This window comes from Paracoccus sp. PAR01 (assembly GCF_014851995.1).
Lineage (GTDB): Bacteria > Pseudomonadota > Alphaproteobacteria > Rhodobacterales > Rhodobacteraceae > Paracoccus > Paracoccus litorisediminis.
On the sequence record NZ_JACVAW010000012.1, the window covers coordinates 54,155 to 111,469 of the forward strand.

The following is a 57,315-nucleotide window of genomic DNA, read 5'->3' on the forward strand; positions in this document are numbered from 1 at the left end:
CCGCCAACGCCCGCGCCACGCCCACGCGCTGCGCCTGCCCGCCCGACAGCTGATGCGGCATCCGATTGCGAAAGGTCGCGGGGTCCAGCTGGAACAGCTGCAACAGCTCATCCACCCGCGCCCCGATCTGCGCGGGCGGCCAGCCCAGCAGGCGCGGCACGGTGGCGATATTGCGGGCCACGCTGTGATGGGGAAACAGCCCCACCCCCTGAATGACATAGCCGATACGCCGTCGCAGCAGATGCACCGGCTGGCCCGCCACATCCTGCCCCCCGATCAGTACCTGCCCGGTCGTGGGCTCGACCAGCCGGTTGATCATCCGCAGAAGCGTGGTCTTGCCCGAACCCGAGGTGCCGACCAGCGCGGTGATTTCGCCCTCGGGGACGTTCAGGCTGACATCGTCGACCACCGGAACGCCGGCATAGACCCGCGTCAGGTGGTGCAGCTCGATCATGCTTGCGCGCCCCGGCTCATGCCCAGCAGCAGGTCCATGACGATCCCGGCCAGCAGCGCCAGCGCGATGGTCGGCAGCGCCCCCAGCAGCACCAGATCCATCGCCGTCTGGTTCAGCCCCTGAAAGACGAAAGTGCCAAATCCGCCGCCTCCGATCAGCCCGGCGATCACCGCCAGACCGATATTCTGCACCAGCACGATCCGCACCGCCGCCAGCAGGCTGGGCAAGGCCAGCGGGATCAGCACCTGCGCCAGCAATTGCCCGCGCGTCATGCCCAGACCCAAGGCCGCCTCGCGCACCGGAAGGGGCACACCCTGCAACCCCGAGAGCGTATTCGACACCACCGGCAGCAGCGCATACAGAAACAGCGCCACCAGCGCCGGAAAGCTGCCGATACCGGATACCCCCAGCCGATCCGCCCCCGGCAGGGTCGCGATCCAGCCCAGCAGCGGGATCATGATCCCGAACAGCGCCAGCGACGGGATGGTCTGGACGATGTTCAGCACGGTCAGGACCGGTCCCCGCACGCGGGCTGTCAGATAGATCGCCACCCCCAGCGGCAGCCCCACCGCCAGCGCCAGCCCCAGCGAGCCGAAGGCAAGCGCCAGATGGGTCTGCGTCTCGGCCAGAAATGGCCCGCGCCGGGTCGCATATTCCCGCATGACCGAGACCTGATCCAGCAGCCCCGATCCCAGCAGAGTCGCTGCCAGTGCCAGAACCCCGGCAAGGATCAGCCAGCTTGCCGCCACCGAGGGCCGCAGACGCGTCAGCCCGTCGGCCAGCATCAAGGCAAAAGCCGCAAGCAGCAGCCAGAACCCCGAGGCCGGGGCCACCCGCGCCAGCCCGTTCCCCTTGGGCAACAGATGCCCCGCCGCCAGTCCCAGAGAGGAGATGACCCCGACCAGCCCCAGCAACGCGGCAGCGGTCCTCAGCCAAGGCGACCAACGCCCAAGGCACCCAGCGGTCAGGATTGCCGCCAGCCCCGCCGCTATCAGCGGTCCGACAGCGAATCCGGCGGTCAGGGCGATGCCTTCGCCCGGCACGATCCGGTTCGGTCGCAGATGGACAAGGGGCAGGAACAGCCCGGAAATACCCACCAGCGCGAACAGGACCCCCGGCCGCGACATCATGCGGTCACTTCAGGAAGCCTGCCCCGGTCAGGAAATCCTTGGCGACGGCCTGCGCGGGCTCTCCACCCACCTGAATTCGACCGTTCAGGGTCTGCAAAGTCTGCAAGGTCAGCGCCTGAAAGATCGGGGCCAGAACCTCGCGGATCTGGGGATGCGCTTCAAGCACCTTGGCGCGGATGATCGGCGCGGGCTCATAGACGGGCTGGACGGCCTTGTCATCCTCCATGACCAGCAGGCCTGCCTCGGCAATGGCGCCATCGGTGCCATAGACCATGGCCGCGTTCACCCCGGAAATCTGCTGCGCCGCCGCCGCGATGGTCGCAGCCGTATCGCCGCCCGCCAGTTGCACCAGCTGATCGGGCTTCAGGGTAAAGCCATAGGTCTGCTGGAACGCCGGAAGCGCTGCGGGCGAGGTCACGAATTCAGCCGAGGCCGCCAGCTTGATCGCCCCGCCCCCCGCAATCCATTCGCCCAATTGCGACATGGTGGCGATCCCGTTCGCGCTGGCAATGTCCTGACGCAGCGCAATCGCCCAGGTGTTGTTGGCGGGCGCAGGGTCCAGCCAAACGATATCATTTTGCGCCTTGTCCAGTTCGGCCACGCGGGCGAAACCCTGCTGGGCGTCCTTCCAGACCGGGCTGTCGGCCTCGTTGAAGAAGAACGCGCCGTTCGCGGTATATTCGGGATAGATATCGATCTGCCCGGCGGTGATCGCATCGCGCATGATCGGCGTGCCGCCCAGTTGCAGCCGGTCCTTGACCGGCATTCCCGCATCCTGCAGCGCCAGCAGGATCATGTTGCCCAAAAGGCCGCCCTCGGTATCGATTTTCGATGAGACCACGATGTCCTGCGCTTGTAGCGGCGAGGCCAGCAGGATCAGCGACAGGGCGGCGGCACGTGACAGCATGGCGAATTCTCCCGATACAAGGGGATGGCGGCTCGATGCTAGACGCGCGGGATGTGGAATTGGTTCCCGTCAGCGATAGCCTGACAGCGATTGCCCCGCCTGCCGCAGCAGCGATCCGAACCGGGCCGAGAAATCCTCGGCCGAATGTTCGTCCAGCGACCCCGCCAGATGGATGGCCCCGACCGGGCGGCCCTGACCATCCAGCACCGCAACCCCAAGGGCGATCTCGTGATGCAGCAATTGCCGGACGGCGACGGCATGACCGCGTTGCCGCGTCGCCTGAACCTCGGCCATGACCTGATCCAGCGTGGTGATGGTCTGGGGGGTGAAGGGCGTGACATCCGAGCGGGCAAAGATATCCGCGATCTCGGCGTCGGACAGCCGCGACAGCACCGCCAGCCCCCCCGCCGTGCAATAGGTCGGCACGGTGTTGCCGGTCAGCGTCGCGGTGAAAATCTCATGCTTCGAGGGCATGCGCAGCGCATAGATCAGCCGCGTGTCGTCCCACAGCGACATGTCCACCCGCTCATGCGAGCGGCGGCGCAGCTCCAGCAGGACCGGCGTCGCCTTTTGCAGAATCGGGTTCAGGCGCAGGCTGGAACAGGCCATGGTCAGGATGCGCTTGCCCGGCAGATAGCCCCGATCCTCGTCATCGCGCATGATCATGCCCAAGGCCTGCAGCGTATGCACCATGCGCTGCGTGGCGCTGCGGTCCATTCCAGACAACTCGGAAATTTCGCTGAGCGTCAATGGCTTGGGGGTCATTTCGAAAACCGACAGGATTGCCACTGCCCGTGCCGCAGCGCGCACGAATAGCGGGTCTTCGCCAAATTGTTCAGCTTCTGCGGGATCGAATGTCGAAACTCCGGTCAGTTCGCGAAACATGAGACTGGTCACCCCAAGTAGAAGAATTTTCGTTGACAGCCGCATCCGGCATGACGTTTCATTTCGATAACGATGTATTGTCTGTCGATACATTTCAATCGAAACGTTACGATCAGGAGCTTTCGATCCCATGCGTGTCGCGTTTGCCGGCTTCCTGCACGAGAGTAACAGCTTTGCCAGCGCGGCGGCCGATATGGCGGCGTTCCGGCAGGGCGGCGGCTATATCCCCCTGACCCGTGGCGCGGCACTGCGAGAGGCGGCGCGGGGCGTCAATCTGGGCATTGCGGGCATGCTCGATTATGCCAACCGCGCCGGATGGAACATCGTTCCGATCCTGTGGACCGGGGCGATCCCCTCGGCCCCGGTGACGCGCGAGGCGTTCGAGACGATTGCCGATGACATAGTGCAGGGGCTGGCCGATTGCGGCCCGATCGACGCGATCTGTCTGGACCTGCATGGCGCGATGGTCGCCGAGCATGTCGAGGATGGTGAAGGCGAGTTGCTGGCCCGCATCCGAGCCGCCCGTCCCGACCTGCCCATCGCCTGCGCGCTGGACCTGCATGGCAATATCACGCCCCAGATGTTCCAGCATTCCGACATCATGGTCGGCTTCCGCACCTATCCGCATGTCGACATGGCGGAAACCGGCTGGCGCGCGGCGGCGGCTTTGGATGAAATGCTGGCAAGTGGCCGGAAATGGGCCAAGGCGATGCGCCGCATCGATTTCCTGATCCCGATCGCCTGGCAATGCAGCGAGACCGAGCCCGCCCGCGGCCTTTACCGAATGACGCGCGAACTGCCCGAAGGGGTGGCGACCGCCTCGATCTTCATGGGTTTTCCGGCGGCGGACTTCCCCGGATGCGGCCCCGCGGTGCTGGCCTATGGCCCCGATGCCCTTGCCGTTCAGGCCCATGCCGACCGCATGGCCAAGGCCCTGACCGAGGCCGAGGCCGATTTCGCAGGCCGCTCCTATGACCCCGAGGACGCCGTGCGCGAAGCGATGCGGCTGGCGGTTTCGGCCACCCGCCCGGTGATCATCGCCGATACGCAGGACAATCCGGGTGCGGGCGGATCGTCCGACACCACCGGCATGCTGCGCGCGCTGATCGCCTGCGGGGCGCAGGGCGCGGCGCTTGGCAATTTCCACGACCCCGAGGCCGCGCGAGCCGCTCATGCTGCGGGCGTCGGTGCTGAAATCACCCTGCCGCTGGGTGGACGTTCCGGGCTGGCGGATGACGCGCCCTTCCCGGTCCGCGTCCGCGTCGCCGCGCTGTCCGACGGTCATGTCCATGCGACCGGCCCCTATTACGGCGGCACCCGCATCGACATGGGACCTTCGGCGGCGCTGGAAATCGACGGCATCCGCGTCGTCGTCACCAGCCATATCGCCCAGATGGCCGACCGCAATTTCTATCGCATGGTCGGGATCACCCCCGAGGACCAGAAGATTCTGGTGAACAAAAGCTCGGTGCATTTCCGCGCCGATTTCGAGCCCATCGCGGAAACCATCCTGGTCGCCACCGCCCCCGGCGCGATGCCGCTATGCCCCTCGGCCCTGCCATGGACGCGGCTGCGCGCAGGCATGCGGCTGCGTCCGATGGGACCGGTTTTCAAAATCCAAGAAGAAACCCAGCAACAGTGAGAGAGAAGACGAAGATGACCCATTCGAAGACGCTTTCGATGAAAGCGGGCCTTTTTGCCTCGGTATTCGCTCTGGCCGCTGGCGGGGCGCTGGCCGAGACCACCGTCACCGCCGTCATGCATTCCGACCTGCGTGTGCTGGACCCGGTCATCACCACCGCCCATATCACCCGCGACCACGCCTATATGATCTATGACGTGCTGGTGGCCGAGGATGAGACCGGCAAGATCCAGCCGCAGATGGCCGATGTCACCGCTTCCGATGACGGGCTGACCTATACCTTCACCCTGCGCGACGGGCTGAAATTCCACGACGGCGCGCCGGTCACCGGGGCCGATGTCGTCGCCTCGCTGCAGCGCTGGGGCAAGCGCGACACCGGCGGCCAGATGATCATGGACGTCACCGCCTCGCTGGAGGCCAAGGACGACAAGACCGTGGTCTGGACGCTGAGCGCGCCCTTTGGCCCCTTCCTTGAAACCGTGGGCAAGCAATCGGCGTTGCCGCCCTTCATCATGCCCGCGCGTATCGCCCAGACCCCGGCGGATCAGGCGATTCAGGAACATATCGGCTCGGGCCCGTTCAAGTTCGTGACCGAGGAATTCCAGCCCGGCGTCGGCGCGACCTATGTCAAGAACGAGGACTATGTGCCCCGTTCGGAACCCGCCTCGGGCTATGCCGGCGGCAAGGTGGTCAATGTCGACAAGGTGCGCTGGCTGACCATGCCCGACAGCCAGACGGCGGTGAACGCGCTGCAATCGGGCGATATCGACCTGATCGAATCCATGCCCGTCGACCTGATCCCGCTGCTGGAAGGCGATGACACGGTTGCCGTGGAAAAACGCGCGGCCTTTGGCTTCCAGACCATGGGTCGGATGAACTTCAAGCACCCGCCTTTCGACAATCCGAAGATCCGTCAGGCCGCGCTGCTGGCCATGTCGCAGGAACCGGTTCTGGCCGCGCTGACCGCCAGCCCGGAATATTATCAGGTCTGCGGCGCGATCTTTGGCTGCGGCACGCGGCTGGAAAGCACCACCGGAACCGAGACCCTGACCGCCGCCGGCAATCCCGAAGCCGCCAAGAAGCTGCTGGAGGAAGCCGGCTATGACGGCACCCCCGTCGTCCTGATGCAGCCGACCGAGGCGCCGACGCTGAAGGCCCAGCCGGTGGTCGCAGCCCAGCAACTGCGCGCGGCGGGCTTCAATGTCGACATGCAGCCGATGGACTGGCAGACGCTGGTCACGCGCCGCGCCTCGATGGAGGCACCCGCCAATGGCGGCTGGAACATGTTCTTCACCAACTGGCAGATGTCCGAGGTGGCGAACCCGGTAATCAGTGTGATGCTGAACGGGCGCGGCGACACCGCGTGGTTCGGCTGGCCCGATGACCCCAAGATCGAGGAACTGCGCAAGGAGTTCATCGCAGCCACCACCCCCGAGGCCCAGAAGGCCGCCGCCGACAAGATCCAGGCCCATGCGATGGAAACGGTCAGCTATGTGCCGCTTGGCGAATACAACTTCCCGCAGGCCCGCCGCACGGTCCTGACCGACATGGCCCCGACCCCGGTCCCGGTCTTCTGGGGCCTGAAGAAGTCCGAGGAGTAACGCCGCCAATCGGCCCGCCTGTCGGGCCGATCCTCTCCCGCGCCTGCTGATCAGGCGCGGGCCTGACCCCTAGAACGGCGGACAAGCCATGCTGAGCTATATCTTCAAGCGCGTCCTCTCGGTCGTTCCGGTGCTGTTTCTGGTCTCGGTCTTCGTCTTCCTGATGCTGCGCCTGACCCCCGGAGACCCGGCGGCGATCCTTGCCGGCGACAACGCCACGCCCGAAACGCTGCAACGCATCCGCGACGCCATGGGCCTGAACGAGCCCCTGCTGACCCAATATATCAAATGGATCGCGGGCATCCTGCGCGGCGATTTCGGCACCTCGCTGATTTCCGGCGTCGAGGTGCTGGATCTGGTCGCCAAACGCGTCGGCCCGTCGATCTCGCTGGCGGTGCTGACCATCATCATTGCCGTTCTGGTCGCCATTCCGATGGGGGTGATCGCCGCGTGGAAGCATCGCAGCTGGGTCGATTATCTGGTGATGTCCTTTTCAGTCCTTGGCTTTTCGGTGCCGGTGTTTCTGGTCGGCTACGTCCTGCTGCTGGTCTTCTCGGTCAAGCTGGGCTGGCTGCCGCCGCAGGGCTTCAAGCCGCTTTCCGCAGGCATTGCCCCCTTCCTTGAACGCGCCATCCTGCCCGCGCTGACGCTGGCCTCGATCTATATCGCGCTGATCGCCCGGATGACCCGCGCCGCCATGCTGGACGTGCTGAACGAGGATTACATCCGCACCGCCCGCGCCAAGGGCGTCGGCGAGCGCCGCATCCTGTTCGTCCATGCGCTGAAGAATGCCGCCGTTCCCATCGCCACGATCGTCGGCGCCGGCTTTGCGCTGCTGATTTCGGGCGTGGTGGTGACCGAGACCATCTTCAACATCCCCGGCATCGGGCGGCTGACCGTCGATGCGGTTCTGGCGCGCGACTATCCCGTCATTCAGGCGCTGATCCTGCTGACCGCCTCGGTCTATGTGGCGATCAACCTGCTGATCGACCTGTCCTATTCGCTTTTCGACCCGAGGATCCGCTATTGACGAACATCGACCGTTCCGCCGCGGATAAGCCTTTGGCGCTGCGCCTGCTATCCATGGTTTCCCCCGCCCAGACCGGGCTTGCCCCCTTCATCGCCGCGATCATGCTGCTGGCGGTGATCGGGCTTACGATCTTTTCACCCCAGATCGCCACCCATGATCCTTTGGCGATGGACCCGCTGATGCGGCTGAAGCCCCCGTCCGAGGCGCATCTGCTGGGCACCGACGGCTATGGCCGCGACCTGTTTTCCCGCATGATCCTTGGCGGCCGCATCTCGTTGCTGATCGGGATCTGCGCGGCGGTGGTGGCGCTGGGGCTGGGCGTGCTGATCGGGCTGGTTGCCGGTTACTTCCGCTTGGCCGACGCGATCATCATGCGCGCCATGGATGCGCTGATGGCCATGCCCTCGATCCTGATAGCCATCGGCCTTGTGGCGCTGAACGGCCCCTCGATCGGTTCGGTGATCATGGCGATCACCATCCCGGAAGTGCCCCGCGTCGTGCGGCTGGTGCGATCAGTCGTGCTGACCGCGCGCGAGGAACCCTATGTCGAGGCCGCGATGGCGCTTGGCTCGTCGACCCCCAAGATCCTGTTCCAGCACCTGCTGCCGAACACCATGGCGCCGATGATCGTGCAGGGGACCTATATCATCGCCTCGGCGATCCTGACCGAGGCGCTGCTGTCCTTCCTTGGCGCGGGCATCAGCACCGAGATCCCGACCTGGGGCAATATTATGGCCGAGGGGCGGCAATATTTCCGCATCAATCCCGGCATCATCCTGTGGCCGGGGCTGCTTCTGACCATCTGCGTGCTGTCGATCAACCTGATCGGCGATGCCGCCCGCGATGCCCTTGATCCCCGCATGAAGAAACGGCAGGCCTGACATGGAACTTCGCGCAAGGGACTTGTCCCACGAACCCGTGATCGTCCAGATCGAGGATCTGGTGGTCGAAACCGCCGGAAAAACCCGGTTTCCGGTGCTGAAAGGCGTCAGCCTGAACATCCGCCGCGGGGAAACCGTCTGTCTGGTCGGGGAAAGCGGCTCGGGCAAATCCGTCACCTCGCTGGCGACGATGGGGCTGCTGCCCAAGGACGCGCTGGTGGTGCGGTCGGGCACGATCCGGTTGAAGGGCGAAAACCTGCTGGCACTGTCACCTTCCGCGATGAAGGACCGCCGCGCCCGCGATCTGGCGATGATCTTTCAGGAACCGATGACCGCGCTGAACCCGGTGATGAAGGTCGGCGCCCAGATCACCGAGGTGCTGGACCTGCACAGCCGCATGGGTACCGCCGAAAAGCGCGCCCGGGTCATCGACATCATGGAGCAGGTCCATCTGCCCGATGTCCAGCGCATCTATGACAGCTATCCGCACCAACTGTCGGGCGGCCAGCGCCAGCGCATCATGATCGCCATGGCGCTGATCCTGGAACCGGCGCTGCTGATCGCGGATGAGCCCACCACCGCGCTGGACGTGACCACGCAAAAACAGATCCTGTCCCTGATCGCCGAACTTCAGGAGAAGCACGGCACGGCGGTGCTGTTCATCACCCATGACATGGGCGTGGTCGCCGAAATTGCCGACCGCGTCTGCGTCATGCGCCATGGCGAGATCCTTGAATCCGGCCCGATCCGCGAGGTTCTGGAACAGCCCAAGCATGTCTATACGCGGGCGCTGCTGGGCTCGGTCCCCAGCCTTGTGCCGCGTGAAGCCCGCGACGATGCAAGCGGGGCCAGCGTGATTGCCGCCCGCAATCTGGGCAAGACCTATCACACCGGGTCGTTCCTTGGGAAAAAGTCGCAGGTCCGCGCCTCGTTCGGGGTGAATTTCGACCTGTCGCCGGGGCAGACGCTGGGCATCGTCGGCGAAAGCGGCTCGGGCAAGACCACGGTCGCACGCTCGATCATGCGGCTGATCGAGCCGACCGAGGGCCAGATTTTGCTGGATGGCGACGACATCGCCCATCTGTCCCCCAGCGCGATGAAACCCAAACGCAAGAAGCTGCAGGTGGTGTTTCAGGACCCGTTCCGCTCGCTCAACCCGCGCTGGACCATTGCGCGCTCGATGACCGAAGGCCCGCTGAACTACGGCATGTCCCGCGCCGATGCCCTGGCCGAGGCCAAGCGCCTGCTGAAGATCGTGTCCCTGCCCGAAGACGCGCTGGGTCGCTATCCGCATCAGTTTTCCGGTGGTCAGCGCCAGCGCATCGCCATTGCCCGCGCGGTGATGCTGAAGCCCGACGTGCTGGTCGCGGATGAGGCGGTCTCGGCGCTGGATGTCTCGGTTCAGGCGCAGGTGCTAGACCTGCTGGCCGAGCTTCAGCGCCAGACCGGCATCGCCATCATCTTCATCACCCATGACCTGCGCGTCGCCGCCCAGATCTGCGACGAGGTGCTGGTGATGAAACGCGGCGAGGTGGTCGAACAAGGCCCGGCCTCGCGCGTGCTGCACCAGCCGCAGCATGATTATACCCGTGCGCTGATCGATGCAGCGCCCGGACGTTTCTGGGATTTCGCGGCTGGCAAGCCGCTCGTGGCGTAAGGAGAGAATATGCCTGTCATCAAGTTCATCGAGGACAATGCCGATCAGATGCGTGCGGTCTTCGAGGATCTCCACGCAAACCCGCAGCTGGGCTTCGAGGAAACCCATGCCTCGGGTGTGGTTGAACGTCACCTGCGCGACTGGGGCTTCGACGAAGTTCATACCGGCATCGCCGCCACCGGCGTGGTCGGCATCCTGCGCGGCAAGGGCAAGGGCAACCGCCGCATCGGGCTGCGCGCCGATATGGACGCCCTGCCCATCCAGGAGGTGACCGGCCTTGGCTATGCGTCGAAGAATGCCGACCGCATGCATGCCTGCGGCCATGACGGCCACACCACCATGCTGCTGGGCGCGGCGCAATATCTGGCGCAGACCCGCGATTTCGACGGCACCGCCGTCTTCATCTTCCAGCCCGCCGAGGAAGGTCTGGGCGGCGCGCGCCGCATGATCGCGGAAGGCCTGTTCGAGCGTTTCCCCGTCGATGAGATCTACGGCATGCACAACCAGCCCTTCGGCACTTTGGGTCAGGCCCGCATCCGCAAGGGCGCGATGATGGCCGGGGCCTCGTTCTTCGACATCAAGGTCAATGGTCGCGGCAGCCATGCCGCGCAGCCCAACCAATCGCGCGACGCGCTGGTGATCGGCACGCAACTGGTCGGGCTGCTGCAAACGGTGGTCTCGCGCAATGTCGATCCGGTGAAGGCCTGCGTGCTGTCCTGCACCCAGTTCCACACCGGCTCGGCCTATAATGTCGTGCCCCAGACCGCGACCATTGCCGGGACCGTGCGCTATTTCGACCCCGAGGTGATGGATCTGGTCGCTACCCGCATGCGCGAGCTTTGCGCGGGCCTTGCCACCGCCCATGGCATCACCATCGACATCGACATCCGCAATGTCTTTGACGTTCTGGTCAACGAACCCGAGCTGTCCGACGCCTATCTGGAAGCCGCCGCCGACGTGCTGGGCGAAACCAATGTCTCCGATGACGGCCCGCAGGTCATGGGCAGCGAGGATTTCGCCGACATGTCCGCCCGCATTCCCGGTGCCTATATCAACGTCATGCATGGCGGTCAGGCGGCGCTGCACAATCCCGCCTTCGTCCTTGACCCGGCGGTGCTGCCCATCGGCGCCTCGGTCTATGCCCGCATCATCGAGCGCCGCATGCCCCTGACCCGAAAGGCCGCCTGAATGTCCTTCCTTGCCCTCGACTTCGACAATGAGGACATGATCCGCCGCCTGCGCCCGTGGATCGAGACCGAAAGCCCCACCTTCGATGCCGCCGCTCTTGCGCGCATGGTCGATGTCGTGGCCTTCGACTGCGCAGCGGCCGGGGCGACCATTGAGGTCATCCCCGGTCGCATGGGCTGCGGCCCATCCTTGCGGGTGAAATTCCCCCATCCCGATTTCGGCAAGCCCGGCATCCTCGTCTCGGGCCATCTGGATACCGTGCATCCGATCGGCACGCTTGCGCAGAACCCATGGCGGCGCGAGGAAGGCAAGATCTATGGCCCCGGCATTCAGGACATGAAGGCCGGCAATTTCGTGGCGCTGGAAGCCATGCGCCGGATCATGCGCGCCGGTCTGGTGACCCCCCTGCCCGTCACCCTGCTGCTGACCCCGGATGAGGAAATCGGCACCCCCGCCACCCGCGGGCTGATCGAGCAGGAAGCGCTGCTGAACCGCTATGTCGTGGTTCCCGAACCGGCGCTGAAGGACCAGTCCTGCGTCATCGGCCGCTACGCCATCGCCCGCTACAACCTTGAAACGCGCGGCGTGCCCTCACATGCCGGTTGGGCGCTGAAGGATGGGCGTTCGGCCATCGCCACCATGGCCCGCAAGATCCCCCTGATCGAGGGCATGACTAGCGATGACTGCACCTTCTCGGTCGGGGTCATCCGGGGTGGGACATGGGTCAACTGCGTCTCCTCCTCGTGCTTCGCCGAGGCCCTTTCCATGGCCAAGACCGATGAGGATCTGGAACGCGGCGTCGCCGCCATGCTGGGTCTGTCGGGCTCGGAAAACGATGTCGAATTCATCGTCACCCGAGGCGTCACCCGCCCGGTCTGGAAACCCGGCCAACCGCAGGACATCGCCCTTTACGACCGCGCCAAGGGCATCGCCGCGCAACTGGGCTTCACCTTGGGCCATCAGCCCTCGGGCGGCGGCTCGGACGGCAATTTCACCGGCGCGCTGGGGATACCGACCATCGACTCGACCGGCGTCCTTGGCGCGGGCCTGCATACCCTGACCGAGCACATCATCGAAGCCAGCCTGCTGGAACGCGCAAGGTTCCATGCCGGGCTGTTCCTTGACCTGAACTGACCCCCCTCGCGCCGCGCCCCCGCCTTGGGCGCGGCGCCCCCAAAGGCCCCCCAAAGGCCCCCAAGGACATCCCATGACCGACCAGATCCACCGTCTTGACGGGCTGACCGACGCTGTGTCGATCCGCATCGACCCATGGGGCATTGCCCATATCCGCGCCGAGAACCGCGACGACCTGTTCTTTGCCCAAGGCTGGAACGCCGCCCGCGACCGGCTGTGGCAGATTGATCTGGCCCGCAAGCGCGGGTTGGGCCTGCTGGCGGGCGATTTCGGACCGGGCTATCTGGCGCAGGACCGCGCCGCGCGCCTGCTGCTGTATCGCGGCGACATGGCGGCGGAATGGGCGGCCTATGCCCCCGATGCCGAGGCGATCTGCACCGCCTTCGCCAAGGGCATCAACTGCTATGTCGAAGGCGTCCACGCCGGAAACCTGCCTTTGCCCCCGGAATTCACCCTGCTCGGCAACCGCCCCGCATTGTGGCAGCCATCGGATGTTGTCCGCATCCGCAGCCATTCCCTGACCCGCAACGCCACCTCGGAACTGCTGCGCGCTCGCGTCATGGCGCTGATGGGTCCGCAAACCGGCGCGCGTCTGGACCTGCTGCGCCGCAATCTGGAACCCTTCACCATCCCCGAGATCCCCGAGGGTCTGGACCTGCACAGCCTTGATGCCCGCGTGCTGCGCGACTTCCTGCTGGGCGTCAGCCCGGTCAGCTTCTCGCCCGAGCGTTTGGCCGCGCCACTTTCTGACGCCGATCTGTGGACCCGCCCCACCTCCTTGGGCGAGATTGACCGCATCGCCGCCACCGAGGGCTCGAACAACTGGGTGGTCTCGGGCGCGCGCACGGCATCGGGCCGCCCGATCCTGTGCCTTGATCCGCACCGAACCCATGTCCTGCCCTCGGTGCGCTACATCACCCACCTGACCATGCCCGGCTTCGACGTGATCGGCGCGGGTGAGCCGATGGTCCCCGGCATCTCGATGGGCCATAACGGCCATGCCGCCTTCGGCCTGACCATCCACGGCCACGATCAGGAAGACCTTTACACCTACGACCTGCACCCGGACGACCCCGATCTGTATCGCCACCACGACGGCTGGCAGCGCCTGACCACCCTGACCGAGACCGTGCCGGTCAAGGGCCATCCCGACCAGCGGATCACCCTGCAATTCACCCGCCACGGCCCCCTGCTGCACCGCAGCGCCAGCCATGCCTTTGCGCTGCGCACCGTCTGGAGCCTGCCCGGAACCGCGCCCTATATGGCCAGCCTCTCGGTCATGCGCGCCACCACGCCGCCGGATTATCTTGCAGCCCTGCGCGGTTGGGGCTGCCCCTCGGTCAACCATATCTACGGCGACGCGGCGGGCAATACCCTGTGGAAACCCGCCGGTTCCGCCCCGATCCGCAAGGACTGGCAGGGCCTGCTGCCGGTGCCCGGCGATGGGCGTTTCGAATGGCAGGGGCTGCACGATCCCGACAGTGCCCCGGTCGAGCTGAACCCCGCGCGCGGCTACATCGCCACCGCCAATGCCATCAACCTGCCGCCAGACTGGGACGGCCCCCTGCCCGGCCATGAATGGCTGGACAGCAGCCGCCACGATTTCCTGAACGCGGCGCTGGCGGGCAATGACCAAGTGACGTTGCAGGATTGCGCGGCCATGCAGCTTAGCCTGCATTCCGGCATCGCGCTTGGACTGGTGCGACTGATACAAGGGCCGGACATTCCCGCGCCTGTCCGCGCGCTTCTGGACGGTTTCGACGGCACGCTTCCCGCCGACAGCCCCGCCGCGGCCTTCATCGAAATCTGGCTCTCGCGCCATCTTGGTCCGGCCATCGCCCGTCACGAAGGCGCGTCCGAGGCCGTCCTGCAACTGTTGCAACCCTATGATCCGGCGTCGCTTCTGCGCTGGATGCAGGCTCGGGTGGACCTGCCCCCGGACATCATCGCCAGCCTTGAGGCGGCATGGACGGACTGTGCCCAGCTGATGGGCGCGGACCCGCAAGCTTGGGCATGGGGTCGCATCCACCGCCTGACCCTGCGCCATCCGCTGCACCGGCTGGCACCTGCGGAATGGTCGCTGCCGCCGATCCCGCGCGGCGGATCGTCGGCCAGCCCGAATTATGCGGGCTACGACCTGCAAACCCTTGATGTGCTGATGGGACCGTCGGTCAGGATGCTGATTGATGTCGGCGGCTGGGACAACAGCCTGTTCGTCAATACACCAGGCCAGTCCGGCCTGCCGGGTGACCCGCATTACCACGACCTGCAGCCGCTTTGGGCGGGGGGCGAATATGCACCGCTGCTTTACTCCGACGCCCGGATCGAGGCCGCCACCCGGCAGCGTATCACATTGACGGCGGGATAAGCTCGGCCATCGCGCCCTCATGATGGTCATGGGCACAATGCTCGTGATTGCCCAGAACCTCGATCACCCGGCAATCGGCAATGGTCCCGCATGAGCATTGCTGCAGCATCCGCTGCAACTCGTCGCGCAGCGCGATCAGGCGCGAGATGCGGGCATTTACCGCCCGAAGTTGGCGGTTGGCGATCTGGTCGGCTGCCGCGCAGGACCGGTTCGGATCGTCCGACAGGCCCAGCAATTCCCGGATCGCCTCCAGCGGGAAGCCAAGGTCGCGGGCATGGCGGATGAAGTTCAGCCGGTCCTGCGCCGCCTTGCCGTAAAGCCGCTGGTTGCCGGTGCTGCGCTCGGGTTCGGGCAGCAGCGCGATCTGTTCGTAATAGCGGATGGTCGGGACCTTGACCCCGGTCGCCTCGCTCAGCTTGCCGATGGTCAGCATCGCGGAAACCTCTTGCAGCTATAGTCGCTAGAGGAATTAGGGTCCCGAATCAATGAAGGCAAGATCTGCCACAAGGACTTCGAGGAATGGCGATGAGTAAGCAAGCAAGCATTCGGCGCGAATGGACGGTGACGGGGATGGACTGCGCCTCCTGCACCACCAAGGTCACGCAGGCGGTCGGGACGTTGCCCGGCGTGTCCGAGGTCAGGGTCGCGCTGATGACCGAACGGCTGTCGCTGGATCTGGCGCCGGGAACGACCCAGCCCGACGCGATCGAGGCATTGGTGCGCAAGCTGGGCTACGGCATCGCACCGCGCCAGGACGCGCAGCCTGCCGCTTCCGCCGGTCACGACACCTGCTGTTCGGGGCACGCGCATGACTCCGCCGAGCCCGTCCATAGCCACGACGACCCTGCCGATCAGGGCAAACCGTGGCATCGCACCGCCAAGGGCCGTCTGGTCATCCTGACCGGCGCGCTGCTGGCGCTGGCATGGGGGTTCGAGCTGCTGACCTCGGCCAGTCTTGGCTACTGGGCCTTTGTCGCCGCTTGCCTGATCGGTGTGGCCCCGGTGGCCCGGCGGGCCTTTGCCGCGCTGCGCCTTGGCCAGCCCTTCACCATCGAGGGGCTGATGACCATCGCCGCATTCGGCGCGCTGTTCATCGGCGCAGCCGAAGAAGCCGCGCTGGTCGTGTTCCTGTTCGCCGTCGGCGAGGCGCTGGAGGGCGTTGCCGCCAACAAGGCCCGCGACGGCATCCGGGCGCTGGCCGATCTGGTCCCGAAAACCGCGCAGCTTGAGGTGGACGGCCAGACCCGAGAGGTTCCCGCCGACCGCCTGCGCATCGGTCAGACCGTGCTGGTCCGGCCCGGCGACCGCATCCCTGCCGATGGCGAGATCGTCGAGGGGATCTCGGGAATCGACGAAAGCCCGGTCACTGGCGAAAGCCTGCCCCGCTCCAAGGGGCCAAGCGAGGCGGTCTTTGCCGGGTCGATCAATACCGAGGCCGCCTTGCGCATCCGCGTGACCAAGGAGGCATCCGACAACACCATCAGCCGCATCATCCGGCTGGTCGAGGATGCTGAAGAAGCCCGCGCGCCCACCGAACGCTTCATCGACCGGTTCAGCCGCTGGTACATGCCCGCGATTGTCGGCATGGCGGCGCTGGTGATCCTGATCCCACCCCTGCTGATGGGGGCGGATTGGCAGACATGGATCTATCGCGGCCTTGCGCTGCTGCTGATCGGCTGCCCCTGCGCGCTGGTGATTTCGGTCCCCGCATCAATCGCCTCGGCGCTGTCCTCGGGGGCGAAACGCGGCTTGCTGATGAAGGGCGGCGCGGTGATCGAGGCCGCGGCCAAGGTCACGCAAGTCGCCTTTGACAAGACCGGCACGCTGACCCATGGCCGCCCGGTCGTCACCGACCTGATCCCCGCACCGGGCGTTTCGGAAACCGAGCTGCTGGCCGTGGCAGCCGGGGTCGAGACCGGGTCCAGCCACCCACTGGCGCTGGCCGTACTGGGCCGGGCCAAGGACGCGGGCATTGCCCCGCTGCCGGCGCGTCAGGCCAAGGCGATCCCCGGCAAGGGGGTCGAAGCCATGGTGGGCGGCGCCATGGCTTGGGTTATGTCCCCGTCCCATGCCTTGGCAATGCAGGGCATCGCCTCGGACGTCACCGACCGCGCAACCGCGCTTGAGGAACAGGGAAAGACCGTGGTCGCCGTCTTCCGCGCAGGGCAACCGCTGGGCCTGATCGCCATGCGCGATGAGCCACGGCCAGATGCCTCGGACGCGATGCGGCAACTGAACGCCATGGGCGTCGGCGCGACCATGCTGACCGGCGATAACCCCCGCACCGCCGCCGCCATCGCGGGCGGCCTTGGCATGGAGTTCCGCGCCGGGATGCTGCCCGAGGACAAGCTGACCACCATCCGCCAGATGAGCGGCACGGGCGGCGTGATGATGATCGGCGACGGCATCAACGACGCCCCCGCGCTGAAGCAGGCCAGCATCGGCGTGGCCATGGGCTCGGGGACGGATGTGGCGCTGGAAACGGCAGATGCCGCGATCCTGCGCGACCGGGTTGGCGATGTCCCGGCGCTGATCCGGCTGGCGCGCGCCACCATGGGCAATATCCGCCAGAACATCGCGCTGGCGCTGGGGTTGAAGGCGATGTTCCTTGTGACCTCGGTTCTGGGGATCACGGGCCTGTGGATCGCGATCCTGGCCGATACCGGGGCAACGGTGCTGGTGACGCTGAACGCGCTGCGGATGCTGGGCTACGATCCGTCGAAACAGGGCTGAACGGCATTCCCTGTCGCCTGCCGATATGGAACAGTCCGGGTTCCGCCACCCGCAAACAGGTCCGCCGATGCCCGATGCCCTGCTGACGAACCGCGACGCCCGCCGGTTGTTTCTGGATCGGCACCTGCTGCTTCGACCCGGTTCAGGGCCGGGCAAGGGGCAGGATCTGGCGGATGTGCTATCAGAGCTTGGCTTCGTTCAGGTCGACAGCGTCAATACGCTGGCCCGCGCCCATGACCTGATCCTGTGGTCGCGGCGCGGGCGCTATCGCCCGCAGGCGCTGGACCGGCTGATCGCCCGCGACCGCAGCGCATTCGAACATTGGACCCATGACGCCGCCGTGATCCCAATGGGCTTCTATCCGATGTGGAGGCTGAAATTCCAGCGGGACGAAGCCCATATGCAGAGCCGCTGGCTGAATTGGCGCGGCGAAGGCTGGAACACCGAATTCGACAATGTGCTGCGCCATATTCAGGATAACGGCCCGGCCAGCACCAGCGATCTGGGCGGGGATGAGCCGCGTCGCTCGGGTGGCTGGTGGGATTGGCATCCCTCCAAGACCGCGCTGGAATTCCTATGGCGCTCGGGGCGGCTGGCGATCCGCCACCGCGAGGGCTTCCGTAAGGTCTATGACCTGACCGAGCGCGTGATCCCGACCGAACACCTGACCGCCCATCTGCCCGATGCCGAGATTGTCGATTGGGCCATGACCTCGGCCCTGCAGCGGCTGGGCTTTGCGACCAGCGGCGAGCTGGCGGCGTTTTTCGGCATCGCCACCCGTGATGAGGCAAAACTGTGGTGCCTTCAGGCGCTGGCCGCTGGCCGGATCAGCGAAATTGCGGTCGAAATGGCCGATGGTACGCCGCGCCGCAGCTATGCGACCCCCGATCTGATGGACAGCGCGGCCACCCTGCCCGAGCCTTCGTCCCGCATCCGTCTGCTGTCGCCCTTTGATCCGGCGCTGCGCGACCGCGCGCGGGCCGAGCGCTTGTTCGGCTTTCACTACCGGATCGAGATCTTCGTCCCGGCACCCAAGCGGCGCTACGGCTATTACGTCTTTCCGGTCCTGCAGGGCGATCGTCTGATCGGGCGCGTCGATGCCAAGCGCGAGGATGACGCGCTGGTCATCCGCGCCTTCTGGCCCGAGCCGGGCATCCGCATGGGCCGCGCCCGCCTTGCCGGTCTGGCGGCCGAATTCGAACGCCTTGCGCCCTTCGTGAATGTCTCGGAACTGCGCTACCTGCCGGATTGGCTGCGCATGTCGCAGCAGGCTTGACAGAAGGCGCGGCAGGGGAAAGATTCCGCCCCATGGGGACCCGCGACCTCCCCACGAGGCGACAGCCGAAGTTCGCGTTCCAACCCTGTTCCTGATGAACCAAAGGAGGGAACGCAGATGCCTGCGCCTGATGCGATTACCTGCGACAAGCTGGCCAAGCTGATCGGCACACCCAAGGCTCCGATCATTCTGGATGTGCGGCGAGAGGCGTTGCGATCACAGGACCCCCGCCTGATCACCACCGCCCGCCCCCTGCCCGAGGATGCCCTGACCCCCGCGGCGCTTGCCCGGCTGGCGGTCGAACTGCCCGGGCAACCCGTCGTCGTCGCCTGTGCCGAAGGGCATGGCCGCAGTCAGGGCGTGGCCGCATGGCTGCGCCATGAGGGGCTGCGGGCCGAATATCTTGAGGGCGGACAGGCCGCGTGGCTGGCTGGCGGACATCCGGTCTTTGACGCGTCCAAGCTGACCCGTAAGGACGCCCAGGACCGCAGCCTGTGGGTCACCCGCTCACGTCCCAAGATCGACCGCATCGCCTGCCCATGGCTGATCCGCCGTTTCATCGATCCACGCGCCGTGTTTCTGTATGTCGCGCCCAGCGAGGTCGCCAGCGTGGCCGAGGCGATGGGGGCCGCGCCCTATGACATCGAGGGCGTCTTCTGGAGCCATCGCGGCGATCAATGCAGCTTTGACACGATGATCCGCGAATTCGGGCTGAACCTGCCTGCGCTGGACCGGCTGGCCACCATCGTACGCGGCGCGGATACGGCGCGGCCCGATCTGGCCCCCGAATGCGCCGGGCTGCTGGCCGCCTCATTGGGGCTGTCGCGGACCTATTCCGACGATCTGGAACAGCTTGAGGCCGGAATGAGCCTGTATGACGCCTTCTACCGCTGGTCCCGCGATGCCACCGCCGAGGTCCATGACTGGCAAAGCCACGGAAAGGCCGGGGCATGACCCAGCGAACCGATTTCCCGACACTGGCCGAGGCGACCAAGGTCTGGGCGCGCATCGCCGCCTTGTCCTTTGGCGGCCCTGCCGGACAGATCGCGGTCATGCACCGGATTCTGGTCGAAGAGCGCAAATGGCTGGGCGACAGCCGCTTTCTGCATGCGCTGAATTTCTGCATGCTGCTGCCCGGCCCCGAGGCGCAGCAACTGGCCACCTATATCGGCTGGCTGATGCATGGCGTCCGCGGCGCGCTGGTGGCGGGTGGGCTGTTCATCCTGCCCGGCATTCTGGCGATCATGGGGCTGAGCTGGATCTATGCCGCCTTTGGCGATGTGGGTTTTGTCTCGGCGCTGTTCTTTGGGCTGAAGGCGGCGGTGCTGGCCATCGTGCTGCAGGCGGTGGTCCGGCTCGGCCGGCGCGCGTTGAAGAACAACGCGATGCGCGCCATCGCGGCCGGGTCGTTCGTGGCGATCTTTGCCTTTGCCATGCCCTTCCCGCTGATCGTGGCGCTGGCGGCGGCGATCGGGTGGCTGGGTGCCAAGGCCGGGCTGGCCGCGTTCCAAGACACGGGCGGCCATGGCAAGCTGGGCGCGGCCCATGTCGACGACGCCCAGACCCTGCTGGGCCGCGAGCTTGGCCCGCTGTCCGGGGCGGCGCGCGCGGCGGCCCTGCGCGCCGGGGCCTTTGCGCTGATCCTGTGGCTATTGCCGGTCGGGGCGCTGGTCCTGCTTGCGCCCGGTCATGTCTTTACCGACATCGCCACCTATTTCTCGAAACTCGCCGTGTTGACCTTTGGCGGGGCCTATGCGGTGCTGGCATGGGTCGCGCAGGAAGCCGTCGGCACCTATGGCTGGCTGCAACCGGGCGAGATGCTGGACGGGCTGGGCATGGCCGAGACCACCCCCGGCCCATTGATCATGGTCCTGCAATTCGTGGGCTTCATGGGCGCATATCGCGAGGCAGGCTGGGCCATGCCGATGCTGGCGGGAACGGTCGGCGGATTGCTGGCAACATGGGTGACATTCGCCCCCTGCTTTGCATGGATTTTCCTTGGCGCCCCCTTCATGGAGGGGTTGCGCGCCAACAAGGCGCTGTCGGCGGCGCTGTCGGCGGTGACGGCGGCGGTGGTGGGGGTGATCCTGAACCTTGCCATCTGGTTTGCCATCCATGTCATCTGGCGCGAAGTCGCGCGGCACCAGCTGGGACCGCTGTCGCTGGAACTGCCGGTGCTGGGGTCGATCGACTGGCTGGCCGCAGGCCTGTCGGCGCTGGCGCTGCTGGCGGTGTTCCGGCTGAATATCGGCATGGTCAAGGTGCTGCTCAGCGCGGCGCTGTCCGGCATGGCGCTGCATCTGGCGGGCTGGGCCTGATCGCCAGCGCTGACGGACGCGACAGCGTTCTTCTGCCAAGCCCCATCGGGTCAGTAGGTTCCTTTCCCTACTGACCGGTTCTTTGGAATGGAGTTCCGGTCTAATCACGGTAAATTTGGTCGTGAATTCGGCATCGCCGATCAATCAGGACCGAGAACATCATGACACCCCGTCTTCTAGTGCTGGCATCTGCCCTTTTCTCGGCGACGGCGCTTCCCGCCCTGGCCGAACAACTGCGCATTGGCTGGCAGCAGATCGTTGAGCCCGCCCGCGTCGCGCAGGCGGGCGGCAAATACGAATCCGCCACCGGCGCGGAAATCGAATGGAAACTGTTCGGCGGCGGCGCGGATGTGATCGCGGCCATCGCCTCGGGGGCCATCGACATCGGCTATGTCGGATCGTCGCCGCTGACCGCCGCCGCGTCGCAGCAATTGCCGATCCAGACGGTCTATGTCGTCGGCAATATCGCCGAGGCCGAGGCGCTGGCCGTCAAGGGCGTGACCTCGCCCGAGCAGATCAAGGGCAAGACCATCGCGACGCCCTTCGTCTCGACCGCGCATTATTCGCTGTTGACCGCGCTGAAACATTGGGGCGTCGCGCCCGGCGACGTGAAGCTGCTGAACCTGCGCCCGCAGGAAATCGGTGCGGCATGGGAACGCGGCGATATCGACGGCGCCTATGTCTGGGACCCGGTGCTGAACCAGATCAAGACCTCGGGCGGCACGGTGCTGGCCGACAGCAAGCAGGTGGCCGATTGGGGCGGGCCGACCTTTGACGCATGGATCGTGCGCAAGGACTATGCCGAGAAGCACCCCGATATCGTCACCGCCTTCGTCAAGACCACGGGCGAGGCCACCGATGCCTATCTGGCCAATCCCGCGGCATGGGGGCCCGACAGCGCCGAGGCGCAGGAAATCGCCAAGCTGACCGGCGCGCCCGCCGCCGATGTGCCGGCGCTGCTCAAGGGCTATGCCTTTGCCGGGCTGAAGGATCAGGGCAGCGAGCAGTTCCTTGGCGGCGCGACGGCGCAGGCGATCAAGGCCACCGCCGCTTTCCTTGAGGAACAGGGCTCGGCCAAGGCGCTGGACGATTATGCGCCCTATGTGAACGCAAGCTTCGCGATCGCGGCCGGGAAATGACCGGCCTCGCTTCGCAGGCAGTGACCTTGGACCGGGCGCAATCCGCCCGGTCCGTTCTGTCGCTGCGGGATGTCTCGCTGAATTACGGGGCGGGGATCGCGGTGCTGCAAAACCTGTCGCTGCGGATCGAGCGCGGCGAGTTCGTCAGCGTCGTCGGCCGTTCGGGTTCGGGCAAGACGACGGTGCTGAATCTGGCCGCCGGCTTCCTGACGCCGGATTCGGGTCAGGTGCTGATCGACGGGCGCAGGGTCACCGGCCCCGGCCCCGAGCGCGCCGTGGTGTTTCAGGATGACGCGCTTTACCCGTGGCGGAGCGTGGCCGACAACGTCGCCCTGCCGCTGAAGCTTGCGGGCGTCCCCGCCTCGGAACGGCATGCCCGCGCCGCCCGGCTGCTTGAGGCGGTCGGGCTGGCTGGCGAAGGGGCCAAGCGCATCTGGCAATTGTCCGGCGGCCAGCGCCAGCGCGTCGGCATTGCCCGCGCCCTTGCCGCCCAGCCGGAATTTCTGCTGATGGACGAACCGCTTGGCGCATTGGACGCCATGACCCGAGAGTTGATGCATGGCCTGATCCTGCGGCTGTGGCAGGACAGCCATGCCGGCGCGATGCTGATCACCCATAGCATCGAGGAAGCGTTGTTCCTGTCGACCCGCATCGTGGTCCTTGCCCCTGGTCCCGGCCGGATCGTGCATGAGGAAAGCGCCGATTGGGGCCGCCGTTTCCTGTCGGGCAACGACCCGCGCGCGCTGAAATCCGAGCCGGGCTTCATCGCTGCCCGCGAACGGCTGGTCGATGCCATCTACGAACGCGAGGCCGCATGATGAGCGACAGCGCCATTGAAAGCCCGGTCCAGATGCCGCCTCGCGCCGACAAAAGCCCGCGCCGCCTGCCGCTTGGGCTGGCCTATGCCTTGGGAACCGTGACGCTGGTGCTGCTGGTCTGGGGGCTTGCCTCGGGCCGGGGCTGGGTCTCGCCGGTGTTCCTGCCCTCGCCATTGCGGGTCGGTCAGGCGCTGCTGCGCGCCGCGACCGAGGGTTACGCCAACGCGACCCTGTGGCAGCATATGGGGGCAAGCCTGTGGCGGGTGTTCGCGGCACTGATCGGGACCATGGCCATCGGCATCCCGGCCGGGGTGCTGATCGCCACATCCCGCGCCGGACGCGGCATTCTTGACCCGCTGATCGAGTTCATCCGCCCGCTGCCGCCCCTGGCCTATCTGCCGCTGATCATCATCTGGTGCGGCATCGGCGAGCCCTCCAAGATCCTTGTCATCGGCATCGCCATGCTGGCGCCCATCGTGATCTCAACCGTGTCGGGCATCCGCGCGGCGGGCGAGAACCAGATCCGCGCCGCCCGTGCCTTTGGCGCCAGCCGCTGGCAGGTCGTGGCCGAGGTGATGCTACCCGCAGCCCTGCCCTCGATCCTGACCGGCATGCGCATCGCGCTTGGTGCGGGCTGGACCACCCTTGTCGCGGCCGAGCTGGTCGCGGCGACCCGAGGCCTTGGCTACATGATCCAGTTCGCCGCGCAATTCCTGGTCACCGACATGGTGATCGCCGGCATTCTGGTGATCGCGGGACTGGCCACGATTTCAGAACTGGGGCTGCGACTGATCGAGCGGCGCTTCCTGCCCTGGATCGGAAAAAGCTGACGCGAAGGATTTCCCATGACCATCCATGACCCCCTGAACCATCCCGCGACCGGACGCCCCGTCGCCCCCGCCCGGATCGACACGCGCGAGGCCGCGCTGGACGCCGCCCGCCGCCTTGCCGCCGACTGGGCGCCCAAGGCCGCCGAGCGCGACCGTGACCGCATCCTGCCCCATGACGAGATCGCCGATTTCAGCGCCTCGGGCCTTGGCGCGATCACCGTGCCGCGCGCCTATGGCGGGCCGGGCCTTGACTATCTGACGCTGGCCGAGGTGTTCGAGATCCTTTGTGCCGCCGACAGTTCCGTGGGCCAGATCCCGCAAAACCATTTCGGCGTCGTCCAGCTGCTGTCCGAAGCGGGCAGCCCGAACCAGAAGGCGCGCTGGTTTGCGGACATCCTGTCGGGCGCGCGGATCGGCAATGCCGGGCCGGAAAAGGGTCCGAAAGTCATCACCCATAACACGACCGGCCTGACCCGCGGCCCGGACGGCCTGCGTCTGAACGGGCGGCGCTTCTATTCGACCGGAGCGATCTTTGCGCATTGGATTCCGACCCGTGCCAATGACGATCAGGGACGCCCGGTGCAGGTCTGGGTGCCCCATGACGCGCCGGGGGTCACGGTGATCGACGACTGGTCCAGCTTTGGCCAGCGCACCACGGCCTCGGGGACGGTGGTCTTTGACAATGTCGCGGTGCCCGAGGATCAGATCATCCCGGTCTGGCAGCGCGCGCAGGTGCCGGGGCTGGCGGGCCCGGTCTCGCAACTGGTGCAGGCCGCGATCGACAGCGGCATCGCCATTGGCGCGCTGGATCAGGCGATTGCCTTTGTCCGCGACAAGGCCCGGCCTTGGGTCGATTCCGGCGTCGCCCGTGCGCAGGACGACCCCTACATCATCGCCGATATCGGCAGGCTTCAGATCGACCTTTGGGCCGCCCGCGCCGTGCTTCATGACGCGGCCCGGCTACTGAACGACATCGCGGCAGGCGAAGTGACGCTAGAATCCAGCGCCCGCGCCTCGGTCGCGGTGGCCGAGGCCAAGATCCTGACCACCGAAATCGCGCTGAATGCCGCCGAGAAGCTGTTCGAGCTGGCTGGGTCAGCCGCCACCCGCGCCGCGCCGAACCTTGGCCGCGTCTGGCGCAATGCCCGCGTCCACACGCTGCATGACCCGCTGCGCTGGAAATATCACCTGCTGGGCAATTGGCACCTGAACGGTGCCCTGCCCGCGCGCCATCAATGGAACTGACATGACGATCCGTATCGCCCCCCCGCCCGCCACCGTCCACGTGATCGCCAGCGATGCCGAAGCGATCGAGACCGCACATGCGCTGGCCGCCGAATTCGCCCTTAGTGCGGCCGACCGCGACCGCGATCGCATCCTGCCATGGGAGCAACTGGAACGCTTTTCCGCCTCGGGGTTGTGGGGGATCACCGTGCCGCGCGAACATGGCGGGGCGGGCGTCTCGGTGGTGACGCTGGCGCAGGTGATCGCAATCATCGGCGCGGCGGATGGATCGCTGTCGCAGATCCCGCAGAACCATTTCTATGCGCTGGAGGTGCTGCGCAGCGGCGGCACCCCCGAACAGCAGGCGCAATTCTATGCGCTGGCGCTGTCGGGCTACCGCTTCGGCAATGCTCTGGCCGAGATCGGCGCGCGGGATTTCAAGCGCCGCACCCGGCTGTCGCAGGATGGTGAGCGGCTGTTCGTCACCGGCCAGAAATTCTACTGCACCGGGGCAATCTTTGCGCATTGGATCCCGACCCTCGTGGTCGATGACGAGGACCGCCAGCAGATCGTCTTCATCCCGCGCGGGGCCGAGGGCGTCGCCATTACCGACGATTGGGACGGATTCGGCCAGCGGGTGACGGGTTCGGGATCGGTCAGCTTCGACCGGGTTGAGGTGCGGCCGGAATGGGTGATCCCCTTCCAGTCCAGCTTCGAGAACCCGACACCGATCGGTCCCTTGGCGCAGATCCTGCATGCGGCGATCGATCTGGGCATCGGCAAGGGGGCCTTTGCGGCCACGCTGCCCTTCATCCGCGAGCGCACCCGGCCCTGGATCGATGCAGGCGTCGAGCGCGCCGCCGACGATCCGCTGCTGATCGCGGGGGTGGGCGAGGTCTCGGTCCGGTTGCGCGCCGCCGAGGCGCTGGTAAACCGCGCCGGGCGTGCGGTCGATGAGGCCATTGCCGACACCACCGAATTCACCGTGGCGCAGGCATCATTGGCGGTGGCGGCGGCGCGGGCGCTGACGACGACGGCGGGACTGCTGGCGGCCTCGAAACTGTTCGAGCTGACCGGGACCTCGGCCACTCTGGCTGCCGACAATCTGGACCGGCATTGGCGCAATGTCCGCACCCATACGCTGCATGATCCGGTGCGCTGGAAATACCACGCCATCGGCAATCACAGCCTGAACGGCATCAACCCGCCCCGGCATGGCGCAATCTGACAAGGAGCGATCTGATGGCACATCAGAAACTGGGCAAGCAGATCATCGTCAACGCCTTCAACATGAATTGCGTCGGCCATATCAACCACGGGCAATGGACGCATCCGCGCGACCGCTCGCAGGATTACACAAGGCTGGACTATTGGACCGACCTGGCAAAAACGCTGGAGCGCGGGCTGTTCGACGGGCTGTTTCTGGCGGACATCCTTGGCACCTATGACATCTATGGCGGCGGGGTCGATGTCACCCTGCGCGAGTCGGTGCAATTGCCGGTAAACGATCCGGTGCTGCTGGTCTCGGCCATGGCGGCGGTGACCAAGCATCTGGGCTTTGGCGTCACCGTGAACGTCAATCAGGAGGCCCCTTATACCTTCGCGCGTAGGCTTTCGACGCTGGATCACCTGACCGACGGACGGATCGGCTGGAACATCGTCACCGGCTATCTGGACAGCGCCGCCCGCGCGGTGGGACAGGACGGACAGGCCAGCCATGATCTGCGTTATGATCAGGCGGACGAATATCTGGACGTGCTTTACAAGCTGCTGGAAGGGTCCTGGGATGAGGATGCGGTGATCCGCGACCGGGCGGCGCGCATCTATGCCGATCCGGCCAAGGTGCGAAAGGTGACCCACCGCGGGCGCTTCTACAATGTCGAGGGCTGGCATTTGTCCGAGCCGTCGCCGCAGCGGGTGCCGGTCCTGTTTCAGGCGGGAACCTCGGGGCGGGGCAAGCTGTTCGCGGCCCGCCATGCGGAATGCGTCTTTATCTCGGCCCCGGAAAAAGAGCTGGCACGCAAGGCCGCGCGCAGCATCCGCGAGGCGGTGGCGGCGGCAGGCCGCGATCCCGGCGACGTGCGTGTCATCATCGGCATCAATGTCGTGACCGACCGCAGCGCGGCTGCCGCGCGCGAAAAACTGGCCGAATACAAGGCGCATTCCAGCCCCGAGGCCGGGCTGGTGCATTTCGCCGCCTCGACCGGTATCGATTTCTCGCGCTACGGGCTGGATGAGCGCATCCCCTATGGCCCGACCAACTCGATCCAGTCGGCAACGCAGCTGGCGGAAAGCCGGGGCTGGACCAAACGCAACCTGCTGGACCAGCTGGCGCTTGGCGGACGCTATCCGCTGGCGGTGGGCACGCCCGCCGAGGTCGCGGATGAGCTGGAGGACTGGATGCGCGAGGGCGAGATCGACGGCTTCAACCTGACCCGGCTGGCGACACCCGAAACCTATGAGGATTTCGCCGATCTGGTCGTCCCGGAACTGCAGTCGCGCGGCAGCTTCAAGACCGAATACGCACCGGGCACGCTGCGCCACAAGATCTTTGGCCAGGGCGACCGCCTGCCCGCACGCCATGCCGCGCATGAGTTCCGCCCCGGCGGGGCGCTGGCCGCAGCCGAATAAAGGCAGCGATGAGGCAAGCGAAAAGCCCCGGCGGGATCGACCCGCCGGGGCTTTTGCGGTCCGTCCAACCGCTTAGCGCGCCTTCAGCCTGCGCACGGCATAATCGCCGGAAAACTGTACGACCGAGACCAGCAGGATCAGGATCGCGATCACCACCAGCATCACCGTGGTGTCAAAACGCTGGTAGCCGTAGCGGATCGCGACATCGCCCAGACCACCCGCGCCCACCGCCCCGGCCATGGCCGAGGCCCCGATCATCGAGACGACGGTGATGGTGAAACCGCCGATGATGCCGGGAAGCGCCTCGGGCAGCAGCACATGGCGGACGATGTCCCAACGGCGGCAACCGATGGATTGGGCGGCCTCGACCAGTCCCGGATCGACCTCGCGCAGCGATACTTCAGCGATGCGGGCGAAAAAGGGCGTGGCCGAGACCGCCAGCGGCACGATTGCCGCCCAGACCCCGATGGTCGTGCCGGCGACCAGTCGCGTAAAGGGGATCAGCGCCACCAGCAGCACTATGAAGGGCACGGCGCGAAAGCCGTTGACCACCATGCCCACCAACCGGTTCAGACGTGGCGCGGGAAAGAAACCGCCCGGGCCCGAGGTGACCAGAAACACCGCCAGCGGGATCCCCAGCGCCACTGCGATCCCGGCCGAGACCCCGACCATCAGAGCCGTGTCCCAGAACGCCTGCTGCAGGCGGTCAACCATCTGCGCTGTCAACATATCCGATGATCCTTGTACTGTCGGCAAGCCCGACCAGTTGCTCAAGCGGGGCGGAAGGGGCCAGTGCCAGCACCAGCTGGCCGATGGCGTGGCCCTGAATGCGGTCGATCTGCGACAGGACCAACCGCAACGGTCCCGGCCCGACAATCGCGGCCAGCCGCGCCAGATCCGGCACGGCCTTACCCGCAAAGCCCAGCTCGACCAGCATCTGGTCCTGCGGATCGCGGGGATTGTCGCGCAAGCGGTCGGCCAGATCCTCGGGCAGGCTATGCTGCAGAGGCTGCAGCAGCGCGCGGGTGGCGGCATGGCGGGGCGCGCCAAAGACCTGCCAGACCGGGCCCTGTTCGGCCAGCTCGCCGCGTTCCAGCACGACGACGCGGTCGCAGATCTCGCGGATGACGCTCATTTCATGGGTGATCAGGACCACGGTCAGGCCAAGACGGCGGTTGATGTCCTTGAGCAGCCGCAGGATCGCACCGGTGGTTTCCGGGTCAAGCGCCGAGGTCGCCTCATCGCATAGCAGGATCTCGGGGCGGCTGACCAAGGCGCGGGCGATACCCACGCGCTGCTTCTGGCCACCGGACAGACGCGAGGGATAGGTCCCGCCCTTGCCGGTCAGCCCGACCAATTCCAGCGCCTGATCGACCCTTTGCGCGATTTCCGCCGTCGAAACGCCGGCGACGCGCAAAGGCAGCGCCACATTCTCGCGCACAGTCTTGGCGGAAAGCAGGTTGAAATGCTGAAAGATCATCCCGACGCGGCGACGCAGGGCGACCAGCCCGGCCTCATTGATGCCGGCAATGTCCTGACCATCGACCAGCACCCGGCCCGATGTCGGCTGCTCCAGCCGGTTGATCACGCGCAGCAGGCTGGACTTGCCCGCGCCGGAACGGCCGATGATGCCGAAAATTTCGCCCGCGCGAATGTCCAGATCGATGCCTTGCAGGGCCTGAACCTCTCCGGCGGCAGAGCGGTAGGTCTTGCCCAACCCCTCCAGCCGCACGGTTCCGGCCTTGCGGACGGCCTCGGCCGCGGCGGGGATTGCCCCCACCGCGCCGCGAGGCAGGATCGCGGATGCCCCTGCCATCAGCTTTGCCACGCGAGAATATACAGCTTGTCGCTGTCGGCGAAGGATTTGTGGACCTGATCCTTGACCGCCTGCGATGCATGGAACAGGTCGATGAACTGCTTGATGCGCGGATCATCCTTGTTTTCCGTGCGCGCGACGAAGCTGACCGCGAATTGCTTGTCCTCGATGCCGGAATAGACCAGTCCCGAGGTCGGATCGAAGGCCCCCGAGGCGACGATGAAATGCGGATAGCCCTGCGCCAGATCCACGTCGCCGGTGATGCGGACCAGTTGCGGGCCCTCGACCTCGGTGAAGGTCAGCTTCTTGGGGTTCTCGGTGATGTCATCCAGCGTGCCAAGGAAACCCACGCCCTCGCGCAGCTTGACCAGCCCGGCCTTTTCCAGCAGCAGCAGGCCCCGGCCCTGGTTCACCGGGTCATTGGCGATGGCGACGCTGCCGCCCTCGGGGATTTCATCAAGGCTTTTGTGCTTGAGCGAATAAAGCCCCAGATTGGCCAGAATCCCCTGTCCGACCACATCGAAATCATAGCCGCGTTCCTTTTCGGCATTCTCAAGGAAGGGGCGGTGCTGGAAGAAGTTCAGGTCGATATCGCCTGCGGCCAGAGCCACGTTGGGCGTGGTCCAGTCGCTGAACTCAACCACCTCGACCTCAAGGCCTTTGTCTTTGGCCTCGGTCGCGGCGACCTCGACGGCATCGCCGTAAGCGCCGGGCACCACGCCGATTTTCAGCGGATCGGCGGCGGCAAGCCCGGTCAGCGACAGCGTCGCGGCCAGCGTCAGCATGGCAAGTTTCATGGTCGTCTCCTTGGATTGGGTCGGCCCGGCTCAGTCCAGCCAGGGCAGCGAATAAAGTTTCGGGTTATGCGCGTTCGAGGCGTCGATCTGCGCGCGAACCTTGGGCGAGGTCTGGTAAAGCTTGATGAATTCTGCGATCTCGGGATTGGCGGCATTGTCGTCGCGGGTGACGAAGCGGATGGCGAAATGGCGGTCGGCGGTGCCGGAGTAAAGCAGCGCCTTGCTGGCGAAATCGCCGCGTCCGGCATTGACGAAATGGTTCGGGTAGCCCTGCGCCAGATCGACATCGGAAATCGCGCGGACCAGTTGCGGCCCTTCGATTTCAACGAATTGCAGGTGCTTGGGGTTGTCGGTCACGTCGTCCAGCGTGGCCTTCCAGCCGGTGTCGGGCTTGAGCGCGATCAGGCCCGCCGTCGCCAGCAGCGACAGACCCCGGCCCTGATTGACCGGATCGCTGGCCACCGCCACGCGCGCGCCATCGGGAATCTGTTCGAGGCTTTGGAATTTTTCCGAGTAAAGCCCGATATTGGGCAGGATGCCCAAGGCCACAGGTTTCAGGTCATAGCCGGTCTCGCGGATGGCATTGTCCAGAAAGGCCTGATGCTGGAAGTAGTTCAGGTCCAGATCGCCGTTTTCCAGCGCAAGGTTCGGCGTGGTCCAGTCGCTGAATTCGACCACCTCGACCTGAAGTCCGGCCTCGCGCGCCTCCAGTGCCGCGACCTGAATAGAATCCGCCAGCGCGCCGGGCGTGACCCCGATCTTGACCGCGCCCAGTGCGGGCGTCGCCAATGCCAGCAACAGCGCCGCCAGCCAGTTGGCCCTTTTGTCCATGTCCATTCTCCTGCCCGGATGGGCGCATAATACACGACTTATGTTGTCGTTATTATGCCGCGATGCCGCGGCGGAGCCATTCCAAAGACATTCGCGAAAAGAGGCGAAAATTCTCGGGCGCGCGATCCCAGTCGCGCAGCCTGTTTCATCCCGGCCAGGCGGCCGGTTCAGTCGCCCAGCAATTGCCGGTCGTCGCCATCGCGGCTGCGGACCAGTTCTTCCTTGATCCGCCGCAGGACGGCCATGGCGCGGGGACGGTCGGCATAGGCGACCAGATTGGCCAGTATGTCGACCACCGCCAGATAGGCGTAGCGCGTCGAGGTGGGACGAAAGATATTGCGCCCCTCGGCCAGATCGATCGGAATGGTCAACCCCGCCGCAGCCGCCACCGGCGACTCGCTTTGCGTCAAGGCGATCGTCGGCACGCCGCGCGCCCGCATTAGTTCAAGACAGCGCACCAGATCCATGTCGCGCCCGGTCATAGAGGACACGATCGCCACCGTGCCCTCGGTCGCGGCGGCGGACAGCATCAGGTCCATCGCCCGGTCGTTCGAGCTGTGGATGTTGCAGCCCAGCCGGAACAGCCGGTTTTGCAATTCGTTCGAGATCATCGAGGAATTCCCTCCCGACCCGAAGGCCAGAATGAACCCGGCGCCACGCAGCAGATGCGCGGCCTCGTTCAGGCGCGCCGGATCAAGCTGCTTGTGCAATTGGAACAAGGCGTTCTGCGCCTTGGTCACAATGTCCTCGGCCACTTCCTCGGGGGCCGAGGTCGGCACTTCCGGGCGCAGATAGCGCAGGCCGACATAGGTCATGCGGGCCAGTTGCACCTTGAAATCCGAAAACCCGCTGCACCCGACATGACGACAGAAGCGGGTGACGCTGGGTGGCGACACCCCCGCCCGCTCGGCCAATTCGCTGATCGACGAGCTAGTGACGAAATCCACATCCTGCAGGACAAGCTGCGCCAGCTTGCGGTCCATCGCGGACAACCTGCCCTCATCATCGGTCAGGACATGGTACAGGTCCATCGCGGCCCTCCTATTGTTTCGTGAAAATTAATTTCCCAGTGATGCCTTGGTCAACTGGATTTGCAAGAATCAGGTGGTCAGATGCAGATGAATATGAAAATCATGAACAGACCCATTCATCTCAGGACCGACAAGATGAGCTTTCCCTGGCCAGAACCCGGCACGCCCCTGTCCCAGATCCCGACCCCGATGCCGGTGATCGACGAAGCCCGGATGGAGCGGAACATCGCAAGCGCGCAGGCGTATTTCACCGATTGCGGTAAGGATTTCCGCCCGCATGTCAAAACGCACAAGATCCCGGCGCTGGCCTTGCAGCAATTGGCGGCGGGCGCGGTCGGGATCAACTGCCAGAAGATCACCGAGGCCGAGGTCTTTGCCGATGCCGGGATCGAGGACATCCTGATCACCTACAATATCCTTGGCCCCGCCCGGTTGCTGCGGCTGCGGGCGTTGAACGACCGCATCTCGGGACTGCGGGTCACGACGGATAACGAGGCCACCATCGACGGACTGGCCGCAACATTCGACGCCGCACGTCCGCTGCAGGTTCTGGTCGAATGCGACACTGGCGGCAAACGCTGCGGCGTGCAGACGCCTCAGGCCGCCGCCGCGCTGGCCGCGCGCATCGCCGCCGCGCCGGGGCTGCAATTCATGGGTCTGCTGACCTATCCCGCTGTCGGCGGTGCCGCCGTGGTCGAGTCCTTTCTGTCCGCGACCATGGACCTGCTGGCGCAGCAAGGCATTCCCTGTCCGGTGCGCTCGAATGGCGGATCGCCGGATCTGTTCAAGGCGCATGAGGTGCCCTCGGCCACCGAGCATCGCTCGGGGACCTATATCTACAATGACCGCGCCATGCTGCGCGCCGGGCATTGCGGGCCGGATGATCTGGCCATGCATGTGCTGGCCACCGTCGTCTCGCGCCCCGCGCCGGGACGCGCGGTGCTGGATTCGGGGTCCAAGGCGCTGACCTCGGACCTGCTGGGCTTTGCCGATTACGGTCGGATCGAGGGGCATGAGGACGCCCGCATCACCTCGCTGTCCGAGGAGCATGGCGTCGTCGAATTCGGTGATGCCGATTTCCCGCAAGTGGGCGAACAGGTGCGAATCGTGCCGAACCATACCTGCGTCGTGACCAACCTTTTCGACCGTGTGGTCTTTCACCGCGACGGGAAAGTGACCCGCGTGCTGGACGTGGCGGCGCGCGGCACGGTCTGGTAGGCGGCAGCGCATTACAGGCGGTGAAAAAATTTCGGCGGGACGGATGAAATCCGCCCCGCCTTTTTCATGACGGATTTTCGTGATGGTGGAGAACAGCGTGCGGCAACCGCAGAAAATGCCCGATTTTCAGCCGTATTGCGTGAAAATCACGTCCACTGATTTTCACAAGACGTGAAATTTCATTTCACGACAGCCATAGTCCCGTGGCAATTTTCTTGACTGACACCCCAGATTCGCGATTAATCGTGAAAATTAATTTCCACATAGCGACTCACATGCTTCGACTTGCCCCTTCGGCCTCCTGCATCATGGGGGCCGGTCGATGAAGATTTTCACGGCGTCCCTCGCCACGGAAACCAACACCTTCTCGCCTGTCCCGACGGATATGCAGGCCTTTCATGAGGCGTTCTACGCCCCTCCGGGCGCGCATCCCGAGACGCCGACGCTGTGCTCCTCGGTCGTGCCGATCCTGCGCCGCCGGGGCCGCGCCGAGGGCTTCACCGTGATCGAGGGCACGTCGTGCTGGGCGGAACCGGCCGGCCTGATCCAGCGCCAGACCTATGAGACGCTGCGCGACCAGATCCTGTCCGAGCTGGCCGCCGCCCTGCCGGTCGATGGCGTCATCCTTGGCCTGCATGGCGCGATGGTGGCGCAGGGCTATGACGATCCCGAAGGCGACCTGCTGGAGCGCGTCCGCGCCTTGGTCGGGCCCGAGGTGCTGATCTCGGCCGAATTCGATCCCCACAGCCACCTGACCGCGAAAAGGGTGCGCAATCTGGACCTGATGGCGACCTTCCTTGAATTTCCGCATACGGATTTCGAGGAACGCGGCGAACATGTCGTGGACCTGTCCTTGCAGGCGCTGCGCGGTCAGGTTCGCCCGGTGATATCGACCTTTGATTGCCGGATGATCACCATCTATCCGACCAGCCGCGAGCCGATGCGGTCATTTGTCGACCGGATCAAGGCATTGCAGGGACAGGGCGGCGTGCTGTCCGTCTCGGTGATCCACGGCTTCATGGCGGGCGATGTCCCCGAGATGGGCACCCGCATCGTCGTCGTCACCGATGGCGACAAGGCGGCGGGCGACGCCCTGGCCCGTCAGCTGGGGCATGAGCTTTATGCCATGCGCCGCCAGACCGCGATGCCGATGTTCGACACAGAATCCGGGCTGGGCCGCGCCACCCTGCTGCGCGCCGCGCAAACGGCGCTGCCAGTGGTCATTGCCGATGTCTGGGACAATCCCGGTGGCGGCGTCGCGGGCGATGCTACCCATATCCTGCGCCGGATGCTGGATCGCGGCATGGACCGGCTGGCAGTGGCGACGGTCTGGGACCCGATCGCGGTCTGGTTCTGCCATGCCGCCGGGACCGGGGCCGAGCTTGACCTGCGTATCGGCGGCAAATCCTCGGGCCTGGGGGGCGAGCCCCTGGACCTGCGGGTGACCGTCATGCGCACTGTGGACGAAGGATGGCAAAGCTTTCGCAACAGCCGCGTCACGCTGGGCCGCGCCGCCGTGATCAGGCCTGTCGGGACAGAAACCGACATCATCCTGATCAGCAGCCGCACCCAGACCTATGAGCCTGATATCTTTACCAATCTGGGCATCGACTTCGCCGCCAAGGACTATCTGCTGGTGAAATCGACAAACCATTTCTACGCCGGTTTCGCCCCGATCAGCTCCGAGATCGTCTATGTCGCGGCGCCGACCTCATACCCCACCAACCCGGCCGAGACGCCCTATCGCAAGGCCAGCCTTGGGCTGTGGCCGCGCGTCGCCGATCCGCTGGGACTTGATCCCTGACCCGATCCCGCAGGACCCGAAAAGGGCCGCATCAACAGGAGGAAGAACATGACCAAGACCACTTTCCTTGCCGGTTGCCTTGCCGCGCTGGCGGCGCAGGCCAGCATGGCGCAGGCCGCAGACGGCATCCTGACCGTCGCCACCATCGGAGAGCCGCCGACGCTGGACGCGATGCAGACGCCGACCGATATCGTGCTGACCATCGACCAGCATATCTTCGAGACGCTCTATACCTATGACGCGCAATGGAAATCGGTGCCGCTGCTGGCCGCAGGCATGCCGGAACTGTCGGCGGACGGGCTGACTTACCGCATCCCGCTGCGGCAGGGCGTGACCTTCCATGATGGCTCGGCCTTCGATTCCGCCGATGTCGTGGCCTCGCTGACCCGCTGGATGAAGGTGAACTCCAAGGGCAAGCAGGTCGCCGAGGTCGTGGACAGCCTGAGCGCCGACGGCCCGGATGCGGTCGTCATCAAGCTGAAGTCGCGCTATGCACCGCTGCTGGCCACGCTGTCGCAGGCCTCGATCATCCTGCCTTCGGAAAAGATCGCGGATGAGCTGACCGAATTCGTCGGCACCGGCCCCTATGCCCTGAAAGAGCGCCGCCCCGACCAGTATACCCAGCTTGTCCGCTTTGACGGCTATGTCTCGCCCGAGGGCGAGCCCAGCAACTATGCCGGCAAGCGTCAGGCCATCGCCAAGGAAATCCGCTTCGTCCCCGTGCCCGATGCGAACACGCGGGTCGAGGGGCTGATCTCGGGGCAGTTCGACTTTGCCGACTCGCTGCCGGTCAGCGCCTATGACCGCGTCGAGGCCAGCGACAAGGCCGCCCCGGTGATCTTCCAGAACCAAGGCTGGACGTCGATGAACATGAACATGAAGCAGGGCCTGCTGACCAGCAAGGAGCTGCGGCAGGCGGTGCAACTGGCGCTGAACCCGTCGGACATGATGCTGGCGGCGTTCTCGGATGATCGCTTCTTCAGCGTCGATGGCTCGATCTTCCCCGAAGGCTTCCTGTGGCATACCGCGTCCGGCGTCACCCGCTATGGCGAGGGCGACCCCGAAGGCGCGGCGAAACTGCTGGAGCAGGCGGGTTATGACGGCACGCCGCTGCGCATCCTGACCAGCCGCCAATACGAATTCCACTACAAGATCGGCGAAGTCGCCAAGGCCTATCTTGAGGCCGCGGGCTTCAAGGTCGACCTGCAGGTGGTGGACTGGGCGACGCTGACCACCCGCCGCGCCGATCCGGCGCAATGGGACATCTTCATCACCCATTCGAACTTCCCCGGCGATCCCAGCACCATCAACACGATCACCGACAGCTATCCGGGCTGGTATGTCTCGGATCAGAAGGCGCAGGCGGTCTCGACCTATCTGGCCTCGACCAGCGACGACGAGAAGGCAAAGGCATGGGAAGGCGTCCAGAGCGTCATCTATGAGGACGCGCCGCTGTTCAAGGTCGGCAATTTCAACGGGCTCAGCGGCATCGCCAAGGGCATTCCGGATTACGTGCCGACCTATTGGCCGCATTTCTGGAACGTGACCCCGAAGGAGTAAGGCGGAATGAACAGGATCGTTCGCGCCATGCTGGGGCGACTGGCGGGCATGGCACTTGTGCTGGTCATCGTCGCCACCGTGGTTTTCGTCATCGTCCGGGTGACGCCGGGCGATCCTGCCGCCGTGATGCTGGGATCGGACGCCACGCCGCAGGACATCGCCGATCTGCGCAGCCGGATGGGGCTGGATGCGCCGCTGATCGTGCAATACGGCCAGTTCATGCTGGGCCTGCTGCGCGGCGATCTGGGCCAGTCGATCTTTCTGGGCCAATCGGTCGGTCAGGCGCTGTTGGCCCGCGCCGAGCCGACTTTCTTCCTGACGCTGTTTTCCATCCTGATCGCCTGCGCCATCGCCCTGCCGGTGGGGGTACTGTCGGCGGTGAAGCGCGGGACGGTCTTTGATCAGATCGTCGTGACGCTGACCATGATCGCCTCCAGCGTGCCCAGCTTCTGGCTGGGGCTGATGCTGATCCAGGTCTTTGCGGTCAGCATGGGGCTGTTTCCGGCCTCGGGCTATGGCGGGCCGGACAGCGGCTTTCTTGAGCGGCTGCAACATCTGGTCCTGCCGGCGGTGGCGCTTGGCGTGGTGAACTCGGCGCTGATCACCCGCTTTACCCGCGCCGCGATGCTGGATGTGCTGGGTGACGATTATGTGCGCACCGCACGGGCCAAGGGCGCGACCGAAAGGCGCGTGGTGCTGAAACATGCGCTGCGCAACGCGCTGGTCCCGATCATCACCGTCATCGGCCTGTCGGTCGCCATGCTGGTTGCAGGTGCGGTGGTCACCGAAACCGTGTTCGGCCTGCCCGGCATCGGCAACCTCGTCGTCTCGGCCGTGTTGCGCCGCGACTATCCCGTCATTCAGGGCACGCTGCTGGTGGTCGCCGCCATCTATGTGCTGATCAACTTCGTCGTCGATATGCTATACATCCTTGTTGATCCGCGGGTGCGGCTATGACTGCCGCCGCCGCTTCCTTCCTTGCCGGTTCGCGCCAGCTTCTGCGCAATCCTGCCGTGCTGATGGGGGCCGCCATTCTGGTGCTGGTCGTCATGGCCGCGCTGCTGGCGCCGCTGGTCGCGCCCTATGCCCCGAACAAGCTGTCCATCGCGAACAAGCTGCAATCGCCGTCGCTGCTACACCCATTCGGGACCGATGAATTCGGCCGCGACATCCTGTCCCGCGCGATCTTTGCCGGGCGAGTGTCGCTGATGGTCAGCCTTGGCGTGGTCGCACTGTCGACGGTGCTGGGGGTGATCCTTGGCGTCGCTGCGGGCTTCTTCAAATCGCTCGACGCGCCGATCTCACGGCTGCTGGATGCGATGATGTCATTTCCGGACATCCTGCTGGCGATTGCGCTGGTCGCGGCGCTGGGTCCGTCGCTGACCACGGTGATCATCGCGCTTGGCATCACCTATGCGCCGCGTCTGGCGCGCATCGTGCGCGGCTCGACGCTGGTCCTGCGCGAGATGCCCTATATCGAGGCCGCGATCACGTTGGGCCTGCCGACATGGCAGGTGCTGGCGCGGCACCTGCTGCTGAACCTCGCCTCGCCCATTCTGGTGCAGGCCACCTTCGTCTTTGCTTCGGCGATGCTGGCCGAGGCCAGCCTCTCCTTCCTAGGCGTCGGCGTTTCGACCGACATGCCGACCTGGGGAACGATGCTGGCCTCGGGACGGGAATACATGAACAGCGCACCCTGGCTGATGGTGTTTCCCGGTCTTGCCATCGTGGCCTCGGTGCTGTCGCTGCAACTGTTGGGCGACGGGCTGCGTGATCTGGTCGATCCGCGCCTGACCAAGGAGCGTTGAGATGAACGAACCCATCCTGTCCGTCCAGAACCTGACCACCGCCTTTCGCACCTCGGAAGGCTGGCGCGAGGTGGTGCGCGACATCAGCTTCGACATCCATGCCGGCGAGACGCTGGCCGTCGTCGGCGAATCCGGATCAGGCAAAAGCGTTACCGCGCTTTCGGCCATGCGGCTGCTGCCCAAGGACAAGGCCCGTTCAACCGGGCGTATCCTGCTGGAAGGGCGCGACCTGCTGACCCTGCCGGAACACCAGATGCGGGCCGTGCGCGGTGGCCGGATCGGGATGATCTTTCAAGAGCCGATGACCTCGCTGAACCCGGTTTTCACTATCGGCAACCAATTGGCCGAGGCGCTGGTCCTGCATCGCGACATGTCGTGGAAGCAGGCCGAGGCCGAGGCCCTGCGCCTGATGGAGCGCGTCCGCATCCCCTCGGCCCGAGCCCGGCTGCACGAATACCCGCACAAGTTTTCCGGGGGCATGCGGCAGCGGGTGATGATCGCCATGGCCTTGGCCTGCAAGCCGCGCCTGCTGATCGCGGATGAGCCGACGACGGCGCTGGACGTGACCATTCAGGCCGAAATCCTGTCGCTGATCGCCGAATTGCAGCGCGAGGAAAACATGGCCGTGCTGTTCATCACCCATGACATGGGCGTGGTGGCCGAGGTCGCCGACCGCACCGTCGTCATGTATCGCGGCGACATGATCGAGACCGGGGATACGCCGCAGCTATTCGCCGCGCCGGGGCAGCCCTATACGCGGGCGCTACTTGCCTCGATCCCGCGGCTGGGGGCGATGGCCGGTTCCGTCACCCCCCGGCGTTTTCCGCAGGTCGATGGGGCAACGGGCGTGGCGACCGAGGGCGCGCAGCTGCCGCCACCGCCTAAAGCCACGCAGCCCGTGGTCAAGGTATCCAACCTGTCGATCCGTTTCGACCTGCCGCAAGGCCGCGTCCATGCGGTCGAGGATGTCTCCTTCGACCTGCATCCGGGCGAGACCCTGGCGCTGGTCGGAGAATCCGGCTGCGGGAAATCGACCACGGGCCGGGCGATCATGCGGCTGAACACCCCCAGCGCCGGTGAAATTCTGGTCGGCGGGCAGAATGTCGCGAAAGCGCGCCCCGCCGAACTGCGCGCGCTGCGCCGCTCGGCCCAGATGATCTTTCAGGACCCTTTCGCCTCGCTCAATCCGCGCATCAGCGTCGGCGCGGCGATCCTTGAGCCGATCCTGACCCATGGCCTGCTGCCGAAGCCCGCCGCAAGGGAACGCGTCAGCCAGTTGCTGGAACAGGTCGGCCTGTCGCCCGACATGGCAACACGCTTTCCGCACGAGTTTTCGGGCGGGCAGCGTCAGAGGATCTCGATCGCGCGGGCGCTGGCGCTGGACCCGCAATTCATCGTCGCGGATGAGGCGGTCTCGGCGCTGGATGTGTCGGTCAAGGCGCAGGTGTCGAACCTGCTAATGGACCTGCAGGCGCAGCGCGGGCTGGCCTATCTGTTCATCTCGCATGACATGTCGGTGGTGGAGCGCATCAGCCACCGCGTCGCCGTGATGTATTTCGGCGAGATCGTCGAGATCGGCCCGCGCGCCGCGATCTTCGGCAATGCCCAGCATCCCTATACGCGCCGCCTGATCGCAGCCGTGCCGGTGCCCGACCCGGCGCAGCGCGGAACCCGCCCCGCGCCGCCAGCGGTCGAGCCGCGCAGCCCGATCCGCCCACTGGATTATGTGCCGCCCAAGCGGCGCTACCGCGAAATCACCCCCGGCCATTTCGTCATGGACGAGGCCGCGGCCTGACCCATCAAAAAGGAGAATGACTATGGACATCAAGCGGCATGGCGTGGGCGAGGGCAAGGGCTCGGGCCAAAAGACCCTGCCCTTCGCCAAGGCGACCGAGGCTGACGGCTGGCTTTACGTCTCGGGGCAGACCCCGATGCGCGACGGCGAGGTTGTCGGCCATGGCATCGTCGAACAGGCAACCATCGCCATCGAGAACATGCTGAAGATCGTCACCGATGCCGGCTACGGCCCCGAACATGTCATGCGCGTCGGCGTCTGGCTGGACGATCCCCGCGACTTCTGGAGCTTCAACAGCGTCTTCGAACGCTATTTCGGCGCCAATCCCCCGGCGCGAGCCTGCGTGCAATCCTCGATGGTCGTCGACTGCAAGGTTGAGGTCGACTGCATCGCCTATCGCCGCCCGGCCTAGGCGAACAGCACGCAAGTGGGGCTGCCCAGCGGATAGGGCTGCCCCAAGGCACTCAGCGCGCCGCTGCCCGCGTCGATCCCGAACAGGCACAGCGAATGGCTGTCCTGATTGGCCGCGACCAGATAGCGTCCGCTGGGGTCGATATTGAAATCGCGCGGCGTCGTGCCCCCGGTCGGGATCCAGCCAAGCGGCTGCAACTCGGCCCCGGCGCCCACGGCGAACGCCGCAATGCTGTCATCACCGCGGTTCGAGACGTAAAGAAAGCGGCCATTCGGATGCAGCCGGATGGCGGCGCAAGCCGACGAAATCGCGCCCTTGGGCAAGGTCGTGACCTGCGCCACGGGCCGGAATTCGTCGCCGTCACGCAGGTAGCTTTGCACCATACAGCCCAGCTCATGCACCACGAACAGCATCCGCCCATCCGCCGATTGCACCAGATGACGCGGCAGCGAGCCGAGCGGCGCCTTCAGGATCAGGTCGGGCGTCGCGGCTAAGGCCACGCCCACAAAGGGATAATGCAGGATCTCATCCGTCCCGGCATCGCAGACGAAAACACCGCGTCCATCGGCGGCGGGGACGACCTGATGGGCATGCGGCCCCTCTTGGCGGTCCGGGTTCGGACCGTGGCCGGAACGCTCGACCCGTGCGCCGGCAGCGGCAATCGTCCCGTTCGGGTCAAGCGGATAGCAGACCACGCTGCCGGTCATGTAATTCGCGATCAGCAACCGCGACTGATCCAAGTCCAGCGCGACGTGGCAGGGGCAATCGCCTTGCGCGCCCTGCCGTCCGGTCACCCGAAAACCCGACTGCGGATCCAGATCCAACGCCGCCACGGCAGCGCCTTCGGCCTCGGCCAGTTCCTCGACGGCGTAAAGGCGTTTGCGGTCATCCGATAGCGCCAGATAGGACGGGTTGCGCAGCTTGTCGCATGTCGCGACCGGCACGAAAGTCTGACGGTCGGGGTCCAGCCGCAGCAGGCTGATCCCCACCCCCTTGGCCGCGACATGGGGCATCGATTCCGTATAGGAACCGACGACCACCAATATTCCCCGATCCTCGACCGCCATACCACGTCCCCCCGTTGTCGTTGATTATGCTTGCCGTGTGGTCAGATGCGCCGATGCCGGGATCACCGCCAGCAGCACCGCCAGCAACCCGAAGGCAATCGGCAGGCTGAGGTGATGCGAGATCAGACCCAGCGCCGCCGGACCAATCAGGATACCGGCATAGCCAACCGTGGTGACCGCAGCGACCGCCATGGCTGGCGACATCGCCCGCTGCCTTCCGGCAAGGCTGAACAGCACCGGCACGATGTTCGACGCTCCAAGCCCGATCAGCACAAAACCCAGAAGCGCCGTGACCGGATGGGGGCTGACCAGCAGGATCACGATGCCCAGAACCCCGACCGCACCGCCGACGATCAGCACCTGCCTGCCACCGAAACGCCCGACGACCCGGTCCCCGGTCAACCGCCCCAGCGTCATTGCCGCCGCGAACAGCATGTAGCCGACGCCGCCATGGGCATGGTCCAGCAGCCCCTTGCCGACGACCAGCAGCGCGCCCCAGTCCAGAATGGCGCCCTCGACCAGAAAGGTGATCCCGGCCAGCACCGACAGCAGCAGCACGATACCCTTGGGCAAGGCAAAGGGCATCGGCTGACCGCCCTTGGCCGCAAGCAGCCGGGGCCATGCCAGCAGCAGCGCGCCCAAAGTCAGCAGGCTGCCGCAGATCGTGGCTTGGACCGGGTTCAGCCCCAGTGACAGCAGCACCGTCACCCCCGCCGCACCAGCAAAGCCGCCAATGCTGAACATGGCGTGAAAGCCCGACATCAACGGCCGGGCCGAGTCACGCTCGACCTCGACCGCATGGATGTTCATCGCCACATCAAGCGTGCCCAGCGACGCGCCAAACAACATCAGCACCACCGCCAGACCAAGGGCGCTGCTGGTCAAGGTCAGCAACGGCAGCAGCAGTACCAGCCCGATGCCGCCCCCCATAATCAGGGGCTTGCTGCCGATCTGCGCGGCCAGCCAGCCCGTCACCGGCATCGCCATGATCGAGCCGACGCCAAGGCACAGCAGCAGCAGCCCCAAACCGGCATCGTCGACCCCGACATTTTCCTTGGCAAAGGGCACCAGCGGCGCCCAGCAGGCCATGGCAAAGCCCGCGGCCACAAAGGCAAGCCGGGTGGCCAGCCGGGTTTCGGGACGATTGTTGGTGGTCATGACATCATGCGCCTTCTTCTGCGGGCTCTGCGATCAGGGTTTCACATCCCAGCGCCGCCAAACCGGCCCGAATGGGCTGGGGCGCATCGCCGGACAGGACATAGGTTCCGACGTCCTCGGGGCGGCAGATGCGGTAAGGGGCGAGGGTGTTCAGCTTATCCGTCGTCAGCAGGACCGCGCTGGCCCGTGCCGCGCGCAGCAGCGACCGCTTGAACTGCACGTCATCGGGATCAAAACCTGCCAGACCCTCGCCCGGCGCAAAGGCACAAGCGCCAAGAAAGCACAGGTCGATGCAGTAATCCTGAAGCCCGGAAATCGCCTTGGCATCGACGCACCCGCCCAAATTGGCATTGATACGGCCGCCAAGGACATTGACCTCAACGGCTTTGTTGCGCGCCATCTCGGCCGCGATCAGGACGGAATTGGTGACGACGCGGATGCCATCGGGCAGGAACCGTGTCAGCAGCAGGTTGGTTGAGGACGCATCCAGAAACACCGTCTGGCCGGGCCGCAGAAGCGCGCTGCCGCATCGGGCCAGCGCCAGCTTGGCCGCCGCCTGCATCCCGGCCCGCTGACCCACCGGCCCCGAGGCAGGCGAGATCGGCAGCGCTCCGCCATAGACCCGCTGGCAGGCCCCCTCGGCGGCCAGCGCACGCAGGTCGCGGCGGATCGCATCCTCGGACACGGCGAATTCGGCGGCAAGGTCATTGGACATGACCGGCTGCCCGGCCTGAAGCCGCCGCTTGATCTGCTGCTTGCGGTGATCGGGGAATCGCGCGTTTTCCGTCATAAACGTGCATTAACAAGAATCGTTGATTGACACAAGCACCAGCAGTCCCGGCTTTCCTATCGCCACGACTTGCGGCTATATGCCGCGCATCCTTCCGGGTCCGGTCCATGTCACCCCAACTGCCTCCGTTGAAATCCCTTGCCGTGTTCGACCAATGCGCGCGCTTCCTGTCGTTCTCGCGCGCGGCCGAGGAAATGGGCATCACCCAAAGCGCGGTCAGCCGGCATATTTCCAATCTGGAAGCCTCGATCGGGGCCAAGCTGTTCAACCGCTCGAAACAGGGGGTCCACCTGACCTCGGCGGGCGAGTTCTACGCCGAGGATATCAGCCGCGTCATGGCCGATATCGTCGCCTCGACCGAAAGGCTGCGTTCCTGGGTCGGGCCGCGACAGGTGACCATCGCCGCCTCGACGGCGGTGGCGGACATGTGGCTGCTGCCGCGCTTGCCGCTGCTGATGCAGCATTTCCCGGGGCTGGAGCTGCGCGTCCATTCCGAGGACCAGTTCGAGCGGCTGACACTGGACGAATTCGATCTGGCGATCTTCTTTCAGGCCCGTCAGCGCAATGACGTGAAATGCGTCGAACTGGGCCGCGAGGAGCTGATCGCGGTCTCGGCCCCCGGCTCGGCCCCGCTGGTCGAACAGGAAAACCCGGTGCTGATTTCCATCGACGGCTCACTGCGGGACTGGACCGACTGGGACGATTGGCTGCGTGACGCCAAGGTCGAGATGCCCGCCCAGACCCGGCGCTGGCGTCTGGGGGCCTATCGCATGGTGGTCGAGGCTGCGGCGCAGGGTCTGGGCACGGCCATCGGCTGGACATGGCTGGTCGAGGAAATGCTGGAACAGCAGCGCCTGACCTTGGTCCATGACCATGTCTTTCAGGCGCCGGGCAGTTTCTATCTGATGCGCCCTGCCCACCGGCATCAGCGCAAGATTGCGCGCGGCGTCACCGAATGGCTGATCGAAAGCAACCGGGGGACGCGCGCGCTTTAGGTCAGGCCGTGCGGTTCGTGCGCATGTTGCGCAGGAAGCCGACGACGGTAAAGATCAGCCATGCGACCTGCGTGATCATCGCGCCCAGATTGAAATTTTCTTGCAGCGACCAGATCAGGGCGACGCCGCCCAGAATGTTGAGATAGGTGTAGGAACTGTCCCTCAAGCTCAGCACGCCGGTCTGCAGCAGGGCATAGGCAAGCAGATAGGCACACGCACCGATTATCCCGGCAACGTCGGCTAGCATCATCAAAGTCTCCGCAAAAATATCGTCCGCACCGGCTGTCCCGGCCCGGAATCTGGTCGCTCTCCTATGGCGAGGATCGGCGGAATGCACATGCGGAAATCTGATCAGGTCATGATTTTATATCATGACGGAATCCGGCCCGGACCCCTTCCGCCATGGCTTCGGCTGCCAGTATGACAGCCCGAAAACCTAAGGGCCGCAGGGCCCCGCCAGCAAGGAGCCCATCCCATGACCCGCGACAACATTCCCTCGATCGGCCGGCGCCAATTCCTGGCCGCGCTGGGTGCAACGGCGCTTGCCTCGGGGCTGATCGTGCCCGCCTCGGTGGCCCGCGCACAGGACGCGCAGGCAGCCCCGGTCAAGGGTGGCGTGCTGAAGCTGGGGATCGGCGGCGGTTCGACCACGGACAATCTGGACCCGCGCATCCTGACCGACTGGGTGCCGGTGAACCAAGCCTACATGCTGATGAACGGTCTGGTCGAAATCGACGCCCAGAACAATGTCGTCCCGGAACTGCTGGAGAGCTGGCAGCCCGAGGAAGGTGCCAAGGTCTGGCATCTGAAGGTCCGGCAGGGCGTCACCTTCCACAATGGCAAGGTGCTGAATGCCGATGACGTGCTGTATTCGCTGAACCTGCACCGGGGCGAGACGACCTCGGCGGCGCGTTCGGTCGCGGCACCGATCACCGCGCTGGAAAAGACCGGCGAATACGACATCAAGCTGGTGCTTGAATCGGGCAATGCCGACCTGCCCTACATGCTGTCGGATTACCACTTCCTGATCGTGCCGGATGGCTGGAGCGATTTCGCCAAGCCCGTCGGCACTGGTCCCTTCATCTATGAAAGCTATGAGCCGGGCGTGCGCTCGCGCTTTACCCGCAACCCGAATTACTGGAAGCCCGACACCGCATGGGTCGATGCGGTCGAGGTGATCGTGATCAACGACATCTCTGCGCGCACAAATGCGATGATGTCGGGTCAGGTCCATGCCATCAACCGGCTGGACTTCAAGACCGTCGACCTGCTCAAGCGCAACAAGAACCTGTCGGTCGTGCAATCGGCGGGCGGTCAGCATTTCAACTTCCTGATGGATTGCACGCAGGCTCCCTTCACCGACCAGAACATCCGTCTGGCGCTGAAGCACGGCATCAACCGCGAGCAGCTGCTGAAAACCGCGCTGATGGGCTATGGCTCGGTCGGGAACGACCATCCCGTGCCCAAGACCGACCGCTTCTTTGCCAAGGACCTGCCGCAGCGCCCCTACGATCCGGAAAAGGCCAAGTTCCATCTGAAACAGGCCGGGCTGGACAGCCTGAAGGTGACGCTGGCGGCCTCGGACGCGGCCTTTGGCGGCGCGGTCGATGCGGCGGCGGTCTATCGCCAGAACGCCATGGCCGGCGGCATCCAGATCGATATCAAGCGCGAGCCCGCTGACGGCTACTGGGACAATGTCTGGATGAAGGCGCCGTTCTGCATGTCCTATTGGGGCGGGCGTCCGACCGCCGACCAGATGCTGACGGCGGCCTATTTCTCGAAATCCTCGCAGAACGACACGCATTGGGCCAACCCCACCTTCGACGCCAAGCTGATCGAGGCCCGCGCCCTGCTGGACGATGCCAAGCGCGCCGAGATCTATACCGAACTGCAGCAGATCGTCTCGGATGATGGCGGGGCGATCATCCCGATGTTTGGCGATTACCTTGACGCCGTGTCCAACAAGCTGGGCGGCGTGACCAGCCACCCGATGTTCAACTTCATGGGCGCGCGTCTGGCCGAGAAAGTCTGGCTGAAAGCATGAGCCGCCTGATCCTGAAACGACTGGGCCTGGGGGTATTCACCCTCTGGCTGGTCTCGGTGCTGGTCTTTGCCGGAACGCAGGTGCTGCCCGGCGACGTGGCATCGGCCATCCTTGGTCAGAACGCCACCCCCGAGGCGCTGGACGTGCTGCGCCGCGATCTGGGGCTGAACGATCCTCTGGTGCTGCGCTATGTCACCTGGCTCAAGGGCTTTGCCACCGGCGATCTGGGCAATTCGCTGGCCTCGGGCCAGCCGGTATCCGAGCTGATCGGGTCGCGGCTGATGAACACGCTGATGCTGGCCGCCTATGCGGCGGTGATCTCGGTCCCGCTGGCGGTGGTGCTGGGAATTCTGGTTGCGGTATTCCGTGGCTCGATCTTTGACCGGGTGATGAACGTGCTGGCGCTGGCCTGCGTGGCGCTGCCGGAATATTTTCTGGGCCTGCTACTGGTCCTGTGGTTCTCGGTTCAGCTGGGCTGGCTGCCCGCACTGGCCGACACCTATCCCGGCATGGGGCTTGGCGAATGGATCAAGGCCACGACCCTGCCCGCGTTGACGCTGGTGCTGGTCACCATGGCGCAGATGATGCGGATGACCCGCACCGCGCTGCTGGGCGTCATGGATCAAAGCTATGTCGAGACCGCCTGGCTGAAGGGGCTGCGCGCGCCGCGCGTGGTCCTGCGCCATGCCCTGCCCAATGCCGCCGCCCCCATCGTCAATGTCGTCGCCTTCAACATCGCCTATCTGATCACCGGCGTCGTGCTGGTCGAGGCAGTGTTCAACTATAACGGTCTCGGCCGCTTCATGGTCGATGCCGTGGCCAAGCGCGACCTGCCCTTGGTGCAGGCCTCGGCGCTGGCTTTCGCGGCGGCCTTCGTCCTGCTCAACATGATCGCGGATATCGCGGCCATCGCGCTGAACCCGCGCCTGCGTCATCCCCGCTGAGGTCCCCCATGCGCAAACCAACTTTTACCGCATGGATCGGGCTGGCCATCCTTGCCGCCTATCTGGTGATCCTGATCGCAGGCCCGCATCTGGCCCCCTTCGGCCAGGAGGACATCATCGGCTCGCCCTTTGGCGACCCCGAGCCGGGCCACCCGCTGGGCTTTGACCAGAATGGCCGGGACATGCTGTCGCGGCTGCTTTACGGCGGCCAGATGTCGATCGGCGTGTCGCTGGCGGCGGTGCTGATTTCCTTTGCCGTCGGCATCCCCATGGGCTTCATGGCCGCGATCCGGGGCGGCTGGTTCGACACCATCCTGTCGCGTCTGGTCGACACCATCATGTGCGTGCCGGTGCTGATCTCGGCGCTGGTCGTGCTGCAGGCGCTGGGATCGTCGCTGCCGGTTCTGGTCCTGACCATCGCGCTTCTGGACAGCACGCGGGTCTTCCGCCTGTCGCGGGTTCTGGCACAGGGCGTCGGCGCGCTGGAATTCGCCGAGGTCGCCCGTCTGCGCGGCGAGGGCAACTGGTGGCTGATCCGCAAGGAGATCCTGCCCAATGTCGCCTCGCCGCTGGTCGCGGAATTCGGCCTGCGCTTCTGCTTCACCTTCCTGTTCGTCGCGGGCCTGTCCTTCCTTGGCCTTGGCGTGCAACCGCCCTTCGCCGATTGGGGCGGCATGGTGAAGGATAACCAGCAGGCCATCGTCTATGGCCTATACGCGCCGCTTTATCCCGCCGCCGCCATCGCCATCCTGACCGTGGGCGTGAACCTGGTCGTGGACTGGATGCTGGCCGGGCGTTCTGCCCCGCAAGGAGACAACAGATGAGCGTTCCCATCCTGCGCATCCGCAATCTTCAGGTCACCGCCCCCGACGGGCGCGCGTTGACCCGCGGGATCGATGTCGATCTGGCCGCGGGCGAGGTTCTGGGCCTCATCGGGGAATCCGGGGCTGGCAAGTCCACCATCGGCCTGGCCGCACTTGGCTATGGCCGGGGCGGTTGCCGGATCAGCGGCGGCACGGTCGAGGTCGCCGGCCGCCAGATCGTCCCCGGCACCCGGCGCGACCGCGAACAGGTCCGCGGCGCCCGCGTGGCCTATGTCGCGCAATCGGCTGCCGCCGCCTTCAACCCGGCGCAGCGTTTGGGCGAACAGATGATCGAGGCCGCGCTGTATCACGGCACGATGACCCGCCCCGAGGCCGAGGCATGGCGCGATGAGCTGATCCGCGTCCTGCAACTGCCCAATCCCGAAACCTTCCCGGACCGCTATCCGCATCAGGTCTCGGGCGGGCAATTGCAGCGGGCGATGATCGCCATGGCCATGGCCTGCCGCCCCGATATCCTTGTGCTGGATGAACCCACGACCGCCTTGGACGTGACCACCCAGATCGAGGTGCTGGTGCTGCTGCGCGGATTGATCCGGCGCTATGGCACGGCGGCGCTTTACATCACCCACGACCTTGCCGTGGTCGCCCAGATCGCCGATCGCATCATGGTGCTGCGCCATGGCGAACTGGTCGAACAGGGCACGGCTCAGGCCATTCTGGAAGCCCCGCAACAGGATTACACCCGCCGTCTGGTGGCCGAGCGCGGCGCGCATGAGCGGTTGGCCGCGACCCGCAGCCCCGGCGCGGAAATCCTGTCGGTCGAACGACTCAAGGTCTTTTACGGCCATAATCAGGCGCTGCATGACGTGTCCCTGACCCTTGGGCGTGGCGAGACGCTGGCCATCGTCGGCGAAAGCGGCTCGGGCAAGTCCACATTGGCGCGCGCCATTGCCGGGCTGCCGCCCTTCTCGCAAGGTAGGATGCGCTTTGACGGGGCCGACCTGCCCGCGCGCTTCCAGAAACGGTCGCAGGACATGCTGCGCCGGATCCAGCTGGTCTATCAGCTGCCCGATGTCGCCCTGAACCCGCGCCAGACCATTGCCGAGATCATCGGCCGCCCGCTGCAACTGTATTTCGGGCTGCGCGGCAAGGCCTTGGCCGACGGCGTAGCGCGGCTGCTGGCGGATGTCGGCCTGCCCGCCGATTTCGCCGCGCGGCTGCCCGGCGCGCTGTCGGGCGGACAGAAACAGCGCGTCTGCGTTGCCCGCGCCCTGGCGGCTCAGCCCGATCTGATCATCTGCGACGAGGTGACATCCGCCCTTGACCCGCTGGTCGCCGAGGAAGTCCTGCAGCTTCTGGCGCGACTGCAGCAGGAACGCGGGCTGGCATATCTGTTCATCACCCATGACCTTGGGGTGGTGCGCCGGATCGCCGACCGCACGCTGGTCATGCAAAAGGGGCGCGTGGTCGAGGAAGGCCCGACCGAGGCGATCTTCACGCCCCCATGGCAGGGCTATACCGGCGAACTCATCACATCCGTCCCGGAAATGCGGCGCGACTGGCTGGATGGCCTGCTGGCCACCCGTGGACAAGCTCTGGAGACTGCGAAATGACCATCGAGGAACATGTCTGGATTCCGCTTGCCGACGGCACGCGGCTGGGTGCCCGCATCTGGCATCCTGACGGCGATGCCCCTGCCCCGGCGATCCTGGAATACATCCCCTATCGCAAGCGCGAAGGCACCCGTGGCCGGGATGAGCCGATGCATGGCTATTTCGCGTCCCGTGGCTATGTCGCCATCCGTGTCGATATGCGCGGTACCGGCGAATCCGACGGACATATGGCCGATGAATACCTGCTGCAGGAACAGGACGACGCGCTGGAGGTCATCGCCTGGATCGCCGCTCAGGACTGGTGCGACGGCAATGTGGGCATGATGGGCAAAAGCTGGGGCGGCTTCAATTCGCTTCAGGTCGCCGCCCGCCGTCCCCCGGCGCTCAAGGCGATCATCTCGGCCTATTCGACCGATGACCGTTTCCGCGACGACATCCATTACATGGGCGGGGCACTGCTGAACGACAACTTGTGGTGGGGCACGATCATGCTGGCCTATCAGTCGCGCCCGCTGGACCCGGAAATCGTGGGCGAGGACTGGCGCAAGGCATGGCTTGACCGGATCGAGAAGCTGCCCTTCTTCCCCGCCATCTGGGCCAGCCACCAGCGCTACGACGACTATTGGAAGCATGGCTCGGTGCAGGAAGACTGGTCCGCGATCGAATGCCCGGTGCTGGTGATCGGCGGCTGGTCGGACAGCTACACCAATACCGTGCCGCGTCTGGTTGCGAACCTGCAGGCCCCGGCATGGGGCATCATCGGGCCTTGGGGGCATATCTATCCGATGGATGGCGTGCCCGGCCCGGCCATCGGCTTCCTGCAGGAAGCCACCGACTGGTGGGACCATTGGCTGCGCGGCATCGACCGCGGCATCGAGGCGCAGCCCAAGATGCGCTTCTATGAACAGGACAGCTTTGCACCGACCGGCACCCGGTTGGCAAATCCGGGGCGCTGGATCGCCGAGGCCGAATGGCCCTCGCCCCGGCTGGACTGGACCGATTTCCCGCTGGGCGCGGATGGGGTGCTGGGATCGGCGGCCATCGGCGATCTGGCGATCTGCTCTCCGCAAAGCCACGGCAAGGCGGCGGGCGAATGGATGGGTGTCGGCTGCGTCGGCGAGAATCCGACCGATCAGCGGCTGGATGATGGCGGCTCATTGAACTTCGATTCCGCGCCGCTGGTAGATAACATGTCGGTGGTGGGCGCGCCCCGGTTGCGGCTGCGGCTGGCCTCGGACAAGCCGGTGGCGCAGTTGGTCGCGCGGCTGTCGGAAATCCTGCCCTGTGGGCAGGTCACGCGGGTCAGCTATCAGGTGCTGAACCTGACCCATCGCGACAGCCACGAGACCCCGGAAGCGCTGGAACCGGGTCGCTTCTATGACGTGACCGTCACGATGAACGCCCTGGCCCATCGCTTCGCCAAGGGCAACCGGGTGCGGGTGTCGATCGGGACGGCCTATTGGCCGATGATCTGGCCCGCGCCGGAACGCGCGACGCTGACCATTCGCGGCGGCGAAAGCCGGGCGGAACTGCCGTTGCGGGCGCCGAGCCCGCTGGACGCGCAGGTCAGCTTTGCGCCCCCTCAACCCGGTCCGGCCTGCGCCATCACGCAGGTCGATCCGGGCACCGTCCGGCGCTGGACCGAACAGGACCACGTCTCGGGTGAAACCACCTACCACACCGAGGGTATCGGCGGCCTGTTCGGAGAAGGCATCCTGCGTTTCGACGATATCGGCACGACCATCGGCCATTCGCTGAAACGCACGCTGACCATCCGCGACGTCGACCCGCTTTCGGCGCATTACCACCTGCGCCAGTCCTATGACATCGGGCGCGAAGGCTGGCAGATCCGCATCGAGAGCGTGACCGAGATGCGCTCGGATCGGGGTGATTTCCTGATCTCGGGGCAGTTGCAGGCCTTTGAAAACGGCGCGCTGGTCGCGACCCGCGACTGGGACGAACGCATTCCGCGCCAGTTGATCTGAGCCTGAAACCTGCGGGCCGCCCCTAGCGGGCGGCCTGATCCCGCAGCATCTGATCCATGCTGTAGTAACCCGGCCCCTGCTGCGCGATCCATTCCGCCGCCCGCAGGGTGGTCGCCGCAAAGGCCCGGTAATCGGTCACCCGACTGATGATCTCCAGCCGCTGGCCCGCCCCCGCGAAAAAGACGGTATTCTCGCAGACCACCTCGCCCCCTCGGGCCGAGGAAAATCCGATGCTGCCACGCTTGCGTCGGCCGGTTTCGCCATGCCGGGCAAAGACCGTCAGATCCGACAGCTCGGCCCCTCGCCCCTCGGCCGCATATTCGGCCAGCTCCAGTGCCGTACCCGATGGCGCGTCGATCTTGTCCCAGGGGTGGAAATCGAAGATCTCGATATCGAAATCGTCGCCCAGCAGCCGAGCGGCGGTTTTCACCAGCTCATACATGGCGATGACCGAGGCGCTCATGTTCGCGCCGACAAGGATGGGGATGGACCGACCCGCATCGGCCAGGGCGGCCTTCTGGTCGGTATCAAAGCCCGTGGTGCAGACCAGCACCGGCGTTCGATGCGAGATGGCCACCGGCAGCAGCGCCATGGTCGCGGCAGCAGAGCTGTAATCGACGATCACGTCCGAGACATCGCAGACCGCGCCCGCATCATCGGTGACCGCGATCCCCAGCGCGGGCAGCCCGCCAAGCATGCCGATATCCCGCCCCAGATCCGGCGAACCCGGCCTGTCGCAGCCTCCTGATATCGTGCAACTCTCGCTGGCGTTGATTTCCCCGATCAGCGTCCGGCCCATGTGACCGGCGACACCATAAAGCCCGATCCTCGTCATGCGCAGCCCTCTCGCAAAGGTTCAACAGCACGTTTGAGGCAGCATACGCCTGAACTCGATTTCTGTCGCGGGCTGCAAGCTGGGTATGACGCGCCGGCAGTGGGGATTGCTCCCGTTTTCCGATCATTAGTACGTAGTCGGCTGCGGCTGATCCTCATCATTTCATCGCAAGAAGTCCCCGAGATCGTACCAATCATCAAGCGAATGTCAGGTGCAGAGGTTAAGTCTGGTCGATGCACTGTGAATGGCCGGCTCGGGAGTTCAATATGCTGACCACATAGGTAGTCTACACGGCCATTGATGACGCGTTTCTGAAGAGGATCGGCGTCATCGGCACGGATGCACTGCGCGGTGCGGTCGATGCCTATCGCGACAATTGCAACGCTCCAGTTCGACGTCGAGGCGGTAACAATCTGGCCCTTTGGCCCACAGATGTTCGTCTGCTCGAAGCCGATCAACTCGGTTGCCGACCCTCAGAACATGAACTGGCGCCGCTTCACCGCCTCGATGTCGGAGACGCTGACTGAACTTGGCGCGCGCTCCGTCCCCCTTTCCATCCTCAAGCTTTACCCGGCGCTGGAGCGGGAAGTCACCAGTTGCAGCGTGACCTCGCCAATCTCGGCCAATGCCGGGAAACGGCCAGAGGCCACCGAATTCCCGATACCGCTGTCGGGCTCGGTTCAGGCGCATCTGCTCAATCTGGGCTGGTGGCGCTGTTAAGGGTCGTCCAGTCTGGAGGAGCAGATGGCCCGCATGTCGTCACCACGCTGTTCCTGACCGCGATCACCGCCATCGTGATCTATATCGTCGGGATGCGTCTGCAGATCTACGAGGCGGCTGTGGACCCTCGATGCAGGATTACATCATGTGCTCAATCCCGCTCGATATCCTGCTGGGCAAGATCATGGTAGACGCGGGCATGACGCACAGCGTCATTCAGGCCGTCCAGCGCGAGGGGAATGGCGCGGTCCTTACCGATACCATCCCTCCGTATTGGCGGTGACGGCGGGGCTGATCCATTTCCGCGACATGGCAGCCTGAGCCTCGCCCCCGTGGCGCTGGCAGGGGCGTCAATGCCCCTGCTGGCCGCGGTTCCCCAGCAGTAGGTCGCGGCCGCCATAGATGCCTTCGACCGTCTGGACGGCAAAGCGTTCGCGGTCGCGGGCGCGCATGCCCTCGATCAACTCGTCGGCCTCGTCCTCATCGGCGCCAAGACGCAGCAAGGCCTCGCGGCCCATGGCGACGGCGCTTTCAAAGGTCTCGCGGATCTGCCAGTCGACGCCCTTGTTCACCAGTTCCAGCGCATGGCCGCGGTCAAAGGCGCGGGCAAGGACCGGGACCAGCGGGAACTCATCCTTGAGCAATTCAACGATCCGGGTCGTGGTCTCGGCCTTGTCGACGGCGACCACGATCAGGCTGGCGCGTCCCGCGCCCGCCGCATGCAGCACGTCCAGCCGGGCGCCGTCACCATACCAGACCTTGAAGCCAAAGGTCTCGGCGGCCTGAATCATCTCGGTATCGGTTTCGATCGCGGAAATATGGTGGCCGCGTGCCAGCAGCGGCTGGCTGACGATCTGGCCCATGCGCCCGAAGCCGATCAGCAGGACCGGGGCGGTCAGGTCGCTGGCCTCCTCGATCCCCTCCATCGATCCCGGCTCGGGCTTGATCAGCCGGTCGTGCAGGATGATCATCAGCGGCGTCAGCACCATCGAGATAATGATGATCGCGGTCAGGTTGGCGTTCCATTCCGGCTCCAGCACCCCGAATTGCGTGGCGCTGGCGTAAAGGACAAAGGCGAATTCGCCGCCCTGCGCCATCAGCACCGCGCGTTCTATCGCCTCGGCCCGGTCGGATTTCGTGACCCGCGCGACCAGATAGATCACCAGCATCTTGAGGATCATGAAAGCCGGAACCGAGATGGCGATGACTGCCCAGTTCTTGGCAATGATCGCCAGATCCAACGCCATGCCGACGCCCAGAAAGAACAGGCCCAGCAGCAGGCCGCGGAACGGTTCCACATCCGCCTCAAGCTGGTGGCGAAAGCTCGATTCCGACAGCAGAACGCCGGCAAGAAAGGCCCCCATTGCCATCGACAGACCCCCGGCCTGCATCAGCACCGCCGCGCCCAGAACCACCAGCAGCGCGGCGGCGGTCATCACCTCGCGCGCGCCGAAACGGGCCAGCAGGCGGAACATCGGGTCCAGCAGATAGCGCCCGGCAAAAACCAGAACCACGATGCAACCGATGCCGATGGCCACGCCCGTCAACCGGTCGGACATGGTCGTCTCGGCCCCGCCCGGCGCCAGAAAGGCGACCAGCGCCAGCAGCGGCACAATGGCCAGATCCTCGAACAGCAGGATCGAGATGATGCGGCGGCCCTTGGGCGTTGCCATCTCGCGGCGCTCCTCCAGCATCTGCATGACGATGGCGGTCGAAGTCAGGACGAAGCCCGTGCCGGAAACAAAGCTGGCGGCGGCCGGATAGCCCAGAAGGATGCCGACCCAGATCAGCGCGCCGATGGCCAGCACCACCTGCAACAGGCCAAGGCCGAATATCTCGCCCCGCATCGACCACAACCGCGAGGGCTGCATTTCCAGACCGATGATGAACAGGAACATCACCACGCCCAGTTCGGCGACATGGATGATCGACTGCGCGTCCTGGAAAAAGCCCAGCCCCCACGGCCCGATGGCCAGCCCCGCCGCCAGATAGCCCAGCACCGAGCCAAGCCCCGCCCGTCGGAACAGCGGCACGGCCACCACCGCCGCCGCCAGAAGCACCACCACCGAGGTCAGATCGACCCCGCCCGCGTGATGCGTTGCCTCGGCTACTGCCGCTTCTGCTGCCATTCCCGATCTCCGTCCCGCAACGCGCTTTCCTTTCTCATAGCCGGGTTTCGGCTGCGGTCACCCCGAAATCTGGCATAGCCGGCAATCGTGGGGATTTCGGGACACATGAGCCCCGCCCCGCGCAATCGCGGGACGGGGCATGGTCGCGTGGTGATCCTGCGGCGTGATCGACCACGGTTTCCGCCACCTTACCTGACGCGATTGTCGGCCTGCGCCCGGACCGAGAGGCGACCCATCGCCGAAATGCGGTAAGGGTTGGAATTGCGCGACTCGATCAGCCGCTTGCGGCGCAGTTTCGCCACGATGTCGAGCGTGCATCCCACCAGCAGCGCGCCGTCATGCGTGACGCATTCGGCATGGATCAAGCGGCCATTCGGCCCGCGCGCATAGCTTATCTGCCCACCCTGGGCCAGCACGTGCAGCACGCGCTGTTCGTTCTTGGAGATATTCATGTAAAAAGCCTGTCAGTGAACCACGAAGGCACAGGCGTCAGCGACCACGCGCCACGCCCGGCATTCGATCACCCCGAGATTTCGGCGGTGATCAGGGGTTCAGAACAAGCTCGGACATCGACAATTCCCTTATCCGCAGGAACGGACGACAATATGCCTGCCGATGGGGTCGCCCGTCAAGCATGGGTCGTCTGGGAAATCCCATGGTCACGACACCCCGGTTGTAGCCCTCTCAGCAAGGGGCGATGACGCGAATAGGATGGACTTTCGCATCAAATTTCAGCTAATCATGATGCAAATAGGAAAGACATTCGCATCATGCCCTGGATATGGCAAAGCCCGTCATGGCCGGATTTCGGCTATGACGCCCAGATCATCGAAGCCGATCTGGCCCGCGCCACCGAGGTGATCGGCGAAATTTCAGGCATGCGGCAGGGCCTTGGCGCCGAGGAACGCGAGGAACTGCACCTGCGCCAGATCGTGCAGGAGGCCTTGGGGTCATTCGGCATCGAAGGGGTCTTACTGGACCCGGCTCAGCTTGAAGTCTCGGTCGTGGCCTCGCTCAAGCATCGCGACCGGCATGCCTTCAGCCGCCGCTCGGACGCCATCGCGACGCTGCTGCTGACCGCGCGCGAGGATCACGCGCCGATCACCGCGGAAACGCTGTGGGAATGGCACCGACTGCTGTTTTTCGGCATGGAGGTCGAGGATCTGGGCCGCTGGCGCGAAAGCGGCATCGAGATCGTGCGTTCGGCCACGGCGGGGCGGCATGACGTGCTGTTTGTGGCCCCTCCTGCCGACCGCATCCCGGCCGAGATGGCCCGCCTGCTGGATTGGATCG

The 57,315-nt window shown here is 65.4% G+C and carries 51 protein-coding genes (2 of these 51 only partly in view); 34 read left to right on the forward strand and 17 right to left on the reverse strand.

Annotated features, from left to right (window positions below):
* The 4 genes from IB235_RS16965 to IB235_RS16980 form a co-directional block, all read right to left on the reverse strand.
* Positions 1-454, reverse strand: the start of a protein-coding gene (locus IB235_RS16965; protein ID WP_192337690.1) for an ABC transporter ATP-binding protein. It extends 473 nt beyond the left edge of the window; 454 of the gene's 927 nt are visible here — the first part of the coding sequence; its start codon is at positions 452-454; its stop codon lies off the left edge, out of view.
* Positions 451-1,581 (reverse strand): ABC transporter permease, encoded by a 1,131-nt coding sequence (locus tag IB235_RS16970; RefSeq protein WP_192337691.1) that lies wholly within the window; start codon positions 1,579-1,581, stop codon positions 451-453. The genes IB235_RS16965 and IB235_RS16970 overlap by 4 nt, the downstream gene beginning before the upstream one ends.
* 7 nt (positions 1,582-1,588) lie before the next feature.
* Positions 1,589-2,491 (reverse strand): ABC transporter substrate-binding protein, encoded by a 903-nt coding sequence (locus IB235_RS16975; RefSeq protein WP_155040740.1) that lies wholly within the window; start codon positions 2,489-2,491, stop codon positions 1,589-1,591.
* A gap of 69 nt (positions 2,492-2,560) precedes the next feature.
* Complete coding sequence (locus tag IB235_RS16980; RefSeq protein WP_192337692.1) at positions 2,561-3,376, reverse strand: IclR family transcriptional regulator; 816 nt, start codon at positions 3,374-3,376, stop codon at positions 2,561-2,563.
* 130 nt (positions 3,377-3,506) lie between these two features.
* Here IB235_RS16980 and IB235_RS16985 point away from each other — a divergent pair, with 130 nt between their 5' ends.
* From IB235_RS16985 to IB235_RS17020, 8 genes are all read left to right on the forward strand, one after another.
* On the forward strand, positions 3,507-5,018 hold the full coding sequence (locus IB235_RS16985; RefSeq protein WP_192337693.1) for a M81 family metallopeptidase: 1,512 nt from the start codon (positions 3,507-3,509) through the stop codon (positions 5,016-5,018).
* A 14-nt stretch (positions 5,019-5,032) separates the two neighbouring features.
* Positions 5,033-6,619: an ABC transporter substrate-binding protein gene (locus tag IB235_RS16990; RefSeq protein WP_192337694.1), complete on the forward strand. Its 1,587-nt coding sequence runs from the start codon at positions 5,033-5,035 to the stop codon at positions 6,617-6,619.
* 88 nt (positions 6,620-6,707) lie between these two features.
* On the forward strand, positions 6,708-7,649 hold the full coding sequence (locus IB235_RS16995) for an ABC transporter permease (protein ID WP_192337695.1): 942 nt from the start codon (positions 6,708-6,710) through the stop codon (positions 7,647-7,649).
* Positions 7,646-8,530: an ABC transporter permease gene (locus IB235_RS17000; RefSeq protein ID WP_225612417.1), complete on the forward strand. Its 885-nt coding sequence runs from the start codon at positions 7,646-7,648 to the stop codon at positions 8,528-8,530. The genes IB235_RS16995 and IB235_RS17000 overlap by 4 nt, the downstream gene beginning before the upstream one ends.
* Position 8,531: 1 nt before the next feature.
* The gene (locus IB235_RS17005) at positions 8,532-10,187 is read left to right on the forward strand and encodes an ABC transporter ATP-binding protein (RefSeq protein WP_192337696.1); all 1,656 of its coding nucleotides are present in this window, start codon (positions 8,532-8,534) and stop codon (positions 10,185-10,187) included.
* A 9-nt stretch (positions 10,188-10,196) separates the two neighbouring features.
* Positions 10,197-11,375, forward strand: coding sequence for a M20 aminoacylase family protein (locus IB235_RS17010; protein ID WP_192337697.1), 1,179 nt, complete (start codon positions 10,197-10,199; stop codon positions 11,373-11,375).
* On the forward strand, positions 11,376-12,509 hold the full coding sequence (locus tag IB235_RS17015) for a M20/M25/M40 family metallo-hydrolase (protein ID WP_192337698.1): 1,134 nt from the start codon (positions 11,376-11,378) through the stop codon (positions 12,507-12,509).
* Between the two features lie 73 nt (positions 12,510-12,582).
* Complete coding sequence (locus IB235_RS17020) at positions 12,583-14,877, forward strand: penicillin acylase family protein (protein WP_192337699.1); 2,295 nt, start codon at positions 12,583-12,585, stop codon at positions 14,875-14,877.
* On the opposite strand, the gene IB235_RS17025 is transcribed toward IB235_RS17020, so the two are convergent.
* Complete coding sequence (locus IB235_RS17025) at positions 14,858-15,310, reverse strand: helix-turn-helix domain-containing protein (RefSeq protein ID WP_155040749.1); 453 nt, start codon at positions 15,308-15,310, stop codon at positions 14,858-14,860. The two genes, IB235_RS17020 and IB235_RS17025, sit on opposite strands and share 20 nt — an antisense overlap.
* A 92-nt stretch (positions 15,311-15,402) precedes the next feature.
* Between IB235_RS17025 and IB235_RS17030 the strand changes: the two genes are divergently transcribed.
* The 10 genes from IB235_RS17030 (at position 15,403) to IB235_RS17075 (ending at position 27,846) form a co-directional block, all read left to right on the forward strand.
* Entirely contained in the window at positions 15,403-17,610 is a 2,208-nt protein-coding gene (locus IB235_RS17030) for a heavy metal translocating P-type ATPase (protein WP_192337700.1), read from the forward strand.
* 67 nt (positions 17,611-17,677) lie between these two features.
* Entirely contained in the window at positions 17,678-18,886 is a 1,209-nt protein-coding gene (locus tag IB235_RS17035; RefSeq protein ID WP_192337701.1) for a winged helix-turn-helix domain-containing protein, read from the forward strand.
* Positions 18,887-19,003: 117 nt separating this feature from the next.
* Positions 19,004-19,840, forward strand: coding sequence for a sulfurtransferase/chromate resistance protein (locus IB235_RS17040; protein WP_192337702.1), 837 nt, complete (start codon positions 19,004-19,006; stop codon positions 19,838-19,840).
* The gene (gene chrA / locus IB235_RS17045) at positions 19,837-21,204 is read left to right on the forward strand and encodes a chromate efflux transporter (protein ID WP_192337703.1); all 1,368 of its coding nucleotides are present in this window, start codon (positions 19,837-19,839) and stop codon (positions 21,202-21,204) included. Before IB235_RS17040 ends, chrA begins: the two co-directional genes overlap by 4 nt.
* 161 nt (positions 21,205-21,365) lie before the next feature.
* A complete protein-coding gene (gene tauA / locus IB235_RS17050; protein WP_192337704.1) occupies positions 21,366-22,343 on the forward strand; it encodes a taurine ABC transporter substrate-binding protein in 978 nt (325 codons plus the stop codon).
* Positions 22,340-23,161 carry a taurine ABC transporter ATP-binding protein gene (locus tag IB235_RS17055; RefSeq protein WP_192337705.1) on the forward strand — a complete coding sequence of 274 codons (822 nt, stop codon included), beginning with the start codon at positions 22,340-22,342 and terminating at the stop codon, positions 23,159-23,161. Before tauA ends, IB235_RS17055 begins: the two co-directional genes overlap by 4 nt.
* On the forward strand, positions 23,161-23,991 hold the full coding sequence (locus tag IB235_RS17060; RefSeq protein ID WP_225612419.1) for an ABC transporter permease subunit: 831 nt from the start codon (positions 23,161-23,163) through the stop codon (positions 23,989-23,991). Before IB235_RS17055 ends, IB235_RS17060 begins: the two co-directional genes overlap by 1 nt.
* Positions 23,992-24,006: 15 nt before the next feature.
* Complete coding sequence (locus tag IB235_RS17065; protein ID WP_192337706.1) at positions 24,007-25,236, forward strand: SfnB family sulfur acquisition oxidoreductase; 1,230 nt, start codon at positions 24,007-24,009, stop codon at positions 25,234-25,236.
* Position 25,237: 1 nt separating this feature from the next.
* Positions 25,238-26,443, forward strand: coding sequence for an SfnB family sulfur acquisition oxidoreductase (locus IB235_RS17070; protein ID WP_192337707.1), 1,206 nt, complete (start codon positions 25,238-25,240; stop codon positions 26,441-26,443).
* 14 nt (positions 26,444-26,457) lie between these two features.
* Positions 26,458-27,846: an LLM class flavin-dependent oxidoreductase gene (locus tag IB235_RS17075; RefSeq protein WP_192337708.1), complete on the forward strand. Its 1,389-nt coding sequence runs from the start codon at positions 26,458-26,460 to the stop codon at positions 27,844-27,846.
* Between the two features lie 72 nt (positions 27,847-27,918).
* On the opposite strand, the gene IB235_RS17080 is transcribed toward IB235_RS17075, so the two are convergent.
* From IB235_RS17080 to IB235_RS17100, 5 genes are all read right to left on the reverse strand, one after another.
* The gene (locus IB235_RS17080) at positions 27,919-28,560 is read right to left on the reverse strand and encodes a methionine ABC transporter permease (RefSeq protein WP_225612420.1); all 642 of its coding nucleotides are present in this window, start codon (positions 28,558-28,560) and stop codon (positions 27,919-27,921) included.
* The gene (locus IB235_RS17085; RefSeq protein ID WP_192337709.1) at positions 28,553-29,662 is read right to left on the reverse strand and encodes a methionine ABC transporter ATP-binding protein; all 1,110 of its coding nucleotides are present in this window, start codon (positions 29,660-29,662) and stop codon (positions 28,553-28,555) included. The genes IB235_RS17080 and IB235_RS17085 overlap by 8 nt, the downstream gene beginning before the upstream one ends.
* Positions 29,662-30,459, reverse strand: a complete 798-nt coding sequence (locus tag IB235_RS17090) for a MetQ/NlpA family ABC transporter substrate-binding protein (RefSeq protein WP_192337710.1) — start codon at positions 30,457-30,459, stop codon at positions 29,662-29,664. The genes IB235_RS17085 and IB235_RS17090 overlap by 1 nt, the downstream gene beginning before the upstream one ends.
* 30 nt (positions 30,460-30,489) lie before the next feature.
* Positions 30,490-31,290, reverse strand: coding sequence for a MetQ/NlpA family ABC transporter substrate-binding protein (locus tag IB235_RS17095; RefSeq protein ID WP_225612422.1), 801 nt, complete (start codon positions 31,288-31,290; stop codon positions 30,490-30,492).
* 167 nt (positions 31,291-31,457) lie between these two features.
* Complete coding sequence (locus IB235_RS17100; RefSeq protein WP_192337712.1) at positions 31,458-32,321, reverse strand: MurR/RpiR family transcriptional regulator; 864 nt, start codon at positions 32,319-32,321, stop codon at positions 31,458-31,460.
* Between the two features lie 135 nt (positions 32,322-32,456).
* Here IB235_RS17100 and IB235_RS17105 point away from each other — a divergent pair, with 135 nt between their 5' ends.
* The 7 genes from IB235_RS17105 (at position 32,457) to IB235_RS17135 (ending at position 40,918) form a co-directional block, all read left to right on the forward strand.
* A complete protein-coding gene (locus tag IB235_RS17105) occupies positions 32,457-33,539 on the forward strand; it encodes a D-TA family PLP-dependent enzyme (RefSeq protein WP_192337713.1) in 1,083 nt (360 codons plus the stop codon).
* Positions 33,540-33,861: 322 nt separating this feature from the next.
* The gene (locus IB235_RS17110; RefSeq protein ID WP_192337714.1) at positions 33,862-35,343 is read left to right on the forward strand and encodes a M81 family metallopeptidase; all 1,482 of its coding nucleotides are present in this window, start codon (positions 33,862-33,864) and stop codon (positions 35,341-35,343) included.
* 48 nt (positions 35,344-35,391) lie between these two features.
* Complete coding sequence (locus tag IB235_RS17115; RefSeq protein WP_192337715.1) at positions 35,392-36,903, forward strand: ABC transporter substrate-binding protein; 1,512 nt, start codon at positions 35,392-35,394, stop codon at positions 36,901-36,903.
* Between the two features lie 6 nt (positions 36,904-36,909).
* Positions 36,910-37,860, forward strand: a complete 951-nt coding sequence (locus IB235_RS17120; protein WP_225612423.1) for an ABC transporter permease — start codon at positions 36,910-36,912, stop codon at positions 37,858-37,860.
* Positions 37,857-38,711 carry an ABC transporter permease gene (locus IB235_RS17125; RefSeq protein ID WP_192337716.1) on the forward strand — a complete coding sequence of 285 codons (855 nt, stop codon included), beginning with the start codon at positions 37,857-37,859 and terminating at the stop codon, positions 38,709-38,711. Before IB235_RS17120 ends, IB235_RS17125 begins: the two co-directional genes overlap by 4 nt.
* A 1-nt stretch (position 38,712) precedes the next feature.
* Positions 38,713-40,506, forward strand: a complete 1,794-nt coding sequence (locus IB235_RS17130) for an ABC transporter ATP-binding protein (protein ID WP_192337717.1) — start codon at positions 38,713-38,715, stop codon at positions 40,504-40,506.
* Between the two features lie 22 nt (positions 40,507-40,528).
* On the forward strand, positions 40,529-40,918 hold the full coding sequence (locus tag IB235_RS17135) for a RidA family protein (protein WP_192337718.1): 390 nt from the start codon (positions 40,529-40,531) through the stop codon (positions 40,916-40,918).
* Here the strand turns inward: IB235_RS17135 and IB235_RS17140 are convergent.
* The 3 genes from IB235_RS17140 to IB235_RS17150 are packed head-to-tail and all read right to left on the reverse strand — an operon-like array spanning position 40,915 to position 43,933.
* The gene (locus IB235_RS17140) at positions 40,915-41,985 is read right to left on the reverse strand and encodes a lactonase family protein (RefSeq protein WP_192337719.1); all 1,071 of its coding nucleotides are present in this window, start codon (positions 41,983-41,985) and stop codon (positions 40,915-40,917) included. The genes IB235_RS17135 and IB235_RS17140 overlap by 4 nt on opposite strands.
* A 24-nt stretch (positions 41,986-42,009) precedes the next feature.
* Positions 42,010-43,143 (reverse strand): MFS transporter, encoded by a 1,134-nt coding sequence (locus IB235_RS17145; protein WP_192337720.1) that lies wholly within the window; start codon positions 43,141-43,143, stop codon positions 42,010-42,012.
* A 4-nt stretch (positions 43,144-43,147) separates the two neighbouring features.
* Positions 43,148-43,933, reverse strand: coding sequence for a DeoR/GlpR family DNA-binding transcription regulator (locus IB235_RS17150; RefSeq protein ID WP_192337721.1), 786 nt, complete (start codon positions 43,931-43,933; stop codon positions 43,148-43,150).
* A 107-nt stretch (positions 43,934-44,040) separates the two neighbouring features.
* On the opposite strand from IB235_RS17150, the gene IB235_RS17155 reads away from it, so the two are divergent.
* The gene (locus IB235_RS17155) at positions 44,041-44,928 is read left to right on the forward strand and encodes a LysR substrate-binding domain-containing protein (RefSeq protein WP_155040772.1); all 888 of its coding nucleotides are present in this window, start codon (positions 44,041-44,043) and stop codon (positions 44,926-44,928) included.
* Position 44,929: 1 nt separating this feature from the next.
* Here the strand turns inward: IB235_RS17155 and IB235_RS17160 are convergent, their stop codons facing one another.
* Positions 44,930-45,178 (reverse strand): cyclic nucleotide-binding protein, encoded by a 249-nt coding sequence (locus tag IB235_RS17160; protein ID WP_155040773.1) that lies wholly within the window; start codon positions 45,176-45,178, stop codon positions 44,930-44,932.
* Between the two features lie 225 nt (positions 45,179-45,403).
* Between IB235_RS17160 and IB235_RS17165 the strand changes: the two genes are divergently transcribed.
* From IB235_RS17165 to IB235_RS17185, 5 genes are read left to right on the forward strand one after another with little or no spacing between them, the layout of a single operon-like run.
* A complete protein-coding gene (locus IB235_RS17165; protein WP_192337722.1) occupies positions 45,404-46,972 on the forward strand; it encodes an ABC transporter substrate-binding protein in 1,569 nt (522 codons plus the stop codon).
* Positions 46,969-47,916, forward strand: a complete 948-nt coding sequence (locus IB235_RS17170) for an ABC transporter permease (RefSeq protein ID WP_155040775.1) — start codon at positions 46,969-46,971, stop codon at positions 47,914-47,916. The genes IB235_RS17165 and IB235_RS17170 overlap by 4 nt, the downstream gene beginning before the upstream one ends.
* Positions 47,917-47,924: 8 nt before the next feature.
* Positions 47,925-48,740 (forward strand): ABC transporter permease, encoded by an 816-nt coding sequence (locus tag IB235_RS17175; RefSeq protein WP_155040776.1) that lies wholly within the window; start codon positions 47,925-47,927, stop codon positions 48,738-48,740.
* A complete protein-coding gene (locus tag IB235_RS17180; protein ID WP_192337723.1) occupies positions 48,737-50,353 on the forward strand; it encodes an ABC transporter ATP-binding protein in 1,617 nt (538 codons plus the stop codon). Before IB235_RS17175 ends, IB235_RS17180 begins: the two co-directional genes overlap by 4 nt.
* On the forward strand, positions 50,350-52,338 hold the full coding sequence (locus IB235_RS17185) for a CocE/NonD family hydrolase (RefSeq protein ID WP_192337724.1): 1,989 nt from the start codon (positions 50,350-50,352) through the stop codon (positions 52,336-52,338). Before IB235_RS17180 ends, IB235_RS17185 begins: the two co-directional genes overlap by 4 nt.
* 22 nt (positions 52,339-52,360) lie before the next feature.
* Here the strand turns inward: IB235_RS17185 and dapB are convergent, their stop codons facing one another.
* Positions 52,361-53,173 carry a 4-hydroxy-tetrahydrodipicolinate reductase gene (dapB, locus tag IB235_RS17190; protein WP_192337725.1) on the reverse strand — a complete coding sequence of 271 codons (813 nt, stop codon included), beginning with the start codon at positions 53,171-53,173 and terminating at the stop codon, positions 52,361-52,363.
* A gap of 360 nt (positions 53,174-53,533) precedes the next feature.
* Here dapB and IB235_RS17195 point away from each other — a divergent pair, with 360 nt between their 5' ends.
* Positions 53,534-53,893 (forward strand): hypothetical protein, encoded by a 360-nt coding sequence (locus IB235_RS17195; protein ID WP_192337726.1) that lies wholly within the window; start codon positions 53,534-53,536, stop codon positions 53,891-53,893.
* Between the two features lie 145 nt (positions 53,894-54,038).
* Positions 54,039-54,176, forward strand: a complete 138-nt coding sequence (locus IB235_RS17200) for a hypothetical protein (RefSeq protein ID WP_192337727.1) — start codon at positions 54,039-54,041, stop codon at positions 54,174-54,176.
* 67 nt (positions 54,177-54,243) lie between these two features.
* Here IB235_RS17200 and IB235_RS17205 read toward each other — a convergent pair whose 3' ends face one another.
* Positions 54,244-56,022 (reverse strand): monovalent cation:proton antiporter-2 (CPA2) family protein, encoded by a 1,779-nt coding sequence (locus tag IB235_RS17205; protein WP_192337728.1) that lies wholly within the window; start codon positions 56,020-56,022, stop codon positions 54,244-54,246.
* Between the two features lie 188 nt (positions 56,023-56,210).
* Positions 56,211-56,474, reverse strand: coding sequence for a YjhX family toxin (locus IB235_RS17210; protein ID WP_192337729.1), 264 nt, complete (start codon positions 56,472-56,474; stop codon positions 56,211-56,213).
* Positions 56,475-56,792: 318 nt separating this feature from the next.
* Here IB235_RS17210 and IB235_RS17215 point away from each other — a divergent pair, with 318 nt between their 5' ends.
* A protein-coding gene (locus IB235_RS17215) for a Fic family protein (RefSeq protein WP_192337730.1) crosses the window boundary here: on the forward strand, positions 56,793-57,315 show its 5' end (the start). Its footprint extends 563 nt past the window's final position; only the first 523 of its 1,086 coding nucleotides appear in the window; it begins with the start codon at positions 56,793-56,795; its stop codon lies beyond the right edge, outside the window.

What these genes read in the sequence shown, in the direction of transcription:
- IB235_RS16970 (WP_192337691.1), bottom strand. Translation starts at nt 1,581, where the DNA reads ATGTCGCGGCCGGGGGTCCTGTTCGCGCTGGTGGGTATTTCCGGGCTG.
- IB235_RS16975 (WP_155040740.1), bottom strand. Translation starts at nt 2,491, where the DNA reads ATGCTGTCACGTGCCGCCGCCCTGTCGCTGATCCTGCTGGCCTCGCCG.
- IB235_RS16980 (WP_192337692.1), bottom strand. Translation starts at nt 3,376, where the DNA reads ATGTTTCGCGAACTGACCGGAGTTTCGACATTCGATCCCGCAGAAGCT.
- IB235_RS16985 (WP_192337693.1), top strand. Translation starts at nt 3,507, where the DNA reads ATGCGTGTCGCGTTTGCCGGCTTCCTGCACGAGAGTAACAGCTTTGCC.
- IB235_RS16990 (WP_192337694.1), top strand. Translation starts at nt 5,033, where the DNA reads ATGACCCATTCGAAGACGCTTTCGATGAAAGCGGGCCTTTTTGCCTCG.
- IB235_RS16995 (WP_192337695.1), top strand. Translation starts at nt 6,708, where the DNA reads ATGCTGAGCTATATCTTCAAGCGCGTCCTCTCGGTCGTTCCGGTGCTG.
- IB235_RS17005 (WP_192337696.1), top strand. Translation starts at nt 8,532, where the DNA reads ATGGAACTTCGCGCAAGGGACTTGTCCCACGAACCCGTGATCGTCCAG.
- IB235_RS17010 (WP_192337697.1), top strand. Translation starts at nt 10,197, where the DNA reads ATGCCTGTCATCAAGTTCATCGAGGACAATGCCGATCAGATGCGTGCG.
- IB235_RS17015 (WP_192337698.1), top strand. Translation starts at nt 11,376, where the DNA reads ATGTCCTTCCTTGCCCTCGACTTCGACAATGAGGACATGATCCGCCGC.
- IB235_RS17020 (WP_192337699.1), top strand. Translation starts at nt 12,583, where the DNA reads ATGACCGACCAGATCCACCGTCTTGACGGGCTGACCGACGCTGTGTCG.
- IB235_RS17025 (WP_155040749.1), bottom strand. Translation starts at nt 15,310, where the DNA reads ATGCTGACCATCGGCAAGCTGAGCGAGGCGACCGGGGTCAAGGTCCCG.
- IB235_RS17030 (WP_192337700.1), top strand. Translation starts at nt 15,403, where the DNA reads ATGAGTAAGCAAGCAAGCATTCGGCGCGAATGGACGGTGACGGGGATG.
- IB235_RS17035 (WP_192337701.1), top strand. Translation starts at nt 17,678, where the DNA reads ATGCCCGATGCCCTGCTGACGAACCGCGACGCCCGCCGGTTGTTTCTG.
- IB235_RS17040 (WP_192337702.1), top strand. Translation starts at nt 19,004, where the DNA reads ATGCCTGCGCCTGATGCGATTACCTGCGACAAGCTGGCCAAGCTGATC.
- chrA (WP_192337703.1), top strand. Translation starts at nt 19,837, where the DNA reads ATGACCCAGCGAACCGATTTCCCGACACTGGCCGAGGCGACCAAGGTC.
- tauA (WP_192337704.1), top strand. Translation starts at nt 21,366, where the DNA reads ATGACACCCCGTCTTCTAGTGCTGGCATCTGCCCTTTTCTCGGCGACG.
- IB235_RS17055 (WP_192337705.1), top strand. Translation starts at nt 22,340, where the DNA reads ATGACCGGCCTCGCTTCGCAGGCAGTGACCTTGGACCGGGCGCAATCC.
- IB235_RS17060 (WP_225612419.1), top strand. Translation starts at nt 23,161, where the DNA reads ATGAGCGACAGCGCCATTGAAAGCCCGGTCCAGATGCCGCCTCGCGCC.
- IB235_RS17065 (WP_192337706.1), top strand. Translation starts at nt 24,007, where the DNA reads ATGACCATCCATGACCCCCTGAACCATCCCGCGACCGGACGCCCCGTC.
- IB235_RS17070 (WP_192337707.1), top strand. Translation starts at nt 25,238, where the DNA reads ATGACGATCCGTATCGCCCCCCCGCCCGCCACCGTCCACGTGATCGCC.
- IB235_RS17075 (WP_192337708.1), top strand. Translation starts at nt 26,458, where the DNA reads ATGGCACATCAGAAACTGGGCAAGCAGATCATCGTCAACGCCTTCAAC.
- IB235_RS17080 (WP_225612420.1), bottom strand. Translation starts at nt 28,560, where the DNA reads ATGGTTGACCGCCTGCAGCAGGCGTTCTGGGACACGGCTCTGATGGTC.
- IB235_RS17085 (WP_192337709.1), bottom strand. Translation starts at nt 29,662, where the DNA reads ATGGCAGGGGCATCCGCGATCCTGCCTCGCGGCGCGGTGGGGGCAATC.
- IB235_RS17090 (WP_192337710.1), bottom strand. Translation starts at nt 30,459, where the DNA reads ATGAAACTTGCCATGCTGACGCTGGCCGCGACGCTGTCGCTGACCGGG.
- IB235_RS17095 (WP_225612422.1), bottom strand. Translation starts at nt 31,290, where the DNA reads ATGGACAAAAGGGCCAACTGGCTGGCGGCGCTGTTGCTGGCATTGGCG.
- IB235_RS17100 (WP_192337712.1), bottom strand. Translation starts at nt 32,321, where the DNA reads ATGGACCTGTACCATGTCCTGACCGATGATGAGGGCAGGTTGTCCGCG.
- IB235_RS17105 (WP_192337713.1), top strand. Translation starts at nt 32,457, where the DNA reads ATGAGCTTTCCCTGGCCAGAACCCGGCACGCCCCTGTCCCAGATCCCG.
- IB235_RS17110 (WP_192337714.1), top strand. Translation starts at nt 33,862, where the DNA reads ATGAAGATTTTCACGGCGTCCCTCGCCACGGAAACCAACACCTTCTCG.
- IB235_RS17115 (WP_192337715.1), top strand. Translation starts at nt 35,392, where the DNA reads ATGACCAAGACCACTTTCCTTGCCGGTTGCCTTGCCGCGCTGGCGGCG.
- IB235_RS17120 (WP_225612423.1), top strand. Translation starts at nt 36,910, where the DNA reads ATGAACAGGATCGTTCGCGCCATGCTGGGGCGACTGGCGGGCATGGCA.
- IB235_RS17125 (WP_192337716.1), top strand. Translation starts at nt 37,857, where the DNA reads ATGACTGCCGCCGCCGCTTCCTTCCTTGCCGGTTCGCGCCAGCTTCTG.
- IB235_RS17130 (WP_192337717.1), top strand. Translation starts at nt 38,713, where the DNA reads ATGAACGAACCCATCCTGTCCGTCCAGAACCTGACCACCGCCTTTCGC.
- IB235_RS17135 (WP_192337718.1), top strand. Translation starts at nt 40,529, where the DNA reads ATGGACATCAAGCGGCATGGCGTGGGCGAGGGCAAGGGCTCGGGCCAA.
- IB235_RS17140 (WP_192337719.1), bottom strand. Translation starts at nt 41,985, where the DNA reads ATGGCGGTCGAGGATCGGGGAATATTGGTGGTCGTCGGTTCCTATACG.
- IB235_RS17145 (WP_192337720.1), bottom strand. Translation starts at nt 43,143, where the DNA reads ATGACCACCAACAATCGTCCCGAAACCCGGCTGGCCACCCGGCTTGCC.
- IB235_RS17150 (WP_192337721.1), bottom strand. Translation starts at nt 43,933, where the DNA reads ATGACGGAAAACGCGCGATTCCCCGATCACCGCAAGCAGCAGATCAAG.
- IB235_RS17155 (WP_155040772.1), top strand. Translation starts at nt 44,041, where the DNA reads ATGTCACCCCAACTGCCTCCGTTGAAATCCCTTGCCGTGTTCGACCAA.
- IB235_RS17160 (WP_155040773.1), bottom strand. Translation starts at nt 45,178, where the DNA reads ATGATGCTAGCCGACGTTGCCGGGATAATCGGTGCGTGTGCCTATCTG.
- IB235_RS17165 (WP_192337722.1), top strand. Translation starts at nt 45,404, where the DNA reads ATGACCCGCGACAACATTCCCTCGATCGGCCGGCGCCAATTCCTGGCC.
- IB235_RS17170 (WP_155040775.1), top strand. Translation starts at nt 46,969, where the DNA reads ATGAGCCGCCTGATCCTGAAACGACTGGGCCTGGGGGTATTCACCCTC.
- IB235_RS17175 (WP_155040776.1), top strand. Translation starts at nt 47,925, where the DNA reads ATGCGCAAACCAACTTTTACCGCATGGATCGGGCTGGCCATCCTTGCC.
- IB235_RS17180 (WP_192337723.1), top strand. Translation starts at nt 48,737, where the DNA reads ATGAGCGTTCCCATCCTGCGCATCCGCAATCTTCAGGTCACCGCCCCC.
- IB235_RS17185 (WP_192337724.1), top strand. Translation starts at nt 50,350, where the DNA reads ATGACCATCGAGGAACATGTCTGGATTCCGCTTGCCGACGGCACGCGG.
- dapB (WP_192337725.1), bottom strand. Translation starts at nt 53,173, where the DNA reads ATGACGAGGATCGGGCTTTATGGTGTCGCCGGTCACATGGGCCGGACG.
- IB235_RS17195 (WP_192337726.1), top strand. Translation starts at nt 53,534, where the DNA reads ATGCCTATCGCGACAATTGCAACGCTCCAGTTCGACGTCGAGGCGGTA.
- IB235_RS17200 (WP_192337727.1), top strand. Translation starts at nt 54,039, where the DNA reads ATGTGCTCAATCCCGCTCGATATCCTGCTGGGCAAGATCATGGTAGAC.
- IB235_RS17205 (WP_192337728.1), bottom strand. Translation starts at nt 56,022, where the DNA reads ATGGCAGCAGAAGCGGCAGTAGCCGAGGCAACGCATCACGCGGGCGGG.
- IB235_RS17210 (WP_192337729.1), bottom strand. Translation starts at nt 56,474, where the DNA reads ATGAATATCTCCAAGAACGAACAGCGCGTGCTGCACGTGCTGGCCCAG.